The sequence below is a fragment of the Streptomyces rubellus genome (assembly GCF_036323805.1).
GTDB lineage: Bacteria > Actinomycetota > Actinomycetes > Streptomycetales > Streptomycetaceae > Streptomyces.
In genome coordinates, this window is the sequence record NZ_JAZDCX010000011.1 from 113,657 (window position 1) to 170,117 (window position 56,461).

At 75.4% G+C, this 56,461-nt stretch carries 51 protein-coding genes and 1 pseudogene (2 of these 52 cut by a window edge); 20 read left to right on the forward strand and 32 right to left on the reverse strand.

Translation table 11 applies throughout. From position 1 onward, the window contains the following. Positions 1–1,181: the end of a type 1 periplasmic-binding domain-containing protein gene (locus V1L54_RS15195; protein ID WP_330118519.1), read on the forward strand. It extends 1,600 nt beyond the left edge of the window; the window shows 1,181 of its 2,781 coding nt (coding positions 1,601–2,781); the start codon falls outside the window, past its left edge; its stop codon occupies positions 1,179–1,181. A gap of 47 nt (positions 1,182–1,228) precedes the next feature. On the opposite strand, the gene V1L54_RS15200 is transcribed toward V1L54_RS15195, so the two are convergent. The 7 genes from V1L54_RS15200 to rhaI all read right to left on the reverse strand — a co-directional run bounded on the left by V1L54_RS15200 (position 1,229) and on the right by rhaI (position 10,456). Then, a complete protein-coding gene (locus V1L54_RS15200) occupies positions 1,229–2,527 on the reverse strand; it encodes an exo-beta-N-acetylmuramidase NamZ family protein (protein WP_330118520.1) in 1,299 nt (432 codons plus the stop codon). Between the two features lie 117 nt (positions 2,528–2,644). Continuing rightward, on the reverse strand, positions 2,645–3,334 hold the full coding sequence (locus tag V1L54_RS15205) for a LutC/YkgG family protein (RefSeq protein WP_330118521.1): 690 nt from the start codon (positions 3,332–3,334) through the stop codon (positions 2,645–2,647). Continuing rightward, positions 3,331–4,824, reverse strand: a complete 1,494-nt coding sequence (locus tag V1L54_RS15210) for a lactate utilization protein B (RefSeq protein WP_443076637.1) — start codon at positions 4,822–4,824, stop codon at positions 3,331–3,333. Before V1L54_RS15210 ends, V1L54_RS15205 begins: the two co-directional genes overlap by 4 nt. Positions 4,825–4,847: 23 nt before the next feature. Further along, positions 4,848–5,609: a (Fe-S)-binding protein gene (locus tag V1L54_RS15215; protein WP_330118523.1), complete on the reverse strand. Its 762-nt coding sequence runs from the start codon at positions 5,607–5,609 to the stop codon at positions 4,848–4,850. Further along, complete coding sequence (locus V1L54_RS15220; protein WP_330118631.1) at positions 5,600–7,036, reverse strand: rhamnulokinase; 1,437 nt, start codon at positions 7,034–7,036, stop codon at positions 5,600–5,602. The genes V1L54_RS15215 and V1L54_RS15220 overlap by 10 nt, the downstream gene beginning before the upstream one ends. 169 nt (positions 7,037–7,205) lie before the next feature. Further along, a complete protein-coding gene (locus V1L54_RS15225; protein WP_330118632.1) occupies positions 7,206–9,230 on the reverse strand; it encodes a bifunctional aldolase/short-chain dehydrogenase in 2,025 nt (674 codons plus the stop codon). Positions 9,231–9,292: 62 nt separating this feature from the next. Next, complete coding sequence (gene rhaI, locus V1L54_RS15230; RefSeq protein WP_330118524.1) at positions 9,293–10,456, reverse strand: L-rhamnose isomerase; 1,164 nt, start codon at positions 10,454–10,456, stop codon at positions 9,293–9,295. Between the two features lie 374 nt (positions 10,457–10,830). Here rhaI and V1L54_RS15235 point away from each other — a divergent pair, with 374 nt between their 5' ends. After that, positions 10,831–11,853 carry a LacI family DNA-binding transcriptional regulator gene (locus tag V1L54_RS15235; RefSeq protein ID WP_330118633.1) on the forward strand — a complete coding sequence of 341 codons (1,023 nt, stop codon included), beginning with the start codon at positions 10,831–10,833 and terminating at the stop codon, positions 11,851–11,853. Between the two features lie 32 nt (positions 11,854–11,885). Here the strand turns inward: V1L54_RS15235 and V1L54_RS15240 are convergent, their stop codons facing one another. Continuing rightward, positions 11,886–13,019: an NAD(P)-binding domain-containing protein gene (locus tag V1L54_RS15240; protein ID WP_330118525.1), complete on the reverse strand. Its 1,134-nt coding sequence runs from the start codon at positions 13,017–13,019 to the stop codon at positions 11,886–11,888. 102 nt (positions 13,020–13,121) lie between these two features. Here V1L54_RS15240 and V1L54_RS15245 point away from each other — a divergent pair, with 102 nt between their 5' ends. Further along, entirely contained in the window at positions 13,122–13,544 is a 423-nt protein-coding gene (locus V1L54_RS15245; protein ID WP_330118526.1) for a secondary thiamine-phosphate synthase enzyme YjbQ, read from the forward strand. 138 nt (positions 13,545–13,682) lie between these two features. Further along, on the forward strand, positions 13,683–14,759 hold the full coding sequence (locus V1L54_RS15250; protein ID WP_330118527.1) for a lactonase family protein: 1,077 nt from the start codon (positions 13,683–13,685) through the stop codon (positions 14,757–14,759). 67 nt (positions 14,760–14,826) lie between these two features. On the opposite strand, the gene V1L54_RS15255 is transcribed toward V1L54_RS15250, so the two are convergent. The 5 genes from V1L54_RS15255 to V1L54_RS15275 form a co-directional block, all read right to left on the reverse strand. Then, entirely contained in the window at positions 14,827–15,792 is a 966-nt protein-coding gene (locus V1L54_RS15255; protein WP_330118528.1) for a sirohydrochlorin chelatase family protein, read from the reverse strand. Positions 15,793–15,911: 119 nt separating this feature from the next. Further along, a complete protein-coding gene (locus V1L54_RS15260) occupies positions 15,912–16,973 on the reverse strand; it encodes an N-acetylglucosamine kinase (protein WP_330118529.1) in 1,062 nt (353 codons plus the stop codon). Further along, positions 16,970–17,656 (reverse strand): uracil-DNA glycosylase, encoded by a 687-nt coding sequence (locus V1L54_RS15265; RefSeq protein ID WP_330118530.1) that lies wholly within the window; start codon positions 17,654–17,656, stop codon positions 16,970–16,972. Before V1L54_RS15265 ends, V1L54_RS15260 begins: the two co-directional genes overlap by 4 nt. Before the next feature lie 94 nt (positions 17,657–17,750). After that, positions 17,751–18,836, reverse strand: coding sequence for a WD40/YVTN/BNR-like repeat-containing protein (locus V1L54_RS15270; RefSeq protein ID WP_330118531.1), 1,086 nt, complete (start codon positions 18,834–18,836; stop codon positions 17,751–17,753). Between the two features lie 122 nt (positions 18,837–18,958). Beyond that, on the reverse strand, positions 18,959–20,038 hold the full coding sequence (locus V1L54_RS15275) for an NADH:flavin oxidoreductase/NADH oxidase (RefSeq protein ID WP_330118532.1): 1,080 nt from the start codon (positions 20,036–20,038) through the stop codon (positions 18,959–18,961). Between the two features lie 104 nt (positions 20,039–20,142). Here V1L54_RS15275 and V1L54_RS15280 point away from each other — a divergent pair, with 104 nt between their 5' ends. Further along, positions 20,143–20,502 carry an ArsR/SmtB family transcription factor gene (locus V1L54_RS15280; protein ID WP_330118533.1) on the forward strand — a complete coding sequence of 120 codons (360 nt, stop codon included), beginning with the start codon at positions 20,143–20,145 and terminating at the stop codon, positions 20,500–20,502. A gap of 258 nt (positions 20,503–20,760) precedes the next feature. Here the strand turns inward: V1L54_RS15280 and V1L54_RS15285 are convergent, their stop codons facing one another. Continuing rightward, the gene (locus tag V1L54_RS15285) at positions 20,761–21,318 is read right to left on the reverse strand and encodes a DUF305 domain-containing protein (protein WP_330118534.1); all 558 of its coding nucleotides are present in this window, start codon (positions 21,316–21,318) and stop codon (positions 20,761–20,763) included. A 345-nt stretch (positions 21,319–21,663) separates the two neighbouring features. On the opposite strand from V1L54_RS15285, the gene V1L54_RS15290 reads away from it, so the two are divergent. Beyond that, positions 21,664–23,148, forward strand: a complete 1,485-nt coding sequence (locus V1L54_RS15290) for an LVIVD repeat-containing protein (RefSeq protein WP_330118535.1) — start codon at positions 21,664–21,666, stop codon at positions 23,146–23,148. A gap of 17 nt (positions 23,149–23,165) precedes the next feature. Here V1L54_RS15290 and V1L54_RS15295 read toward each other — a convergent pair whose 3' ends face one another. The 6 genes from V1L54_RS15295 to V1L54_RS15320 form a co-directional block, all read right to left on the reverse strand. Further along, positions 23,166–23,825 carry a TetR/AcrR family transcriptional regulator gene (locus tag V1L54_RS15295; protein ID WP_330118536.1) on the reverse strand — a complete coding sequence of 220 codons (660 nt, stop codon included), beginning with the start codon at positions 23,823–23,825 and terminating at the stop codon, positions 23,166–23,168. A 149-nt stretch (positions 23,826–23,974) separates the two neighbouring features. After that, on the reverse strand, positions 23,975–24,670 hold the full coding sequence (locus V1L54_RS15300; RefSeq protein ID WP_330118537.1) for an HAD family hydrolase: 696 nt from the start codon (positions 24,668–24,670) through the stop codon (positions 23,975–23,977). A 7-nt stretch (positions 24,671–24,677) separates the two neighbouring features. Then, a complete protein-coding gene (locus V1L54_RS15305; RefSeq protein WP_330118538.1) occupies positions 24,678–25,352 on the reverse strand; it encodes a phosphatase PAP2 family protein in 675 nt (224 codons plus the stop codon). Between the two features lie 84 nt (positions 25,353–25,436). Continuing rightward, positions 25,437–26,378, reverse strand: a complete 942-nt coding sequence (locus V1L54_RS15310) for a M56 family metallopeptidase (RefSeq protein WP_330118539.1) — start codon at positions 26,376–26,378, stop codon at positions 25,437–25,439. 74 nt (positions 26,379–26,452) lie between these two features. Further along, a complete protein-coding gene (locus V1L54_RS15315; protein ID WP_330118540.1) occupies positions 26,453–27,031 on the reverse strand; it encodes a DUF5134 domain-containing protein in 579 nt (192 codons plus the stop codon). A gap of 160 nt (positions 27,032–27,191) precedes the next feature. After that, the gene (locus V1L54_RS15320; protein ID WP_330118541.1) at positions 27,192–27,584 is read right to left on the reverse strand and encodes a VOC family protein; all 393 of its coding nucleotides are present in this window, start codon (positions 27,582–27,584) and stop codon (positions 27,192–27,194) included. A 287-nt stretch (positions 27,585–27,871) separates the two neighbouring features. Here V1L54_RS15320 and V1L54_RS15325 point away from each other — a divergent pair, with 287 nt between their 5' ends. Further along, positions 27,872–28,462 (forward strand): GNAT family N-acetyltransferase, encoded by a 591-nt coding sequence (locus V1L54_RS15325; RefSeq protein WP_330118542.1) that lies wholly within the window; start codon positions 27,872–27,874, stop codon positions 28,460–28,462. Here V1L54_RS15325 and V1L54_RS15330 read toward each other — a convergent pair. Next, positions 28,446–29,132 carry a glycerophosphodiester phosphodiesterase gene (locus tag V1L54_RS15330; protein WP_330118543.1) on the reverse strand — a complete coding sequence of 229 codons (687 nt, stop codon included), beginning with the start codon at positions 29,130–29,132 and terminating at the stop codon, positions 28,446–28,448. The two genes, V1L54_RS15325 and V1L54_RS15330, sit on opposite strands and share 17 nt — an antisense overlap. 359 nt (positions 29,133–29,491) lie before the next feature. Here V1L54_RS15330 and V1L54_RS15335 point away from each other — a divergent pair, with 359 nt between their 5' ends. The 4 genes and pseudogenes from V1L54_RS15335 to V1L54_RS15350 all read left to right on the forward strand — a co-directional run bounded on the left by V1L54_RS15335 (position 29,492) and on the right by V1L54_RS15350 (position 33,523). After that, the gene (locus V1L54_RS15335) at positions 29,492–30,904 is read left to right on the forward strand and encodes a DUF6421 family protein (protein WP_330118544.1); all 1,413 of its coding nucleotides are present in this window, start codon (positions 29,492–29,494) and stop codon (positions 30,902–30,904) included. Between the two features lie 112 nt (positions 30,905–31,016). Continuing rightward, positions 31,017–31,811 carry an SDR family NAD(P)-dependent oxidoreductase gene (locus tag V1L54_RS15340; protein WP_330118545.1) on the forward strand — a complete coding sequence of 265 codons (795 nt, stop codon included), beginning with the start codon at positions 31,017–31,019 and terminating at the stop codon, positions 31,809–31,811. Further along, entirely contained in the window at positions 31,790–32,917 is a 1,128-nt protein-coding gene (locus V1L54_RS15345) for a threonine aldolase family protein (protein ID WP_330118546.1), read from the forward strand. The genes V1L54_RS15340 and V1L54_RS15345 overlap by 22 nt, the downstream gene beginning before the upstream one ends. Before the next feature lie 31 nt (positions 32,918–32,948). Further along, positions 32,949–33,523 (forward strand): annotated as a pseudogene (locus V1L54_RS15350) (transglutaminase-like domain-containing protein). Between the two features lie 44 nt (positions 33,524–33,567). On the opposite strand, the gene V1L54_RS15355 reads toward V1L54_RS15350, so the two are convergent. Then, on the reverse strand, positions 33,568–34,281 hold the full coding sequence (locus V1L54_RS15355; RefSeq protein WP_330118547.1) for a lysophospholipid acyltransferase family protein: 714 nt from the start codon (positions 34,279–34,281) through the stop codon (positions 33,568–33,570). A gap of 403 nt (positions 34,282–34,684) precedes the next feature. Here V1L54_RS15355 and V1L54_RS15360 point away from each other — a divergent pair, with 403 nt between their 5' ends. The 3 genes from V1L54_RS15360 to V1L54_RS15370 all read left to right on the forward strand — a co-directional run bounded on the left by V1L54_RS15360 (position 34,685) and on the right by V1L54_RS15370 (position 36,997). Further along, positions 34,685–35,014 carry a TlpA family protein disulfide reductase gene (locus tag V1L54_RS15360; RefSeq protein ID WP_330118548.1) on the forward strand — a complete coding sequence of 110 codons (330 nt, stop codon included), beginning with the start codon at positions 34,685–34,687 and terminating at the stop codon, positions 35,012–35,014. Between the two features lie 175 nt (positions 35,015–35,189). Continuing rightward, positions 35,190–35,987, forward strand: coding sequence for an electron transfer flavoprotein subunit beta/FixA family protein (locus tag V1L54_RS15365; protein WP_330118549.1), 798 nt, complete (start codon positions 35,190–35,192; stop codon positions 35,985–35,987). A gap of 47 nt (positions 35,988–36,034) precedes the next feature. Beyond that, a complete protein-coding gene (locus V1L54_RS15370; RefSeq protein ID WP_330118550.1) occupies positions 36,035–36,997 on the forward strand; it encodes an electron transfer flavoprotein subunit alpha/FixB family protein in 963 nt (320 codons plus the stop codon). A gap of 213 nt (positions 36,998–37,210) precedes the next feature. On the opposite strand, the gene V1L54_RS15375 is transcribed toward V1L54_RS15370, so the two are convergent. Further along, positions 37,211–38,206, reverse strand: a complete 996-nt coding sequence (locus tag V1L54_RS15375) for a LacI family DNA-binding transcriptional regulator (RefSeq protein WP_330118634.1) — start codon at positions 38,204–38,206, stop codon at positions 37,211–37,213. A gap of 208 nt (positions 38,207–38,414) precedes the next feature. Between V1L54_RS15375 and V1L54_RS15380 the strand changes: the two genes are divergently transcribed. Both V1L54_RS15380 and V1L54_RS15385 read left to right on the forward strand, forming a co-directional pair. Further along, positions 38,415–39,356, forward strand: a complete 942-nt coding sequence (locus V1L54_RS15380; protein ID WP_330118551.1) for an ROK family protein — start codon at positions 38,415–38,417, stop codon at positions 39,354–39,356. 92 nt (positions 39,357–39,448) lie between these two features. Beyond that, positions 39,449–40,465, forward strand: coding sequence for an NUDIX hydrolase (locus V1L54_RS15385; RefSeq protein WP_330118552.1), 1,017 nt, complete (start codon positions 39,449–39,451; stop codon positions 40,463–40,465). A 71-nt stretch (positions 40,466–40,536) separates the two neighbouring features. Here V1L54_RS15385 and V1L54_RS15390 read toward each other — a convergent pair whose 3' ends face one another. Continuing rightward, positions 40,537–41,940 (reverse strand): dipeptidase, encoded by a 1,404-nt coding sequence (locus V1L54_RS15390; RefSeq protein WP_330118553.1) that lies wholly within the window; start codon positions 41,938–41,940, stop codon positions 40,537–40,539. A 171-nt stretch (positions 41,941–42,111) separates the two neighbouring features. Here V1L54_RS15390 and V1L54_RS15395 point away from each other — a divergent pair, with 171 nt between their 5' ends. After that, a complete protein-coding gene (locus V1L54_RS15395; RefSeq protein ID WP_443076639.1) occupies positions 42,112–43,344 on the forward strand; it encodes a geranylgeranyl reductase family protein in 1,233 nt (410 codons plus the stop codon). Between the two features lie 454 nt (positions 43,345–43,798). Here V1L54_RS15395 and V1L54_RS15400 read toward each other — a convergent pair whose 3' ends face one another. Further along, positions 43,799–44,587: an AfsR/SARP family transcriptional regulator gene (locus V1L54_RS15400; RefSeq protein WP_330118554.1), complete on the reverse strand. Its 789-nt coding sequence runs from the start codon at positions 44,585–44,587 to the stop codon at positions 43,799–43,801. A 203-nt stretch (positions 44,588–44,790) separates the two neighbouring features. Further along, positions 44,791–45,552, reverse strand: a complete 762-nt coding sequence (locus tag V1L54_RS15405) for a maleylpyruvate isomerase family mycothiol-dependent enzyme (protein ID WP_330118555.1) — start codon at positions 45,550–45,552, stop codon at positions 44,791–44,793. A gap of 82 nt (positions 45,553–45,634) precedes the next feature. Between V1L54_RS15405 and V1L54_RS15410 the strand changes: the two genes are divergently transcribed. Next, positions 45,635–46,867 (forward strand): ROK family protein, encoded by a 1,233-nt coding sequence (locus tag V1L54_RS15410; RefSeq protein WP_330118556.1) that lies wholly within the window; start codon positions 45,635–45,637, stop codon positions 46,865–46,867. 4 nt (positions 46,868–46,871) lie between these two features. After that, the gene (locus tag V1L54_RS15415) at positions 46,872–47,432 is read left to right on the forward strand and encodes a GNAT family N-acetyltransferase (protein WP_330118557.1); all 561 of its coding nucleotides are present in this window, start codon (positions 46,872–46,874) and stop codon (positions 47,430–47,432) included. A gap of 26 nt (positions 47,433–47,458) precedes the next feature. Here the strand turns inward: V1L54_RS15415 and V1L54_RS15420 are convergent, their stop codons facing one another. The 3 genes from V1L54_RS15420 to V1L54_RS15430 form a co-directional block, all read right to left on the reverse strand. Then, a complete protein-coding gene (locus V1L54_RS15420; RefSeq protein ID WP_330118558.1) occupies positions 47,459–48,058 on the reverse strand; it encodes an ATP-binding protein in 600 nt (199 codons plus the stop codon). Positions 48,059–48,220: 162 nt separating this feature from the next. Next, the gene (locus V1L54_RS15425; RefSeq protein WP_330118559.1) at positions 48,221–48,577 is read right to left on the reverse strand and encodes a hypothetical protein; all 357 of its coding nucleotides are present in this window, start codon (positions 48,575–48,577) and stop codon (positions 48,221–48,223) included. Positions 48,578–48,843: 266 nt separating this feature from the next. Continuing rightward, positions 48,844–49,698 (reverse strand): DeoR/GlpR family DNA-binding transcription regulator, encoded by an 855-nt coding sequence (locus V1L54_RS15430; RefSeq protein WP_330118560.1) that lies wholly within the window; start codon positions 49,696–49,698, stop codon positions 48,844–48,846. A 327-nt stretch (positions 49,699–50,025) separates the two neighbouring features. Here V1L54_RS15430 and V1L54_RS15435 point away from each other — a divergent pair, with 327 nt between their 5' ends. Continuing rightward, positions 50,026–52,323 (forward strand): hypothetical protein, encoded by a 2,298-nt coding sequence (locus V1L54_RS15435; RefSeq protein ID WP_330118636.1) that lies wholly within the window; start codon positions 50,026–50,028, stop codon positions 52,321–52,323. 56 nt (positions 52,324–52,379) lie between these two features. Here the strand turns inward: V1L54_RS15435 and V1L54_RS15440 are convergent, their stop codons facing one another. From V1L54_RS15440 to V1L54_RS15450, 3 genes are all read right to left on the reverse strand, one after another. Next, positions 52,380–54,815 carry a right-handed parallel beta-helix repeat-containing protein gene (locus V1L54_RS15440; RefSeq protein ID WP_330118561.1) on the reverse strand — a complete coding sequence of 812 codons (2,436 nt, stop codon included), beginning with the start codon at positions 54,813–54,815 and terminating at the stop codon, positions 52,380–52,382. Between the two features lie 150 nt (positions 54,816–54,965). After that, positions 54,966–55,550 carry an Rv1733c family protein gene (locus V1L54_RS15445; protein ID WP_330118562.1) on the reverse strand — a complete coding sequence of 195 codons (585 nt, stop codon included), beginning with the start codon at positions 55,548–55,550 and terminating at the stop codon, positions 54,966–54,968. 273 nt (positions 55,551–55,823) lie between these two features. Next, a protein-coding gene (locus tag V1L54_RS15450; protein ID WP_330118563.1) for a phosphoketolase family protein crosses the window boundary here: on the reverse strand, positions 55,824–56,461 show its 3' end. It continues 1,744 nt past the right edge of the window; the window shows 638 of its 2,382 coding nt (coding positions 1,745–2,382); its start codon lies beyond the right edge, outside the window; it ends in the stop codon at positions 55,824–55,826.

Consider the following 56,461-nt stretch of genomic DNA (forward strand, 5'->3'; position numbering starts at 1 on the left):
AGGGGATGCAGCAGCCCGCCGACGCCCATGACGTCCCCCTCGTGCGGGTGGTCGTCGCCAACGCCGGGTTCCAGATGAGGCATGCCGACGACCTGGTGGACATGATCGCGGAGCTGGCGCGCGAGGGCGGGGACGCCCCCGTCGTGGGCGTCGTCGGTCTGGTCGAGAGCCGCCGGAGCACGGCGGCGGCGCTGCGGAAGCTCAACCGGGCGGGGCTGCCCGCGGTCGCCCCCACGCTCTCCGCCGACGGCATGTACGACAACTCCCGGCTCTACCTCCAGCTCGCCCCGCCCAACAGGGACCAGGCCGGGCTCGTCGCGGCGTACGCCCGGGAGGTGCTCGGGGTCCGCGAGAGCCGCGTCTACCACACCTTCGGCGAACGCTCCTCCCGCGAGGAGGACCTGTACGTCTCGACCCTCCTGGACGGACTGGACGAGAGTCTCGACGGCACCGAGTACAGCAAGCCCTTCGAGGCCGGCGACAACCTGGCCGGGGAGTGCGGCTACCGCGGCATGCTCTTCTTCGCCGGGCGCTGGTCCGAGTTCGACGACTTCCTGCGGGCGCTGGGCAACTCCTGCGGGGACGACCAGCCGCGTCATCTGGTGGCCAACGACTCGGTCAACCGCTACATGGCCAACCCCGCGCTGCGCAGGAGCGCGCCGGGCGGCCTGTCGCTGGTCTACGTCTCGAAGGCGGCGTACGCCACCTGCGGCGCCCTGCACTCCCGGGTGCGGGGCGGCAGGGACGAGGCGGGGGAGAGGTTCCTGAGGTGGATCAGCGAGGACGGGCCGGACACGGTGCTCGACCCGCCGCGCTGCGGGAACCGGGGCGAGCCGGTGGGCGAGCGCGTCGGCCTCGCGTACGACTCGGCCGCCCTGCTGCTGCGGGCCGTCCAGACGCTGACCGCGCGCGTCCGGGTCAACGGCCAGTCCTGGGACCCGCGCTCGGTCACCCCGGCGGCGGTCCACGCCGAGGTGCTGTACCAGAACCGGGTGCGGCCCTTCTCCGGCGCCACGGGCGTCGTCCGGTTCCCCGAGGACCGGGGCGAGCCGGTCGGCCGGCGGATCTCCCTCATGCGGGTCGGGGACATCGCCGACACCGCCGCCCGGCCCGAGGAGGTGTTCCACTGCGGCGCCGCCCGGGAGGAGGACGATCCCGGCTGCGCACGGCCGCGCCGCTGACCCGCCCGTGCGGGAAGCCGTCCGGGGCCGCCCGTCCGGAGCGGTGCTCAGCCGTAGAGCAGGTACGCGCGCCGGGTCCGTTCGAAGACGCGGACCTCCTCCCGCCAGGCGGCCACCACGTCCCGGGCGTCCTCACCCGCGTCGATCATCTCGCGCAGCCGGGGCGAACCGGAGAGCTTGTCGATCCAGAACGGGCGCCCGGCGTCCCAGGAGTCCTGCCGCCAGGCGAAACCGTCGTGGCGGCGGGCCTCCACCAGCATCGCCACCGCCGTGGGGATCGGCTCGTAGCGGCGCGGATCGGTGACGTGCAGCTGCACGCCCGCGCAGAGGACACCGGTGTGCTTGCCGGAGGTCGGGGTGAACCACGCCTCCCGGAACCGCACCCCGGGCAGCTTCCGGGCGTTCAGCCGGTCGCCGTAGCGGTGGTCCAGGTACGGCGCGCCGATGAACTCGAACGGCCGGGTGGTGCCGCGTCCCTCCGAGAGGTTGGTGCCCTCGAAGTACCCCGTCCCGGCGTAGACGGCGGCCGTGTCGGGGGTCGGCATGTTCGGGGAGGGCGGCACCCACGGCAGGCCGTGCTCGCCGCGGTGGGTGCCGGTGGAGTACGGGTCCCAGCCCCGCAGCCGTACCACCTCCAGCTCCACCGCGCCGCCCTGGCCCTCCTTCGGCAGCAGCTCCCCGTTGAAGTAGCCGGCCAGCTCGCCCACCGTCATCCCGTGCTGCTGGACGATCACCCCGGCGCCCACCCCGGAGGTGAACTCCGGGGTCATCAGCGGGCCGTCGGCACGGCGCCCGATCGGGTTGGGGCGGTCCAGCACCACGAAGCGGGCACCGGTGGAGCGGGCGGCGGCCATCGCGGCGTACATCGTCCAGATGTAGGTGTAGAAGCGGACGCCGACGTCCTGGATGTCGAAGACGATCGTGTCCGCGCCGGCCTTCGTGAACAGCGCGGCCAGCTGCGCCGCGCCCGCGCCGTAGGCGTCGTACACCGTCAGACCGGTGCGCGGATCGGTGGACTCCGGCTCGGAGGAGCCCGCCTGCGCGCTGCCCCGGAAGCCGTGCTCGGGGCCGAAGATCCCGGCGATCTCCAGTGAGCCGTGCGCGGCCAGGGAGTCCACGATGTGGGTGGTGTCGCGCAGGACGCCGGTGGGGTTGCTGATCACCCCGACCCGGCGGCCGCGCAGCACGGACCATCCGCGGGCGGCCTCGGCGTCGGCGCCGGGGACGACACCGTGCCGGCGGGACCGTCCCGGCCCGGCGGCCGCCGCGGGAGCGGCGGAGGGGAGCAGGGGCGCGGTCAGCGCGGCGGACGCACCGCCGGCGAGGAGGGAACGGCGGGAGGGCATGCCGGGAAGCTAGCCGGGTGCGCCGTGCGCGACAAGGGGCCACGCACGGTGACGCAGGGTGCGGAGCGACGACGGAGCAGCCCGGCTCCGCCGGTGGAGTGACGGCGCCGGGTCCGGTCACTCCGCCAGGAGGACCACCTCCAGGGTGCGCGGCCCGTGGACGCCCTCGACCCGGTTCAGCTCGATGTCGCTGGTGGCCGACGGACCGGAGATCCAGGTCAGCGGACGGGTGGGGACGAGCCGCTCCAGGGCCTGGGGGACGGAGGCCACCACCTGGCCGGGCACCTCGACCACGCAGATGTGGTGGTCCGGGATCAGGGTGACGCGGCGGCGTCCCTGGCCGGGACCGCCGTCCAGGACGATCGTGCCGGTCTCCGCGACCGCCACCGCGCACCCGGTCACCACGCTGTCCACCGCGTCCAGTTCGTGCGCCGTGGCGCCGGCCCGGTCGTGGACGCGGACAGGGGCGCCGGGCCCGTCGGCGACCGCGGCCGTCAGCCACCACGGCGGCAGACCGGCCGGCACCAGCACCGTGCGGCTGCCGCGCTCCGCCAGCAGCCGGCGCAGCAGCGGGGGCAGCCCGTCGGCGTCCGTGCGGTGCACCCGGGTGCGGTAGTCGGCCAGGTTCTCCGCCAGCAGGTCCGCCAGTGCCCCGGCGTCCCCGGCAGCCCCGGAGCCCCCGGTGCCGTCCGGGACGTGGGCCCGGGCGTACTCCCGGGCCACGGGCACGTCCTCGGGCGTCTCGGAGCGCGGTACGTCCCGCAGGGCCCGGCGGATCCGGTCCAGCACCACCTCGCGGTCGCTCATCGCCCGTCCCCCTCCTCTCCGGCGCTCCCGGCGCCCCGGGTGCGCAGCCACCAGGCGCGGAAGGACTCCCCGGGCACCCCGGGCAGCTCGCGGTCCGCCGTCCACGCCCGGCCGGGTCCCGGCAGCCGCCGCGGATGGAGCCGGCGGGTACGGGAGGCCAGCCGCTGACCCGCCAGCAGCGCCCGGGGATGGTCGAGGGCCCAGCGGGCGGCGCGCATCGCGGCCCGCTCGGCCGCGTGACCCCGCGCGGGCCGCAGCGTCACCCGTTTTCCGCGTACCGTCACCGCACCGCCCTCGACGACGCGTTCGCGCAGGTGCACCAGGACCCGGGGGATGTCGATGGCGACCGGGCAGACCTCGTAGCAGGCGCCGCACAGCGAGGAGGCGTACGGCAGCGAGGCGTCCAGCTCCGTCGCGGTGCCCCGCAGCTGCGGGGTGAGGACCGCGCCGATCGGGCCCGGATAGGCCGAGCCGTAGGCGTGCCCGCCGGCCCGCTCGTAGACCGGGCAGACGTTCAGACAGGCCGAGCAGCGAATGCAGCGCAGCACCTGGCGGCCGACGGTGTCGGCGAGCGCGTCGGTGCGGCCGTTGTCGAGCAGCACCAGGTGGAAGACGCGCGGGCCGTCGGCCGTCTCCGGGTCCGTCCCGGCGCCCGCGGTGCCCGTCCACATCGAGGTGTAGGGGTTCATCCGCTCGGCGGTGGCGGAGCGCGGCAGCAGCTGGAGGAAGACCTCCAGGTCCCGCCAGGTGGGCACCACCTTCTCGATGCCGACCACCGAGATCAGCGTCTCGGGCAGGGTCAGGCACATCCGCCCGTTGCCCTCCGACTCCACCACCACCAGGGTGCCGGTCTCGGCGACCATGAAGTTGGCCCCCGAGATGCCGACCTTCGCCCGCAGGAACTTCTCCCGCAGGTGCAGCCGGGCGGCCTCGGCCAGCCGGGCCGGTTCGTCGGTCAGGCCCTCCGGCGCCGGAAGTCCCCACTCGCCCATCCGCTCGCGGAAGATGTCGCGGATCTCGCCCCGGTTGCGGTGGATGGCCGGCACCAGGATGTGCGAGGGCAGGTCGTCGCCCAACTGGACGATCAGCTCGGCCAGATCCGTCTCGCAGACGCGGATCCCGGCCTCGGCCAGGGCGGCGTTGAGGCCGGTCTCCTGGGTGACCATCGACTTGACCTTCACGACCTCCCGCTCGCCGGTGGCCTCCACCAGGGCGGTGACGATCCGGTTGGCCGCGTCGGCGTCGGCCGCCCAGTGGACGGTGCCGCCCGCGGCGGTGACGGCCGCCTCCAACCGTTCCAGGTAGTGGTCGAGATGGCGCAGCGTGCGGTCCTTGACCGCGGCACCGGCCGCCCGCAGCGCCGCCCAGTCGTCCAGCTCGGCCACCGCCCGCGCGCGCCTGGCGCGGATGGTGCCGGTGGCGTGCCGCAGATTGCCGCGCAGCCGCGCGTCCCGGACGGCCTCGGCGGCGGCCGCGGGGAAGGCGGGCATGCCCAGGTACGTACGGCCCCCCGTCACGCGCCACCGTCCGCGCCGTTCCCGCCGGTGTCCTCGGTGGCGGCCAGGATCTCGGCGAGGTGGACCGGCCGGGCCGCCGAGCCGCGCCGGGCCAGGATGCCGCCGAGGTGCGTCAGACAGGAGTCGTCCACCGCGCACACCGCCGCCGCGCCGGTGTCCTCGACCGCGCGCGCCTTGTCCGCCCCCATCGCCGCCGACACCGCCGCGTTCTTCACCGCGAAGGTCCCGCCGAAACCGCAGCACTCCTCGGCCCCCGGCAGCTCCACCAGCTCCAGCCCGCGCACCTCCGCCAGCAGCCGCCGCGGCCGGTCGCCCAGACCCAGCGCCCGCAGCCCGTGGCAGGTCGGGTGGTAGGTGACGGTGTGCGGGTAGTACGCCCCCACGTCCGTGACCCCCAGCACGTCCACCAGGAACTCGCTCAGCTCGTACGTCCGCGCCGCCACCTCGGCCGCGGCCCGCTCCAGGGCGGCGTCACCGGCGCCGCCGGCGACGCGGGCGTGGTTCTCCCGCACCATCGCCGCGCACGAGCCGGACGGGGTGACGACGTACTCGTACCCGCGGAACGCCCGGGCGTGGCGACGCACCAGCGGTTCGGCCTGGCGCCGGTATCCGGTGTTGAACTGCGGCTGCCCGCAGCAGCTCTGCGCCAGGGGGAAGTCCACCGCCACCCCCAGCCGCTCCAGCAGCGTGACGGTGGCCCGCCCGGTGCCCGGGTGGAGCGCGTCGGTCACACACGTCACGAACAGCGCTACCCGCATACCGCGGCCTCCGCCCGCCGCCAGGCGTCCCGGTCACCCATGGGCTCATGGTGCCGCAGCGAGCGGGTGGACCGCAGCAGCGACCGCAGCTCGGCCAGGCCGCCGTGGAGGGCGCCGGCGGCCCGGGCCTGGACCAGGACGTTGCCCAGGGCCGCCGCCTCGGCCGGCCCGGCGACCACCGGCAGCCCGCAGGCGTCGGCTGTCAGCCGGCACAGCAGCTCGTTGCGCGCCCCGCCGCCGACGAGGTGCACCACCGCCACCTCCCGGCCCGACAGCCGCCGCGCGTCGGCGACCGCCCGCCGGTGGGCCAGGGCCAGGGAATCCAGTACGCAGCGGACCGTCTCGGCCGGATCGCGGGGTACCGGCTGACCGGTACGGCGGCAGGCCTCGGCGACGCGCTCGGGCATCCGGCCCGGGGCCAGGAAGCCCGGATCGCCCGCGTCCACCACCGAGCGCAGCGGGGGCGCCTTCGCCGCCCGGCGCAGCAGCGTCTCCAGCCGGACATCCCGGCCCCCGGCCCCGGACTCCCAGGCGCGCAGGCACTCCTGGAGCAGCCACAGGCCCATGATGTTGCGCAGGTACCGGACCGTGCCGTCCACCCCCAGCTCGTTGGTGAAGTTGGCGGTCCGGGACTCCCCGGTGAGCACGGGCGCGTCCAGCTCCACACCGGCCAGCGACCAGGTGCCGGTGGCGACGTACGCGAACCGCCCGTCGCCGCGGCCCTCCGCCGGGACGGCGGCCACGGCGGAGGCGGTGTCGTGCGAGCCGACGGCCGTGACCGGCACCGGCCCGGTCAGCCCGCACTCCCGGAGCACCTCCGCCGACAGCTCGCCCGCCGGGTCGCCCGGCCGGCGCAGCGGCGGGAACAGCGACAGGTCGACACCGAACGCCTCCGCGACCGGCCGTGACCAGTCGCCGGTGCGCGGGTCGATCAGCTGGGTGGTCGAGGCGTTCGTCAGCTCGGTGCCCATCTCGCCCGTCAGCCAGTACGCGATCAGGTCGGGGATCAGCAGCAGGTGCCGGGCGGCGGCCAGCACGGGGGTGCCCCGCGCGGCGAGAAGCTGGTGGAGGGTGTTGAACGGCTGGTGCTGCAGGCCGGTGGCGGCGTACAGCTCCTCGGGCGGCATGACGGCCGCGGCCCGCTCGGCGGCTCCCGCGGTGCGCCCGTCCCGGTAGTGCACCGGGTTGCCCAGCAGGGTGCCCGAGGGGTCCAGCAGGCCGTGGTCCACCGCCCAGGAGTCGATGCCGACCGAGGCCAGGCGCCCCGGCCCGGGCAGGAGCCGGCCCGCCGCCCGCAGTCCGTCCAGCACGCCCCGGTACAGGGCGAGGATGTCCCAGTACAGGGTCCCGCCCACCCGGACCGGGCGGTTGGGGAAGCGGTGCGCCTCGCGCAGCCGGAGGGTGCCGGGTCCGGCCGCGCCCAGCATGACGCGCCCGCTGGAGGCGCCCAGGTCGACGGCGGCGAAGAAGAGGGGCCCGGAGGAACCGGACGCAGGAGACGCAGGGGGTACGGAGGGCACGGGAACCTCCCGGGGACGCGCGGGACGGCAGGACGGCGGGGTGGGCAGGACGGGCGGGCCGGACGGACGGCGCCGGTCAGCGCAGGAACGCCGCGGCGACCCCGGCGTCCACCGGGACGAGCAGCCCGGTGGTGTGCGACAACTCGCCGCCGACCAGGGCGAACACCGCGTTCGCCACATGCTCGGGCAGCACCTCCCGCTTGAGGAGGGTGCGCCGGGCGTAGAACGCGCCGAGTTCCTCCTCCGGCACCCCGTAGAGGGCCGCACGCCGCGCGCCCCAGCCGCCCGCGAAGATGCCGGAGCCGCGCACCACCCCGTCGGGGTTGACGCCGTTGACCCGGATCCCCAGCCCGCCCAGCTCGGCCGCCAGCAGCCGCACCTGGTGGGCCTGGTCGGCCTTGGCGGCGCCGTAGGCGATGTTGTCCGGGCCGGCGAACACCGCGTTCTTGGAGGCGATGTAGACGATGTCGCCGCCCAGCCCCTGCGCGGCCATGACCCGGGCGGCCTCCCGGGAGACCAGGAAGGAGCCGCGGGGCATGATCGCGTGCTGCCGGTCCCAGTCCGCGGCGGTGGTCTCCAGCAGCGGTTTCGACACGGAGACGCCCGCGTTGTTGACCACCAGGTCCACTCCGCCGAAGGCGAGGACGGCCGCGTCGAAGGCCGCCCCGATCCGCTCCTCGTCGGTGACGTCCATCCCCACGGCCACGGCCCGGTCGGGGCCGCCGAGTTCGTCCACCACCGCCTCGGCCGCCGCCGTGTCGACGTCCGCGACCACCACGCAGGCGCCCTCGGCGGCCAGCCGGCGCGCGATGGCCCGCCCGATCCCCGAGCCCGCGCCGGTGACCAGCGCGATCCGGGTGGCCAGCGGCGCCGGTGCGGGCATCCGGCGCAGCTTGGCCTCCTCCAGCTCCCAGTACTCGATGCGGAACTTCTCCGACTCCTCGATGGGGGAGTACGCCGAGACCGCCTCCGCGCCGCGCATCACGTTGATCGCGTTGACGTAGAACTCGCCCGCCACCCGCGCGGTCTGCCCGTCCCGGCCGAAGGAGAACATCCCCACGCCGGGGACGAGGACGACGGCCGGGTCCGCACCGCGCATCGCGGGGGAGTCCGGCCGCGCGTGGCGCTCGTAGTAGGCCCGGTACTCCGCGCGGTACTCCTCGTGCAGCTCCTCCAGCCGTGCCACCGCGTCCGCCAGGGGCGCGGTCGGCGGCAGGTCCAGCACCAGGGGGCGGACCTTGGTGCGCAGGAAGTGGTCCGGACAGGAGGTGCCCAGGGCGGCCAGCCGCGGGTGCCCGGCGCGGGAGAGGAAGTCCAGTACCACCGCGGAGTCGGTGAAGTGCCCGACCTGCGGCCGGTCGGCGGAGGCGGCGGCGCGTACGTACGGGGCCAGCGCGGCGGCGCGGGCGCGGCGCTCGTCCGGCGGCAGCGGCTCGTATCCCTCGATCACCGGGCCGAACGGCTCGGGCCGGCCGCGCTCGGCGAGGAACGCCCCGGCGGTGCGGATGATCTCCAGGGAGTTGCGCTCGCACTCCGCGGAGCTCTCGCCCCAGGCGGTGATGCCGTGCCCGCCCAGTACGCAGCCGATCGCCCGCGGGTTGGCCTCCTTGACCGCGGCGATGTCCAGGCCGAGCTGGAAGCCGGGGCGGCGCCAGGGCACCCACACCACCCGGTCGCCGAAGCACTCGGCGGTCAGCTTCTCGCCGTCGGCCGCGCAGGCCAGCGCGATGCCGGAGTCGGGATGGAGATGGTCGACGTGCGCGGCGTCCACCAGGCCGTGCATCGCGGTGTCGATGGACGGGGCCGCGCCGCCCCGGCCGTGCAGGCAGTGGTCGAACGCGGCGACCATCTCGTCCTCGCGCTCCGCCCCGGGGTAGACATCCCGCAGGGCGCGCAGCCGGTCCAGGCGCAGCACCGCCAGACCCCGCCCGGTGAGCGTGCCCAGATCGCCGCCGGAGCCCTTGACCCACAGCAGCTCCACCTCGCCGCCGGTGACGGGGTCGGTGGCGGTGCCCTTGGCGGAGGTGTTGCCGCCCGCGTAGTTGGTGTTGCGCGGATCGGCGCCGAGCCGGTGGGAGCGGGCCAGCAGCTCCCCGACCACCGCGCCGTGCTCTCCGGCGTCTTCCACGGTGTCCTCTGCGGTGTGCTCCGTCACGGTGCTCCTCACGCCCCCCAGCCGGCCTGCTGCCCGCCCCTGCGCTCCGCCGCGATCCGCCCGGCCCACCCCGAGCGGTGGTACGCCGCGACCGGGTCCGGGTCCAGGTCCGCCTCCTCGCGGACCTCGGCCAGCAGCGGCCGTACGTCGGTGCTGTAGGCGTCCATCAGAACGGCGTTCGCGGCGAGCACGTCCCCGTCCCGCTGGGCCGCCGCCAGTGCCTCGCGGTCGACCAGCAGCGCCTTGGCGGTGGCCTCCTGGACGTTCAGCACCGAGCGTATGATCGCGGGGATCTTCGGCTCGATGTTGTGGCACTGGTCGAGCATGAACGCGGTCCGCGGCCCGTAGCCGCCGCCGCGCACCACCTCGTACATGATCCGGAAGAGCTGGAAGGGATCGGCGGCGCCGACCATCAGGTCGTCGTCGGCGTAGAAGCGGGAGTTGAAGTCGAAACCGCCCAGCTTCCCCTCGCGCAGCAGCACCGCCACGATGAACTCGATGTTGGTGCCCGGTGCGTGGTGGCCGGTGTCCACCACCACCTGCGCCTTCTCGCCCAGCCGCAGGCAGTGCGCGTAGGCGGTGCCCCAGTCGGGGACGTCGGTGGTGTAGAAGGACGGCTCGAACAGCTTGTACTCCAGCAGCACGCGCTGCCCGTCGCCCAGCCGTCCGTACACCTCCGCCAGTGCCTCGGCCAGCCGGTCCTGGCGGGCGCGGATGTCGTCCTGGCCGGGGTAGTTGGTGCCGTCGGCGAACCACAGCTTCAGGTCGCGGGAGCCGGTGGCGTCCATGATGTCGACGCACTCCAGCAGGTGGTCCAGGGCCTTGCGCCGCACGGCCGGATCGGGATGGCAGACACTGCCGAGCCGGTAGTCGTCGTCCTGGAAGACGTTGGCGTTGATCGTCCCCAGCCGCAGCCCCAGTCCCTCGGCGTACCCGGCCAGGGCCGCGTAGTCGTCCACCCGGTCCCAGGGGATGTGCAGGGCCACGGTCGGTGCGACGCCGGTGTGCGCGTGCACCCGGGCCGCGTCGTCGAGCTTCTCCCGCGGGGTGCGCGGGACGCCGGGCTGGGTGAAGACCTTGAAACGCGTTCCGGAGTTGCCGTAGGCCCACGAGGGGGTCTCGACGGACTGCTCCTTGAGGGCCGCCTTCACTGCGGCCGTGGCGGCGGTCATGCGTCAGGGCTCCTGACTGCCGGAGGTGTTGTGAATCGTTTCATCAGGCGAAAGCTATGGGTGCCCGGCGGGGGTGTCAAGAGGGCGGGATCCCGGCGCGCTCGTGGCACTGCCCGCGGTCGTCGGCCGGGTTTCCGGCCGGTCGCGCCCAGTGGCGCGGTCCGGGTGCCGTCCTGCTGTCCGGATAGCTGTTGAAACCATTCATGTCGACCGTCGACGCCGGGGCCGTCGGCCGGTCTGCGCGGCGGGCTTCCCCGCGGCCCCGGGTGCGGACGGTGCCGCGCCGCCACCGCGGATGCGTAGCATGGGCGCGCGGCCCGGGGCAGGAGCCGCGGACGACACAGGTCAGGGGACGGTCGGGGCTCGTGGCGCGCATGGTGGGGATCAAGGACGTGGCACGTCGGGCGGGTGTGTCGGTCGGCACCGTGTCCAACGTCATCAACCGCCCGGAGATGGTCGCCGAGGAGACCCGGACCAGGGTGCAGGCGGTGATCACCCAGCTGGGCTACGTGCGCAGCGAGTCGGCGCGGCAGCTGCGCGCGGGGCGCAGCCGGATCATCGCACTGCTGGTGCTCGACATGGCCAACCCCTTCTTCGCCGACGTCGCCACCGGCGCCGAGCGCGCGGCACGGGAGGAAGGGCTGGGGGTGATGTTGTGCAACAGCGCCCAGAGCCCGGCCGAGGAGGCCGACTACCTCTCCCTCTTCGCCGAGCAGCGGGTGCGCGGCGTCCTGATCACCCCGGCCGACACCACCGGCCGCAGCCTGGCCGACTTCCGGCGGCACGGCATCCCCTACGTCATGGTCGACCGGCTGGTCTCCGGCGACGAGTGCTGCTCGGTCTCCGTCGACGACGTCACCGGCGGCACGCTGGCCGCGCGGCACCTGCTCGCCCAGGGGCACCGCGAACTGGTCTACGTGAGCGGACCGATGCAGCTGTCCCAGTGCCGCGACCGCCACACCGGGGTCCTGGCGGCCCTGCGTGAGGCCGGGCTGCCCCCGGAGGCGCTGACCCTGGTCGAGGGCGAGCGGCTGGACGTGGCGGCGGGACGGGACGCCGGGGCGCGGCTGCTGGGCATGACGCCGCGTCCGACGGCGGTGTTCTGCGCGAACGACCTGCTGGCCCTGGGGGTGCTGCAGACGCTGTTCGCGGCCGGGGTCCCGGTACCGGACGGCATGGCGCTGGTCGGCTACGACGACATCGAGTTCGCCGCGGCGGCGGCCGTCCCCCTCACCTCGGTGCGGCAGCCCGCCTACCGGATGGGCCGGACGGCCGCCGACCTGCTCATCGAGGAGACCGGCGAGGACGCCGCACGGTACCGGCACCGGCACCAGAAGATCGTGCTCCAGCCCGAACTGGTCGTACGCGACTCCAGCATCTCCGCCGCCCACCGCTGACCCACCGCCGCGGCGGTGGGTCAGCGCGTGTCTCAGGCGGCCTCCGCCGTCCCCGCCGGTGCCGGCCCGTCGCCGCCCGCGGGCCCGCGGGCGCTTCCGGACGACAGCAGCGCGCGGAGCTCGCGGACCGCCGCCCGGCCGGCCCGGTTGGCTCCGATGGTGCTCGCCGAAGGGCCGTACCCGACCAGGTGGATCCGCGGATCGCGGACCACCCGGGTGCCCTCCAGCCGGATGCCGCCGCCCGCCTCGCGCAGCCCCAGCGGCGCCAGATGGCCGAGCGCGGCGCGGAAACCGGTGGCCCACACGATGCTGTCGGCCGCCACCGCGCGCCCGTCGTCCCACACCACGCCCCCCGGCGCGATCCGGTCGAACATCGGCAGCCGCCGCAGCACCCCGCTCTCCCGGGCGCGCCGCATCTCCTCGGTCAGGGGCAGGCCCGTCACGGAGACGACACTGCGCGGCGGCAGCCCGTCCCGCACCCGCTCCGCCACCAGGGCGACCGCGGCGCGGCGCCGCTCCTCGTCGAACGGGCCGTCGGTGAAGACCGGTTCCCGGCGGGTCACCCAGGTGGTGGCGGCGGCCACCCGGGAGATCTCCAGCAGATGCTGGACGGCGGAGGTGCCGCCGCCCACGACCACCACCCGTTCGCCCGCGAAGGACTCCGGTCCGCGGTACCGGGCGGTGTGCAGCTGGCGGCCCGCGAAGGTCTCCTGGCCCGGCACCCGGGGCCAGAACGGCCGCTCCCAGGTGCCGGTGGCGTTGATCAGCGCCCGGGTGGTCCACACGCCCGCGTCGGTCTCCACCCGCAGCCGCCCGTCCCCGGCCTCGCGCACCGCGCGCACCCGTACCGGGCGCCGTACCCGCAGGCCGAAGGCGCGCTCGTAGGCGGTGAAGTACTCCCCGATCACCTCGGCGGACGGACGTCCGGGGTCGGCACCGGTCAGCGCCATGCCCGGCAGCGCGTTCATGGCGTGCACCCGGCCGTAGGTGAGGGTGGGCCAGCGGAACTGCCAGGCCCCGCCGGGGCGCGGGGAGCCGTCCAGGACGACGAAGTCCCGGCCGGGCTCCCAGCCGGCCCGCTGCAGATGGTACGCGCCGGACAGGCCCGCCTGCCCGGCGCCGACGACCACGGCCTCGACCTCGTGTCCGGACTCCGGGAACCTCATGTCCCGGCCAACCATCGGGGCGGCCCGGAACTTCCCGCGCGGTCGCCCGGAAAACGGCGGGAGGGTGCGCGGTGGCGGGCCACGAGGCGTCAGGATGGGGACATGAGCGATCACTTCACGACCCGCGTCCTCCGGGTGACCACCGGCTCGCGCGAGACCGTCGCCGACCTCACCCGCGACTGCGAGAGGTTCCTCGCCGAGGTGGCCGACGGCCGCGACGGCCTGCTCAACGTCTTCGTCCCGCACGCCACCGCCGGCGTGGCCGTCCTCGAGACCGGCGCCGGCAGCGACGAGGACCTGCTCGCCGCGCTGCGCGACCTGCTGCCCGCCGACGACCGCTGGCGCCACCGGCACGGCAGCCCCGGGCACGGCCGCGACCACGTCCTGCCCGCCCTCGTCCCGCCGCACGCCACCCTGCCGGTGGTCGGCGGCCGGCTGGAGCTGGGCACCTGGCAGTCGGTCTGCCTGGTGGACACCAACGGGGACAATCCCGAACGCCGGGTGCGGCTGTCCTTCCTGGCCTGACGGCCCGGACCGGCCGCCAGGGCCCGCCCGGCGGGACGCCCGCCCGGCGCCCCGCCGGGAGTGGAAGCGTTCCCAGTGATCCGGGGCCGGGTGCTACGGTCGCCCGGGAACTGATCGCCGGGCACGGAGGGTGGAGCGGTGAGCGGAACGGACGGCGGACGGCGGGCGTACCTGGGGTCCTACACCTCGGCGGGGGGACGCGGCATCACCACGGCCGCCGTCGACCCGGACACCGGAGCACTGACCGTACTGGGGCACACCGACGCGGTGGCCGACCCCTCGTACCTCGCGCTCGGACCGGGCGCGGGCATGCTCTACGCGGTCAGCGAGACCGAGGACGGCCGTGCCGCCGCGCTCTCCCTGGCCGATCCCGACCGGCCGGTCCCGGCCGGCCCGGCGGTGTCCGTCGGCGGGGCGGGTCCCACCCATCTGACCTGCGCCGCCGGACAGCTGATCACCGCCAACTACACCTCCGGAAGCGTCAGCTGCCTGCCGCTGCGGCCCGACGGCGCTCTCGGGGCACAGCCCGCCGTACTGCCGCACGAGGGCTCCGGCCCGGTGCGCGAGAGGCAGGAGGGGCCGCACGCCCACGCGGTGGTGGCCGACGCCTCCTGGCGCTGGCTGCTGGCGGTCGACCTCGGTGCCGACGCGGTGTGGGTCTACCGGCTCGACCACGCCGGGGCCGCTCCGCGCCACCACGCCCGGACGCCGCTGCGGCCCGGCAGCGGACCGCGGCACCTGGCCTTCCACCCGCGCGGCGACCGGGCCTATGTGATCAACGAGCTGGACTCCACCGTGACCTGCTGCCGCTGGGACCGGGAGACCGGCACCCTGGAGCCGGCCGGGACGGTCGGCACCCTGCCGGCGGACGCCGGTGGTGCCGGAGACACCGGGGGAGGGGCGAAGGAGAACTACCCCTCGGAGCTGGTGATCTCCGCCGACGGCCGCTGGGCCTGGGCCGCCAACCGCGGACACGACAGCATCGCCGTACTGGCCCTGGACCCGGACGGCGAGGGCATGGAACCGGTCACGACCGTCCCGTGCGGCGGGCACTGGCCGCGCGACCTCGCCCTCGACCCGGCCGGACGCAGGCTCTACGCCGCCAACGAGCGCTCGGGCGACGTGACCTGGTTCGACCTCGACCCGGACACCGGTGTGCCGCACCGGGCGGGCTCGGTCGGGGTGCCCGCCGCCACCTGCGTCGTCTTCGGCTGACGGGCCGGCCGGAGCCCCGGGCCCACCGGGGCCGGCGCGGGCCCGGCGGGCGGGGGCGCGGACCCGGTCAGTGGGCCGGCGCCCCCTGCTGCGGGCGCTGGGCGATACCCAGCTTCGCGGCGTAGGTGGAGGCGACCAGCCTGCCCACCGCGGTGTAGGAGCCCAGCGGCTCCGCGGCGGGGCAGTCCGCCTCCTTCGACGCGGACTCCAGCAGACCCTCGGGAATCTCGGGGCCGATCAGGCAGGGCGCCAGCGCCAGCTGCTGGGCGCCGGCCTCGCGCAGCTGCGCGGCGGCACGGGTGACGGAGCCGTCCTCGTCCAGACCGGCGGCCAGCACCGGCACCGCCAGCCGGGCGGCCAGCAGCATGCCGGTGATCCCGGCCGCCTGCACCGCCTCCTCGCCGCCCATGGCGGCCAGGATGATGCCGTCCGCGGCGGTCGCCACGGTGAACAGCCGGGCGCGGTCGGCCCGGGCCAGTCCGGCCTCCGACAGCCGTACGTGGACGCCCTCGGCGAGCAGCGGGTGCGGGCCGAGTACATCGGTCAGCTCGGCACCGGAGCCGCCGGCGAGCACGGCCTGGCGTATGCGGCGCATCTGCGCGCTGTCCGGACCGGCGAGCAGGGGGACGACCACGGCGGGCGGAGCGTCCTGGAGCCGGGGCCGCGGGGGTTGTTCGGCGCTCTCCTGAGGCGTGTCCTCCCCGCCGTCCGTCGCCGCCGCGACGGCGGAGGCACGGGCGGAGTGCTCGGCGGCCGCCTGCGCCAGCACGCTCCGCAGCGCGGGGAACTCCTCGTCGTCGCCGTCCGCATAACCGATCCGGGCGTCGAGCCCGGGCAGCTCGGAGCGGGCTATGCTCACGACCTCCTCGGCGAGACCGCGGACGGTGCCGGAGGGCACCCCGGGAACGGCCAGTACCAGCACGGGCGCACCCTCGGGCGCGACGACGGGCTCCGGCCGGCGGTGCCGTCCGGGCTGGCGGGGACGCGGCATTCGTACGGGCAGGCCATTCGCGGGCCCAGTGGGGGTGCTCATGGCGCCGCATGCTAATGCCTTGCGGGGTCCGGCTGTTCGGGCGGGGCGCGGCATTTCCGCTCTGTCCGCTTTCCTCCCGCGAGTCGTGGTCACGGACCGGGGTGTACCGGTCACATTGCTCACTCGGTGTGCACTACACCGAGAAGCTCCGGATCGGTGGGCAGCCGCAGTGAGCCCCGGGACAGCCGGCCGGCGACGAGCAGCGCCCCGGCCAGTGGTCCGCCCGCCGCGGGCACGGTCCGGGCCCGCGGCAGCCGGGCGGCCAGCTCCCGGCGGAGCGGGGCGAGGAGCGGCTCACCGAGCCGCAGCAGCCCGCCGGTCAGGGCGACGCGGCCGCCGTCCGCCGTGTCGTCCGCGGAGTCGCCGGCCGCCCCGGCCGCCGGGCAGACGGCGGCGGCGCTCATGGCGATCTCGGCGGCGGCCCCGTCCATCACGCGTGCCGCGACCGGGTCCTTCCCGGCGAGCCGGGCCACCTCGGGCGCGAACGACGCCAGTACGGCCGGACGGTCGGTGCGCGGGTACAGCTTCCCCGGCAGCGCGGTCACCGGGCCGAAGACGGCCTCGGCGCGGGCGAGCAGGGCGGCCGAGCCGCCCGGCCGCCCGTCGTGGGCGCGCAGCGCGGCCTCCAGGCCGGCCCGGCCGATCCAGGCCCCGCCGCCGCAGTCGCCCAGCAACTGGCCCCAGCCGTCGGCCCGCCGCCAGGTGCGCAGGTCGGTGCCGATGGCGACCATCCCGGTGCCCGCGGCGACCACCGCGCCGGGCCGTTCGCCCAGCGCCCCGGCGTACGCGGTCACGGCGTCGGCGGCCAGTGCCGTGCACCGGGTGCCGAACTCCGCCGCGAACGCCTTCGGCAGTACGGCCCGCAGCCCGCCGCCGAGCGTCGCCATGCCCGCCGCCCCCACGCACACGGTGTCGATCACCGCCCCGGTCCCGCCGTTCCGTCCCGCGGCGGCCGCCAGCAGCCTCCGGGCCCGGGGCAGCACCAACTCCAGCAGATGGTGCGGGTCGATGCCCGTGGATCCGGTGCGCACCGGCTCGTCCACCGTGTCGGTGCCCACCGGCACCGGCGCCGTGCCGCCGTCGCCGTCGCCGTCCCCGCCGGCGGTGCCCTCACCGGCCCGGGCCAGGGCGAGGCGCAGCCCGGAGCCGCCCGAGTCGACCCCCAGGAGCCACCTGGTCACGGCAGGCGCCAGTCCACCGGTTCCGCGCCCTGCCGGGCCAGCAGTTCGTTGGCCCGGCTGAACGGCCGTGAACCGAAGAACCCGCGGTCCGCCGACATGGGGGAGGGATGCGCCGACTCCACCGCCGGGAACGGGCCCAGCAGCGGGCGCAGGTTCCGGGCGTCCCGCCCCCACAGGACCGCCACCAGCGGCTTGCCGCGCTCCACCAGGGCCCGGATCGCCTGTTCGGTGACCTCCTCCCAGCCCTTGCCCCGGTGTGCGGCGGGCCTGCGCGGCGCGGTGGTCAGCGCCCTGTTGAGCAGCAGCACCCCCTGCCTCGTCCACGGGGTGAGGTCCCCGTTGGAGGGGCGGGGCAGCCCGAGGTCGCTCTGCAGCTCCCGGAAGATGTTCTCCAGGCTGCCGGGCAGCGGGCGCACCTCGGGGGCCACCGCGAAACTCAGGCCGATGGCGTGCCCCGGGGTGGGGTAGGGGTCCTGGCCCACGATGAGGACCCGGACGTCGTCGAAGGGCTGCTGGAAGGCCCGCAGCACGTTCGGTCCGGCCGGCAGGTAGGTGCGCCCCGCGGCGATCTCCGCGCGCAGGAAGTCGCCCATCGCGGCGATGCGCCCGGCCACGGGCTCCAGCGCCCCGGCCCAGCCCGCTTCCACGATCTCGTTCAGGGGTCGTGCTGTTCGTGCTGCCACGGGCGGTCACTCTACTGGCTCGGCGCGCCGTCCACCGCCCGATCCGCCGATCATCCGACGGGCCGTCAGCCCGGCCCCCGCCGGTCCTGTCCGGTCAACCCAGGACCGCCGCCCGTACGCACAGCACGTCGGGCAGCTGGGCGGCCAGCCGCCGCCAGCTGTCGCCCTCGTCGGCACTGGCGAACACCTCGCCGTTGCGGTTGCCGAAGTAGACACCCACCGGGTCGGCGTCGTCCGTGCACAGGGCGTCCCGCAGCACCGGCCCGTGGTGGTCCGTCCCGGGCAGTCCGGCGGAGAGGGGCTGCCAGCTCGCGCCCGCGTCCTCGGTGCGGTACACCCGGCAGCGCCGCCCGGCCGGCACCCGGTCGCTGTCGGCGTTGAGCGGGAACAGGTACGCCACCCCGCCGCGCCGGGGGTGCGCGGCGACGGGGAAGCCGAAGGTGGAGGGCAGCCCGTCGGCGACCGGGGACCAGGTGGCGCCCGCGTCGTCGCTGCGGTACACCCCCCAGTGGTTCTGCAGGTACAGCCGGTCCGGATCGGCCGCGTCCCGGGCGATCTTGTGCACGCACTGCCCGAACTCCGGGAACGGGTCCGGCAGGAACACCGCCTCCACCCCGGTGTTGGACGGTGCCCAGCTCGCACCGCCGTCCCCGGAGCGGTAGACGCCGCCGGCGGAGACGGCCACCGTGAGCGAGCCCTCGTCGCGCGGATCGGTCAGGATCGTGTGCAGCCCCAGCCCGCCGCCGCCCGGCTGCCACTTCTCCCGGGTGGGGTGCTCCCACAGCCCGCGGACCAGTTCGAAGGTCTCCCCGCCGTCCTCCGAGCGGAACAGCGCCCCCGGCTCCGTCCCCGCGTACACCACACCGGGCGCGCCGTCCCCGGCGGTCCGGAGCTGCCAGACGCGCTCCAGCGAGGCGCCGGTGTCCGAGCCGAACCGGATCGCGGGCCGCTTCGGCTCGTGCCAGGTGGCCCCCAGGTCGTCGGAGTGGAGGACCGACGGCCCCCAGTGGGCGCTGTCGGCCCCGGCCAGCAGCCGGGGCGTCGGCCCCCGGGCGTCGATCGCGACGGAGTAGACCGCCTGCGCGGTGAAGAGCGGATCGCCGAACTCCCAGTCGCCACCGCGCCGACGGGCCAGGAACAGCCCCTTGCGCGTGCCCACCGCGAGCAGTACGTCGGTCATGCCAGTACCTCCGGGACGCCGTTGCCTGTCGGGGCGTCAGTCTGCACCCCGGCACTGACAACGGCCGGTGGCGAGCGGGCCCCGGAGGCGCTCCGGTCCCCGCGGGGGGCCGGAGCGGGAGGTCAGAGCGCCCAGGCGTACTGGTCCGGCAGCCGGGCCGGCGCGGTGCCCAGCGTCCGCGCCGCGCGGTGCGGCCAGTACGGGTCGCGCAGCAGCTCCCGGCCCAGCAGCACCGCGTCCGCCTCGCCGTTCGCGACGATCTTGTCGGCCTGCTCCGGCTCGGTGACCAGGCCGACCGCCGCCACCGGCAGTCCGGTCTCCGCCCGCACCCGTGCGGCGAAGGGCACCTGGTAGCCTGGCCCGACCGGGATCCGCGCCCCGGGCGCGACGCCGCCGGTGGAGACGTCCAGCAGGTCCACGCCGTGCTCCCGCAGCAGGGCGGCGAGCCGTACGGTCTCGTCGGCGTTCCAGCCGTCCGCCAGCCAGTCGGTGGCCGAGACGCGGAAGAACAGCGGCAGTTCCCCGGGCCACACCTCGCGGACGGCGGCCACCACCCGCAGCGGGAAGCGGACGCGGTTCTCGAAGCTCCCGCCGTAGGCGTCGGTGCGCCGGTTGGCGAGCGGGGAGAGGAACTCGTGCAGCAGGTAGCCGTGCGCGCCATGGACCTCGGCCACCTGGAAGCCGGCGGCCAGCGCCCGGCGCGCGGCGTCGGCGAACTGCCCCACCACCTCCTCCAGCCGCTCCTCCGACAGCTCCCGGGGGACCGGGTGCCCCTCGGCGAAGGGCACCCCGCTCGGCGCGAGAGGGCGCCAGCCGCCCTGACCGGCGCCCAGCGGCGCGCCGCCGCGCCAGGGGGCGTCGGTGGACGCCTTGCGCCCGGCGTGGGCGAGCTGGATGCCCGCCGTGGTGCCCCGCTCCTTCAGGAAGCCGGTGATCCGCCGCAGTGCCGCCGCCTGCCGGTCGTTCCAGATGCCCAGGTCGCCGGGGGTGATGCGGCCCTCGGGGGAGACGGCGGTGGCCTCCACCAGGACCAGCCCCGCCCCGCCGACCGCCCGGGCCGCGTAGTGGGCGAAGTGCCAGTCGCCGGCCGTGCCCGCCTCCGGACCGGTGGGCTCGGCGCAGTACTGGCACATCGGGGACATCCAGACGCGGTTGGGCACGGTCAGTGACCGCAGGCTGAAGGGCTCGAAGAGAGCGCTCACGGCAGACTCCTCAGGGGTCGGTGGTCTCGGTCTGTCGGCGCTCATACGATAGACGTCGTAGTACGGCAGATGTCAAACTACGAGAGTTCTCGTACTATGGAGCCGTGACGCCCCGCTCCCCGAACCCGCCCGCCGCCCGGGAACTGGACCATCCGGCCCTCGGCGAGATCCGGCTGGAGGGCGTTCTGCACGCCCTCTCCGACCCCGTACGCCTCCAGATCGTCCGCACCCTGGCGGCGACGGAGGAGGAACTGGCCTGCTCGGTCTTCGAGGTACCGGTCAGCAAGTCCACGACCACCCACCACTTCCGGGTGCTGCGCGAGAGCGGGGTGATCCGCCAGTGCTACCGGGGCACCGCGAAGGTGAGCGCCCTGCGCCGCGGTGATCTGGACCTGCTCTTCCCGGGCCTGCTGGAGAGCGTGCTCACCGCGGCTCACCGGCAGGCGGCCCGGACGGGCGGGTGAGCCGGGCGCGGAGGCTCCGGCCCCGCCGGGGCCGGTGAGCGGGCGCGGGAACGTCGCCCTGCGTGGCCCGGGGGCCGTACGGAAGCCCGGTCTTCCGGACGGATCGGCGCCGTGCGGGGCGCCGGAAGGCCGCTCCTCCCCCGTGGAGCGGACCGGTCGGCTGTCGGCGGCGTCCGGCTGATGACGAACGGCCGCCGGAGGGGTGCGGAGGGACTCGGCGGAAGGCGAGCCGGCCGGGGCGGAACCCCCGCCCCGGCGTCAGAGCTCCCGCAGCAGCGCGCGCATCCGGCCGATCTCGGCGCTCTGCTGGACGGCCACCTCGCCGGCCATCTCCTCGACCTGGGTCTCCCGGCCCTCGGTCACGGCGTCCTTCGCCATCGTCACGGCGCCCTCGTGGTGGGCGATCATCAGTTTCAGGAACAGCCGGTCGAAGTCCTCGCCGCGAGCCGTCCGCAAGCGCGCCAGCTGTGCCTCGGTGGCCATGCCCGGCATCGGCTCGCCGCCGTGCTCGCCGTGGCCGTCGTGGGTGCCGCCGTCCTCCGCGCGGCCGTGGCGCTTGAGCCAGGCACGCATCACCGAGATCTCCGGCCGCTGGGCCGCGTCGATCCGCTCGGCGAGCCGGCGCACCCCGCCGGAACGGGCGTGCTCACCGGCCAGTTCGGTCATCACCAGCGCCTGCCCGTGGTGCTCGATCATCCTGGAGACATACGAGAAGTCCGCCGCGTTGGGTTCGGCCCGGCTGCGTTCGCCCGCCTTCCCGGCCTCCTCGGCGGAGAGCGTCTCGGCGGCCTCTCCCGGCTTCCCGGGAGCGATCACGGAAGGCCTCCCGCCGGGTGCCGCTCTTCCGGAGTCCCCGGATTCCCCGGAGCCGTCACAGCCGGCCAGCCCCGTCAGGACGGCCAGGACGACCAGGACGGCCGGAAGCGCACGGCCGGAGCTCCGGGGCATGTGACGGTCGGTCACCGTTCCTCCTGCGACACGTGATACGCCGGTCCCCCCGATCCTGGCACGGACGGACGCGTCCCGGCCCGCCGTTTCGGCAACATGTTCGTTTTCCCCTGTCGGTACGGACCTGGGAAGAGTCATACTGCCCGGGTCCGCGACCGTTCAACTCGGAGCGGGGGAACGCGGATCGAGAGGGAACTGAGACGGAGGAGCGCAGTGACGTCGTTGACGGGACACAGCACACGGCGCAGACGCCTCGGAGCGACAGCGGCCGCACTCGGCCTGCTGGCCACACTCCTCGCCGCCGGACCGGCGGCGGCCATCCCCGACCCCGGTGAACCGCCGGCGAAGTCGGGGAAGGCGTCGGAACAGGACCGGACGGCGGCCGGGACCGCCGCCCGGAGCGGGGAGACGCCCGCCGTGGACGAGATCGTCCACAGCCGGAACATCTCCCATCTGGCCAACCTGCCCAAGGGGGACCTGAAGAGCTTCAACACCGACCTGGCCTTCCAGGGCCGCTACGCCTTCGCGGGCAACTACGACGGCTTCACCGTCTACGACATCAGCCGCCCGAAGTCGCCGAGGATCGTGAGCCAGGTCCTCTGCCCCGGCTCGCAGAACGACATATCCGTCTCCGGCGACCTGCTCTTCCTCTCCACCGACTCCTCACGCAGCGACGACTCCTGCAGCAGCACCCCGCAGCCGGCCACGGAGAAGAGCTCCTGGGAGGGCATCAAGGTCTTCGACATCAGCGACAAGCGGAGCCCGCGGTACGTCGCCTCCGTCGAGACCGCCTGCGGCTCGCACACCCACACGCTGATGCCCGGGCGCGGGAACGTCTACGTCTACGTCTCGTCCTACTTCCCGGACGAGACCTTCCCCGACTGCAAGCCGCCGCACGACGGCATCTCCGTCGTCAAGGTGCCGCGCAGGGCACCGGAGAAGGCGTCCGTGGTCGACTTCCCCGTCCTGTTCCCGGACGGCGGAAACCCGGGCCCGCCCGAGAACCCCGGCGCCATGGTGCCGACCACGGGCTGCCACGACATCACCGTCTTCCCGAAGCTGAGGATCGCCGCGGGCGCCTGCATGGGCGACGGCATCCTGATGGACGTCTCCGATCCCGCCGCGCCCCGGGTCATCGACCGGGTCCAGGACAACGAGAACTTCGCGTTCTGGCACTCGGCGACCTTCAGTGAGAACGGCGGGAAGGTCGTCTTCACCGACGAGCTCGGCGGTGGCGCCGGTGCCACCTGCAACGCCGAGGTGGGCGACAAGCGCGGTGCCAACGGCATCTACCACATCACCGGCCGGGGCGACCAGCGCGAGCTGGTCTTCAAGAGCTACTTCAAGATCCCCCGGCACCAGGCCGACACCGAGAACTGCGTCGCCCACAACGGCTCGCTGATCCCGGTCAGGGGCCGCGACATCATGGTCCAGGCCTGGTACCAGGGCGGAGTGTCCGTCTGGGAGTTCACCGACTCCACCCGGCCGAGGGAGATCGGCTACTTCGAGAGGGGCCCGCTGGCCGACTCCGAGGCCATCGGCGGCTCCTGGTCGGCGTACTACTACAACGGCCACATCTACTCGAACGACATCCAGAAGGGCTTCGACGTCCTGAAGATCCGGGACCGGCGCACCGCCGGTGCCGAGCGCGTCCGGCTGGGAGAGCTCAACGCCCAGACCCAGCCCGACTACCGCTGACGCACCACCGCGGCACGCTACCGCCGGCCGGCCGGCGGTAGCGTGCCGTTCCCGCCGGGTGCCCCGGGCTCCGGGACGTCCGGCGGGAACCCCAGTTCCCAGTCCAGTCCGTACCGCCCGAACAGCTCGGCGCGCAGCCGGGCCGACGGCATCGGCGCCCCGGGCAGCAGTATGGCCACGACGGCGCCCATGAGCAGCGCGCGCAGCATCGGGTAGTCGGTGTCCGGATCGCGTGAACCGTAGCGGACGACGACCTCGCGCAGCAGCGCGGCCAGCCGCTGCTGTTCCTCGCACCGGACGAACCCCTCCTGCTGCAGGATCCCCGCCATGTGCGTGCGCATCAGGGTCGGCCGGTCGCGGGCGAGACCGAGGACGGCGTCGACCGCGCGGGCCAGCAGCTCCCGCCCGGCGTCCGGGCCCGCCGGGCGCGGATCCCGCTCCAGCGCCTCGGCCAGGGTGCGGTGCATCAGCCGGTGCACGGCCGACTGCAACAGCTGCCGCTTGCCCGGGAAGTAGTAGGACACCAGCCCGCGCGCCGACCCCGCGCGGTCGGCGATGTCTCCCAGCGTGGTCGCCTCGTAACCCCGCTCGTCGACGAGCTCCACCGTCGCCTGCAGCAGCTTCTCCCGGGAACGCCTGCGCATCTCCTCATTGACCGATGCGCTGCGAGGGGACATCCTGAGAACTCCTGGGTTGACTGGCTGTCGGCCAATATACTCAGTGACCCCCGGGCGGGCGGCGAGTCGGCCCCGCCCGGGCGAACACCGGTCTCGGGCGACGCGGGGGATCGCCCGAGACCGGCCCTTCTCCCGTCCGGCCCGCCCGCTCAGTCCAGGAGTTCCAGCACCGGCCGCAGCCCGTCGGGCCGCCGGTCGTGGGGCAGGTGCTCGACCAGGTGCACCGCGCAGCCGAGCGCGGCGGCTCCGGCGTCCGCGTGCCGGTCGTCACCCACCATCAGGGCCCGGCCGGGAGGCACCCCCAGGGCACCGCAGGCCAGCCGGAAGATCTCCGGCTCCGGCTTCCGCACCCCGTGCTCGAAGGAGAGCACATAGGCGTCCACCAGGGAGTCCAGACCGTGGGCCCGGAACACCGGGCGCAGATCCCAGCCGATGTTGCTGACCACCGCCACCGGCACCCCGCGTTCCCTCAGCGCGCCCAGCACTCCGGCGGTGTCGGGGTAGGGGTGCCAGGCCTCGGGCCGCATGTGGCGCTCGTAGAGTGCCTCGTACAACTCCGGCCGGGGCAGCGGCACCCGCCGGGCCAGCGCGGTGTAGGCGGCGCGGTGGTGCCGGGCGCTGCGGTCGCGCTCTCGCCACAGCTCCCGAAGCCCGGGCGGCACCGTACGGGGGGCGTCGCCGCCCGGCAGCGCGCCGGCTTCCTCCAGGGCGGCCGCCAGGACGGCCCGCTCGCCGTCGGGCAGGACGGTTCCCGTCTCGTCGAGGGCGGCGCGCAGCCAGTCCTCGGCCGGCTCCACGCGCAGCAGGGTCCCGGAGAAATCGAAGAGCACACCCATGACAGCCATGGGGAGATCATCGCGGCCGGGACTCCCGGGGCCAAGCGCGCCGGGCGGCGCGGGCCCGCCACAGGGCGGCCGAGGCCGCGGCCACGGCGATGCCCAGCAGCCAGCCGGTGACGACGTCGGTGGGCCAGTGCACCCCCAGGTAGACCCGGGTGAAGCCCACGCCCACCACGGTGACCGCGCAGCCCCACAGCACGGCCCGGCGCACTCCGGGCCGGGCTCCGCGCAGCCGTACCAGCCACAGCAGCAGCGCGCAGGTGAGCGCCGCCGTCATGGCGTGCCCGGAGGGCAGCGCCGCGAACTGGGCGGAGTCCACCGGCTGTTCCCACCGGGGCCGGTCGCGGTCGAAGAGCGCCTTCAGGGCCTGCTGGAGAAGGGTGCCGGCGAGTCCGGTGCCCGCGACCCAGACCGCCAGCCGGACCGCCCCGCACAGCAGCAGCCACAGGCACACCGCGACCAGCAGGGCCCGCATGGTCCAGGTGTCCCAGACCCAGTCGGACAGCAGGCGGTTGAGCCGCGTCCAGCCGGGTTCGGCGAGTGCCGTGCGGTGCAGCTCGGAGGCGACGTGGGCGTCGAACGCCAGCAGCGGGTCCCACCCCGCCACCACGAGAAGCGCGAGCACGGCGGACACCGCGGTGCACGCCAGGGCGGTGGAGCGGGGGGAGGGGGAGCGGGGGGAGGCCATGGTTCCGATCGTCGCCGAGAGGGGGCTTCCGGACCGCCCGGTGCGCCGCGCGGGTGGTCACCCGTTTACCCTCCGGAGCCTGTGCTAACCCAGGGCCCGCAGTCCGGGGACGAAGGCCACCACCAGCGGGACCAGCGGCACCAGGGAGGCCAGCGCGGTCAGCCGCACCCGCCGCAGCACCGGCAGCCGCGGCGCGGCCGCCAGCAGCCGGTCGACACGCTGCGGCACCTGGGCGTGGTGCGGGGCGTACGGGCCGAAGGCCCCGCGCTCCTCGTTCAGCCCGACCAGTGCCAGTGCCACGGTCAGCCGGCCGCAGCGCCGCGAGGCCATGTCGTCGGCCGCCAGTTCCACCAGCCGGTGCACCTGGTCCCGGAACGCGCGGAAGACCGGCACCCGGGAGAAGCCGGCCGCGAGCGCGGCCGAGCAGTTCAACAGCCAGTCGTGCCGGGCCCGCAGGTGCCCCTGCTCATGGGCGAGGACCGCGTCCAGCTGCCGCCCCCCGAGCCGCCGCAGAGCCGCGGTGGTGACCACCAGACGAGGTGTGCTCCCCGGCAGCCACCAGGCGTCCGGGCGCTCGCCCTCCAGCACCACCAGCCGTTCCCCGGCATCGGGCTCCTCACCCGGCAGCACCGGGGCGCGGGCGAGGAGTTCGGCCCGCCGCCTGCGGCGCGCGGTGCGCGCGGCACGGATCTCCCGGGCGAGCATCGCGGCGCTCCACAGGCCGCCGCAGGCGAGCACCACCGCCACCACCGCGGGCCAGGACTCGCCGAACATGCTCAGCCCGTACGCCTCGACGACCCGGCTGGGCGCGGGGGCGAAGACATGCCCGCGCACCGCCTGCCAGGCCGCCGCCGCGGACAGGGACATGGCGAGCACACAGCACAGGAGCACGGCGACCACCACACACTGCCACGCCCACAGGGCCAGCACCGGCTCGCGGTCGGGCCAGGAGGCGCGGGCCAGTACGCGCGGCGCCGTCGCCGCGAGCAGTGCGCCCAGGACGAGCAGGGCGAGCGCGACCATCATGACGACAGCCTATGAGCTCGCGGCTACGGTACGTCCGGCCGGAGACGGGAAGTGACGCACACCTCACGGGCGGATCACGGGGCGAGCAGCATGATGAACATCCCGATGCCCATCGCCACCCGGCAGGCGGCCGCCACCTCCGGCAGCCGCAGCAGCGCGGCCCCGGTGCCCCTGGTGCCGGCCGCACCGCCGTACGGGCCGCCGCCGCCCGGTCCGTGACCCGGGAGCAGCCGGGCGCCCGTGCGCAGCACGTACCCCGCGAAGTAGGCCAGCAGCACCCAGCCGGCCACCGGTGCCCAGGCCGGATGAGGACCGTGCCCCCCGTGCTGCCCGGCCGGCGCGGAGGCCAGGGGGAGCACCATGTGGACCATGGCCAGCGCACCGGCGGCATGGTGCAGATGGTGGGCCGGAGCGTGCCGGACCAGCAGCAGTTCCCGCCCCGCCACGGTGCCGAAGAACACCGCGAGGGCCGCCGGCGGCAGCGGTGCCGGGGCGGGCAGCACCATCACCGCCATGCCGAAGCCCATCAGCGCCTCACCCGCGGCCGTCCGCCGCTGCCCGGGCCCGCCGTCGCGCATCCGCAGCAGGCAGTACGCGCCCACCGCGGCGCACAGCGCCGCCAGCGGCCAGCCGACCGGTTCCGGACCGTGCACCGCGCACCTCCCCCGACCGCCCCGGCCCCCTCCGGCCGGTTCCCGCCGGGAGGATGCCCGGTGCCGTGCCCCGGCACGGGAGCGCGAGGGGGCACCCGGGGAGCGTGCCCGGGGCACGCCGCGGGCGGTGAGGGGCGGGGCGCGGCGGTCCGGGACCGGTTCAGATCCCGGGCCGGTAGCGCAGTGGATGGTCCTCGGGGATCTCGACGAGCACGATCCGCACCCCGTCCGGATCGCTGATCCACATCTCCACCAGCCCCCACGGCTCCCGCCGGGGCTCCCGGAGCACCGTCGCCCCGCGGGAGCGGAGCTCCTCGTGGGCCGCGTCGATGTCGGCGACCTGGAGCCACAGGCACAGCCCGGGAGCGGGCGGCTGAGCGGAGCGCCCGGAGACCTCCAGGAAGCCGCCGCCGAGGAAGTAGACGGTCCCGCGCTCCGGCCCGGTGCCGAACTCCCGGTGGACGGCCAGTCCCAGGGTGCCGCCGTAGAAGGCGCGCGAGCGGTCGGGGTCGGTGGGACGCAGCAGCGTCCGGCTGCTCAGTACGTGCACCATGGTGCGGAGCCTAGTGCCGCTGCCGGCGGGATTCGCCCCCGGCGCGGCGCCCTCCGGCCCCGGCCGGGGGGACGGACCCGCACGGACCGTGCGCGGGGCGCGTCCGCCGGGCAGCGGCCGCGGGGCGGCCCGAGGGCGCTCGTCCGGGTCCGCCCGTACCGCGGCGGGGCCCCGGCCCCGGCCGTTCCCGTGGCCGGCGAGTGCTTTCGGCAGGGGCCGGCACCGGATCCCGCTCCCCGGCGGACCGCCGGGGCCGGGCGGCGGCCGGGCCGGTTAGGCTCCTGCCCATGCGCTCCCCGGATGCCCCGAACGCCCCGTACGCCCCGGACACCACCCCGCCGCCCCCGGACTTCCGCACCGCCGTCCGGGCCGACGTCCCCGCGCTGGTGGCCCTGGTGGAGTCGGCCTACCGGGGAGAGGCCAGCCGGGCGGGCTGGACCACCGAGGCCGATCTGCTGGACGGACAGCGCACCGACCCCGAGGGTGTCGCCGGGCTCGTCGCGGCCCCCGGCAGCCGGATCCTGCTGGCGGAGCGGGACGGCGGGCTCCTCGCCTGCTGCCATCTGGAGCGCCGCACGGACGGGGCGGGGCGGACCGTGGCGTACTTCGGGATGTTCGCCGTACGGCCCGAGCTCCAGGGCGCGGGACTGGGCCGGACCGTCCTGGCCGAGGCCGAGCGGCTGGCACGGACCGGGTGGGGGGCCCGGGAGATGCAGATGACCGTGATCACCGCGCGGGAGGACCTGATCGCCTGGTACGAGCGCCGCGGCTACTCCCGCACCGGGGAGCGCAGCCCCTTCCCGTACGGTGACGAGCGCTTCGGCATCCCGCGGCGGCCCGGCCTGGAGTTCGAGCTGCTGGTCAAACCCCTTCGCTGACGGCTTTCCGCGCGGTGGCGGGCAGATCGGTGACCACCCCGTCCAGCCCCAGCTCGCGGGCCCGGGCCAGTTCCGCGTCGGTGTTGACCGTCCAGGAGATCACCTCGACGCCGGCCGCGTGACAGCGCTCGACGACATCGGCCGCCAGCCACCGGAACTCGCAGGAGACCATCTCCGCGCCCAGCTCCCGGGCGCGCTCGGGAGCGGTGGGGGTGGACCTGCCGGTGACCAGCGCGACGGGGAGGTCCGGCAGCAGCCCGCGGATCTCGCGCAGGGCGTCGTCGTGGAACGAGATCACCCGGACGCGCTCGTGCAGCCCGTGCCGCTCGATGGCCCCGGCGAGCACCCGGGCCGCGGCGCGGTCCTTGATCTCGGCCTGGAGCGGGGCGGAGACCGCGTCCACGACCTCCTCGAAGACCGGGATCCGCTCGCCCAGGCCCGCGTCCAGGGCGCGCAGTTCGGCCAGCGTCATCCCGGCCACGGGGCCGGTGCCGTCGGTGGTGCGGTCCACCTCCGCGTCGTGCATCACCACCAGCGCGCCGTCCCGGCTCAGATGGAGGTCCAGTTCGATGACGTCCAGGCCCTCGCGCTCGGCCCGGACGAAGGAGCGCAGGGTGTTCTCCGGTTCGACACCCATCACCCCGCGGTGCCCGACGGTGAGCAGTGGCACGGCGTGTTACTCGCTTTCCTGCGGTGCCCGCGGCGGCGCCGCGGGCGGGTACGGACGGCAGTGTGGACGACGGGCGTGAACGGCGGGGGGACGGCGGGTGAGCGCCGCCAGGGTAGCCCTCCGGACCGGAGCCGCCGGCGCGGGCTCCGGCGAGACGCTCTTCCGTAACGACGGCGGTGGGCGGCGGTTACGGCAGCCCCGGCAAATACGGGCATCTCTTCTGTTTCGAAGCCCCAGGGCAGGAAAACCATCGGCCTTGGGGGCAGACCGCGGAAGGATTTGCTTCCCGTCGAGTTGATTGAAGAGATCTTCGTGACTACGGTGCTGGGGCAAGAGTTTCTCCAGTGAAGGGGGTAGTGATGACGGAAATCCTTTCGCCTGCGGTGGCGACGGATGAGGCCCGGGCCGCCGACGGCCCGTTCGCCGAGCGTGTTGTGGACCACCCCGCGTGGACGGTGCTCAAGGAGGCCGTCGAGGCCATCCGCCCTGCCCAGCGCAAGGACGGCTCCATCGACTTCGGCGCCGGGGGAGTCCCCCCGCGCGCCGAGATCGAGCACCTGCTGGAGAAGGTCGTGGCGGCCGTCGAGGAGCTCGCCCCGCTGCTGCCGCACGACGCGGCGTACCACCGGGCGCTGGTGGCCGACCTGCGCCGCTGGGCCGCCGGCGGCTTCGGCGTACCCGACTTCCTGGACTCCCTGCTCGCCTTCCGGCCCGCCGCCCACCGCGTCGACGGCCGGCAGCATCTGGTCGTCTTCCCCATGTACACGCAGAACGGCAACCCGGACCGCAACCTGGAGGCCGTCGTCCTGCGCGTGGTCTGGCCGGACTGGCTGGCCGAGCTGGAGCGCACCCGCTACGACAACCCGCTCTTCCTCGGCATCACCTTCGAGGACTTCACCAGCGGCTACGACACCCACTCCGCCGTCCTCTTCCCCGAGACCGTCGCGGTGCGCGAGGCGCCGGAGCGGTTCAGCTGGGGCGGCATCTTCTGCGACCGCGAGGCGGCCCGCTTCCGCCGGGTGGTCGAGGCCGCCTGCGAGGTCACCGAGCTGGAGCTGCCCGAGGACGCCCGCGGCCTGCTGACCGACCAGCGCCGTGCCCAGCAGACCTTCGTGCTGTGGGACATGATCCACGACCGTACCCACAGCCACGGCGACCTGCCCTTCGACCCGTTCATGATCAAGCAGCGCCAGCCCTTCTGGATGTACGGCATCGAGGAACTGCGCTGCGACCTGACCGCCTTCCATGAGGCCGGGAAACTGGCCGCGGACGGTTTCCCGCAGGGCCGTGACGTGCAGTACGCCGTGCTGCTGGAGCGCCTGTTCCGCTTCCCCGTCACCGGCGAGCGCAACCGCAACTACGACGGGCTGGGCGGCCAGCTGCTGTTCGCCTACCTCCACAAGCACGACGCGCTGCGCTGGCGGGACAACCGGCTCGCCGTCGACTGGGAGCGGGCCCGCGAGGTGACCGCGCGGCTGCGCGAGGAGATCGAGACCCTCTACCGGGAGGGCATCGACCGCCCGAAGCTGGTCCACTGGTTCAAGGCGTACGAACTGGTGTCGGCCTACCTGGCCCCGCACCCCGGCTCGACCTGGGCCAAGGGCCCCGACGCCCTGGACCTGAGCCTCCCGCCGCGCAAACTGGTGGACGAGGTGCTCCCGGACGAGTTCCCGCTGAGCATGTTCTACGAGGCGCTCGCCAGGAAGCTGCGGAAGGTGATCGCCTCGACGAAGGGCATCACCGCCGAGCCCGCCCTCCCGGCGGCGGCGTGAGCCCCGCGAACGGGGGAACTCCGGGGCCACCGGACCGCGGGCCGGGAGAGCCGGGCCGGGAACACACCGGGGAGCACGACCGCACGACCGGAAGCACAGAGGGGCGAGCACCATGACCACCATCTCCGGCAACGGCAACGGCAACGGCAACGGCGGTCCGCTGGAGGGCGCCGTCGTGGCCGTGGCCGGCGCGGCGGGACCGGCCGGCCAGGCCGCGCTGCTGCGGCTGGCCGAACGGGGGGCCACGGTCGTGGCCGCCGACTACGACGCCGAGCGGCTGGCCGCCGCCGTGGACCGGGCCCGCTTCGCGCACGGCGGCGCCACCGTCACCGGCGACATCATCGACCTGCTGGACCTGGGCGCCACCCGGGAGTGGGCCACCCGGACCGAGCAGGAGTACGGCCGGATCGACGGTCTGGTGCACCTGGTGGGCGGCTGGCGCGGCTCGGCGGCCTTCGCCGAGACCGACCTGTCCCACTGGGAGCTGCTGGAGAAGCTGCTGGTGCGGACCGTGCAGCACACCTCCCTGGCCTTCGAGGGGGCCCTGCGCCGCAGCGGCAGGGGCCGCTACGTGCTGGTCAGCGCCGCCGGCGCCACCTGGCCCACCGCGGGCAACGCCGCCTACGCGGCGGCCAAGTCCGCGGCCGAGGCGTGGACCCTGGCCCTGGCCGACTCCTTCCGCAAGGCGGGCGGGGCGGGCGAGGGGGCGGCCGCGGGGCCGCCCGCCGCGGCTGCCATCCTGGTGGTCAAGGCGCTGGTGGACGATGTGATGCGAGCCGAGCGCCCGAACGCGAAGTTCGCGGGCTTCACCGACGTCCGGGAGCTGGCCGAGGCCATCACCGGACTGTGGGACGAGCCCGCCGAGGAAGTGAACGGACACCGCCTGTGGCTGACCCCGCAACCGTAGCGAACCGCCCGACCGAGGCTCCGGCGAGGAGGCCGGGGGAGGCCCCGGCGACGGACGCCCGCCGCCGCCACGACCCGGAGACGCGCGGCTTCGCCAGCGACAACTACGCCGGCGCGCACCCGGAGGTCCTGGCGGCGCTCGCCCTCGCCAACGGCGGCCACCAGACCGCCTACGGCGGCGACGAGTACACCGTCCACCTCCAGGAGGTCTTCCGCGCCCACTTCGGACCCGCCGCGGAGGTCTTCCCGGTCTTCAACGGCACCGGCGCCAACGTGGTGGCCCTCCAGGCGCTCACCGACCGCCGGGGCGCGGTGGTCTGCGCCGACAGCGCCCACATCAACGTGGACGAGTGCGGCGCGCCCGAGCGTGTGGGCGGGCTGAAGCTGCTCGCCGTGCCCGCCGAGCACGGCAAGCTCACCCCCGCCCTGGTCGAACGGGAGGCGTACGGCTTCGACGACGAGCACCGCGCTACGCCCCAGGTCGTCTCGATCACCCAGAACACCGAGCTGGGCACCGTCTACACCCCCGAGGAGATCCGGGCGATCTGCGAGACCGCCCACGAGCGCGGCATGACCGTCCACCTCGACGGCGCCCGCATCGCCAACGCCGCCGCCGCGCTGGACGTCCCCCTGCGGGCGTTCACCACGGACGCGGGCGTGGACGTGCTCTCCTTCGGCGGCACCAAGAACGGCATGCTCTTCGGCGAGGCCGTCGTCGTGCTGAACCCCGGCGCGGTGCGGGCCATGAAGCACCTGCGCAAGCTGTCGATGCAGCTCGCCTCCAAGATGCGCTTCGTCTCGGTGCAGTTCGAGGCGCTGCTCGCCGGCGACCTGTGGCTGCGCGGCGCCGCCCACGCCAACGCCATGGCGCGGCGGCTGGCCGAGGGGGTGCGCACCGTCGAGGGCGTGGAGATCCTCCACCCCGTGCAGGCCAACGCCGTCTTCGCCCGGCTCCCGCGCGAGGCGGGCGAGCGGCTGCGCAAGCGCCACCGCTTCTACTTCTGGGACGAGGCGGCCGGGGACGTGCGCTGGATGTGCGCCTTCGACACCACCGAGGAGGACGTGGACGCCTTCGTCGCCGCCCTGCGGGAGGAAATGGGGAGGTGACCCGGCCCGGGCCCGGCCAGTGTGCCGGGCCGTGGAGCTGATCCAGCACGAACCCGGGCTGTCGGCCTACCTCGCCGCCGACGAGGCCGTCGACCACCGGCATCCGCCGGTCGCGGAGACGGCCGCGCGGCTGCGGTCCTCGGCCGGTGCCGACCCCGAGTCCTGTGCCCGGGCCGCCTACGAGTTCGTGCGCGACACCGTCCCGCACTCCTACGACAGCGGCGACCGGCGGGTGGCCCGGCGCGCCTCGGAGGTGCTGGCCACCCGCAACGGCATCTGCTACGCCAAGTCGCACGCACTGGCCGCGCTGCTGCGCCACGCGGGGATCCCGGCCGCCCTGTGCTACCAGAAGCTGGACGTCGTGCACGGGCCTGGTCGCGGTGAAGCTGCCCGGCCGCCCCTGGGCCCGCCGGGACCCGAGGGGCAACAAGCCCGGTGTGGAGGCGCTCCCCCGAGGGCGAACGCCTCGCGTACACCCCGGATCCGGCGGCGGGGCGGTACGACATCCCCGTCCTGTACGCCGCTCCGCCCGCGCCCGTCCTGGACGCGCTGCGGCGGTCGGCCGACCGGACGGAGCTGGACCGGCTGCTGCCGGTGTCCCTGTGACGGCCGGCGGGCGCGGGGGTTGCCGGGCCTGCGGGTCGTCCGGTTTACCGGGCCTCGGCCGGGGCCGGGGCCGTACCGCCCAGATGGGCGGGGACCCACCAGGTGTCGTCCGGCCCCTGGGGCCGCACCGGGTACGCCCGCTGAGCCGCCTCCAGCAGTTCCTGCACCCGGTCGCGCAGCCGCTCGGTGAGCTGGGCCACCGACTCGCCCGCCGCGGCCCGCAACGGCTCGCCGACCCGGATGGTGATCGGGAAGTGGTTGCGGCCGAAGTCCCGCCTGCGGCCCTTGGTCCACAGCCGCTGGGTGCCCCACAGGGCGACCGGCAGCAGCGGGACCCCCGCCTCCTGCGCCATCCGGGCCGCACCCGTCTTGAACCGCTTGAGGGTGAAGGACTCCGAGATCGTCGCCTCGGGGAAGACCCCGACGATCTCGCCGGAGCGCAGTGCCTCCACCGCGTGGCGGTAGGCGTGCTCGCCCTGGGCGCGGTCCACCGGGATGTGCTTCATGGCCCGCATCAGCGGACCGGAGACCTTGTGCCGGAAGACCGACTCCTTCGCCATGAAGCGCACCAGCCGCTTGGCGGGCCGGGCGGTCAGCCCGGCGAAGACGAAGTCGAGGTAGCCGATGTGGTTGCTGGCCAGCACGGCGCCGCCGCGCCGCGGGATGTGCTCGGTGCCCTCGATGTCGAAGCGCAGGTCGAGGGACTTGAACAGGGTGCGGGCCGCACCGATGACGGGTGGGTAGACCAGTTCTGCCATGCGGGGAGGACCCTTCTGTGAGCTGCCTGGGGAGGGTTCTCCCGGCTGGTCTACCCGAACCTACGTGTGCGTAACTTCTCTGCCCAGTGCCGGGCGCGGCGGGCCGGAGAGATCTTCGTCACGTCGTCGGGGCGGTCCGGCCGTCGGGCCGGTAGGAGCCTGCGGGTGCGGGTGCGGGTGCGGGTGCGGGTGCGGGTGCGGGTGGGGTCGGGGCCGGTCCAGACCGACCGCCCTTCCCCGTCCCCTCCCGGCCGTCGCCGGGCGCGCCACCGCTGTGCCCAGTGGCTCTCAGGCCCGGTTCGCTCGTGCGCTGGGGGCGGCCGGCGGGATCCGGGAATCACGGGGGTGGTGGCGGGCGCTGCGGAAGGCGGTGCCGGGATGCTGTGTGGACGGGAGGACGGCGATGCGGGGACGGGACGTGGGGGAGCGGCTGAGCGCCGGGGAGATCGGTGCGGAACGGCTGGGTGAGCGGGCCACCCTGGTCCAGTTCTCCAGTGCCTTCTGCCGGCCCTGCCAGGCCACCCGGCGTGTTCTGGCGGAGGTCTCCGGCATGGTGGAGGGCGTCGCCCATGTCGAGGTCGACGCCGAGTCCCGGCTGGACCTGGTGCGCGCGCTGGGGATCACGAGCACTCCCACCGTTCTGGTGCTGGACGCGCGGGGGAGGGTGGTGCGGCGGGCGGCCGGTCTGCCGCGCAAGGCCGATGTCATCGCCGCGCTCGGTGCGGTGGTGTGAGCCGTTGGGAAGGTCACAGTTCACCGGCCCGGGAGGCGGGTAGGGGAAGAATGTACTGACGAGTAATATCCTGGACGGAGAGCCGGCCCCACCGGACCGGAATCCGCCCGACCAGGCGCCTATGCTGCCTGTGAGGACGAGGCTGCCAGTAATCGACGCAAGTAGGAGAGCCGGCGTGAGCTTGAGGATCGTTGTCTGTGTGAAGTACGTGCCCGACGCCACCGGCGACCGGCGTTTCGCCGACGACCTGACCGTCGACCGCGAGGACGTGGACGGCCTGCTGTCGGAGCTCGACGAGTACGCCGTCGAGCAGGCGCTCCAGATCGCCGAAGGCCGTCGGGAGGACGGGGACGACGCCGAGGTCACCGTGCTGACGGTGGGCCCGGAGGACGCCCGGGACGCGCTGCGCAAGGCGCTGTCGATGGGAGCGGACAAGGCCGTCCACGTCGAGGACGACGACCTGCACGGCACCGATGTCATCGGCACCTCCCTGGTGCTGGCCAAGGCGGTCGAGAAGACCGGCTACGACCTGGTCGTCTGCGGCATGGCCTCCACCGACGGCACCATGGGCGTGCTGCCCGCCCTGCTGTCCGAGCGTCTGGGCGTGCCGCAGGTGACGCTGCTGTCCGAGGTCTCCGTGACCGACGGCAAGGTCACCGGCCGCCGTGACGGCGACGCCGCGACCGAGCAGCTGGAGGCGTCCCTCCCGGCCGTGGTCTCGGTGACCGACCAGTCCGGCGAGGCGCGCTACCCCTCCTTCAAGGGGATCATGGCCGCGAAGAAGAAGCCGGTCCAGTCGCTGGACCTGGACGATTTGGACATCGACGCGGACGAGGTCGGTCTCGAAGGCTCCTGGACGAGGGTCGAGGACGCGACGGAGCGCCCGGCCCGTACCGCGGGCACGATCGTCACCGACGAGGGCGACGGCGCCAAGCAGCTCGCCGAGTTCCTCGCGGGCCAGAAGTTCATCTGACCCGGCACTCCTCAACCGCCCTCGCAAACTCCCGCAGGAGCACTCCCATGGCTGAAGTCCTTGTCTACGTCGACCACACGGACGGCGCCGTCCGCAAGCCCACCCTCGAACTGCTGACCCTGGCCCGCCGCCTCGGCGACCCGGTCGCCGTGCACCTGGGCGGCGGTGCCGACACCGCCGCCCCGACGCTGGCCGAGTACGGCGCGGTGAAGGTGCTCGCCGCCGACGCGCCGGAGTTCGCCGACTACCTCGTCGTGCCGAAGGTGGACGCGCTCCGGGCCGCGGTCGAGGCCGTCTCCCCGGCCGCCGTCCTGCTGCCCTCCTCCACGGAGGGCAAGGAGATCGCGGCCCGCCTGGCGCTGCGCATCGGCTCGGGCATCATCACCGACGCCGTCGACCTGGAGGCCGGCGACTCCGGTCCGGTGGCGACCCAGTCGGTCTTCGCCGCCTCCTTCACCACCCGGTCCCGGGTCAGCAAGGGCGTCCCGGTCATCACCGTCAAGCCCAACTCGGCCGCCCCCGAGACCGCCCCGGCCGCGGGCGAGGTGGAGCAGCTCGCCGTGACCTTCGGCGAGGCCGCCACCGGCACCCGGGTCGTCTCCCGCACCCCGCGCGAGTCCACCGGCCGCCCCGAGCTCACCGAGGCCGCGATCGTGGTCTCCGGCGGCCGCGGCGTCAACGGCGCCGAGAACTTCTCGGTCATCGAGGACCTGGCCGACGCGCTCGGCGCGGCCGTCGGTGCCTCGCGCGCCGCGGTGGACGCCGGCTGGTACCCGCACACCCACCAGGTCGGCCAGACCGGCAAGACCGTCTCGCCGCAGCTGTACGTCGCGGCGGGCATCTCCGGCGCCATCCAGCACCGGGCCGGCATGCAGACCTCGAAGACCATCGTGGCCGTCAACAAGGACTCCGAGGCCCCGATCTTCGACCTGGTCGACTACGGCGTCGTCGGCGACCTGTTCCAGGTCGTTCCGCAGCTGACCGAGGAGGTCAAGGCCCGCAAGGGCTGACCGGCACCACGCGGCGGGGCCGCGCGACCGGGGAGGGCCGCGCGGCCCCGCCGCGTGCGGTCGCCGTCCTTCCGGGGCGAGCCCGGTGGCTGCCGGGCGCCTGCGGCCGGGGAGACCGGTCCGGCCCGGTGGGGTGTGCGCCGACCGCCGGTCGGGACGCCTGCCGCGCCGACGCGGATCCCGCGGGGCGCGGGTGCGTAGGGAACGCGGGGATCAGGAGTGTGGCGGGACCTCCCCCGAGCCGCGCGGGATCAGCCGGGTGGGCAGTGTCACGCGCCGTGGCGGGTCGGCGGCGCCGTCCAGCCGCCGGAAGAGCAGTTCGGCGGCTCTCCGGCCCAGCAGGGCGGGCTCCTGGGCGATGACGGTGACCGGCGGGGTCAGCAGGTCGGCCAGCTCGAAGTCGTCGAAGCCCACCAGCGCGACGCGCCGGGAGAGCCCGGCCAGCACCCGTACCACGGTGACGGTCACCCGGTTGTTGCCCGTCAGCAGCGCGGTGACCGGCTCCGCGGGCCCGTCCCCGGCCAGCATGCGCTCGGTGTCGGCCCGTACCCGTGCCGGGTCGGTCGGGCCGAGCGCGACCCAGGACTCGTCCACCGGCAGTCCGGCCGCGGCCATCGCGGCGCGGTAGCCGCGCAGCCGCTCGGCGGCGGTGTGGATGTGCGGCAGGTCGCCGACGAAGCCGATCCTGCGGTGGCCGTGGGCGATGAGATGGGCGACGCCCGCGCGGGCTCCGGCGAAGCTCTCGGAGAGCACCGCGTCGGCCTCGATGCGCGCGGCCGGACGGTCCACGAAGACCGTGGCGACCCCGGCGGCGATCTCCGGCTCCAGGTAGCGGTGGTCGTCGCCGGCGGGGATGACGACCAGGCCGTCCACGCGCCGGGCGCACAGGGCGAGCACCAGTTCCCGCTCGCGGTCGCCGTCCTCGGCGCTGGACCCGTTGATCAGCAGCGCGCCGTGGTCCCGGGCGACCTCCTCGACGGCTCGGCTGAGCGGGGCGTAGAAGGGGTCGGCGAGATCCTCCAGGACCAGACCGATGCTCGCGGTGCGGCCCTTGCGCAGGATGCGGGCGCTGTCGTTGCGGCGGAACCCCAGCGCGGTGATGGCCTCCTGCACCCGGCGCTCGGTGTCGGGGGTGACTCCCGGCTCGCCGTTGACGACCCGGGAGACGGTCTTGAGCCCGACCCCGGCGCGCGCCGCCACGTCCTTCATCGTGGGCCGCAGGCCGTAGCGGCGCCGGTCGGGTCGTGCTGGCTGTGCGGTGTCGGCCACTGCGATCCTGTTCTGTCGGCGTGGTGGGCGGCGACGCGGCCGCGGGCCGTGCCGTCGCCGCTGAGCATGATGCCGCAGAACGGCATGCCCGGCCAGGGCCGGCAGAGGAGTGGACAACGTTGTCAGGAATGGGTGAGACTTGCCGCTCATGGACCAGGACCTTCTCGCCGCCCTCGACATCGGCGGCACCAAGATCGCGGGCGCGCTGGTGGACGGCGGCGGCCGGGTACTGCTGCGGGCCAGGCGGCCGACCCCGGCCCGGGAGCCGGGCGGCGCCGTGATGGGCGCGGTGGCCGAGGTGCTCGGCGAACTGCGGGCCGCGCCCCAGTGGCCGCGGGTGGCGGCCGTGGGCGTCGGCAGCGCCGGGCCGGTGGACGCCGGGCGGGGCACGGTGAGCCCGGTCAACATTCCCGGCTGGCGGGACTATCCCCTGGTCGCCGGGGTGCGCGAGCGGGTGGGGGACCTGCCTGTGACCCTGGTCGGGGACGGGGTGGCGATCACCGCCGCCGAACACTGGCAGGGCGCGGCGCGCGGCCGGGACAACGTCCTGTGCATGGTCGTCTCCACCGGCGTGGGCGGGGGGCTGGTCCTGGGCGGCCGGCTGCACCCCGGGCCGACCGGCAACGCCGGCCATATCGGCCACATCAGCGTGGAGCTCGACGGCGAGCCGTGCCCGTGCGGGGCGCGTGGCTGTGTGGAGGGCCTCGCCAGCGGGCCCAACATCGCGCGCCGGGCCCTGGCGGACGGCTGGCGGCCGGGGCCGGACGGCGCGGCGGGCGCCGCCGCGGTGGCCGCCGCCGCCCGGGCGGGAGACCCGGTGGCCACCGCCTCCTTCGAGCGCGCCGCGCGGGCGCTGGCGGCCTCGATCGCCGCGACCGCGGCCCTGGTCGAGATCGACCTCGCGGTGATCGGCGGGGGAGTCGCCCAGGCGGGGGAGGTGCTGTTCGCGCCGCTGCGGCGGACGCTGAAGGAGTACGCCACGCTCTCCTTCGTCCGGCGCCTGGAGGTCGTACCGGCCGGGACGGGCACGGACGCCGGGCTGGTCGGGGCCGCGGCGGCCTGCCGGGAGGCGCTGGGCCGCCCCGTGTGAGGGGGCGGCACCCGTCCTCACCGGCGTCCGCCGCGCGTTTCCGGAACGGTGCCGAGCGGGCAAGTGAACCGGGACGACGGAGGAGGGGGACCGTGATCGTCTGGTTGAACGGCGCCTGTGGCGCCGGCAAGACCGCTGTGGCCCGCGAGCTGGCCGAGCTGCTCCCGGGGGGCGTCCTGTTCGACCCCGGGCGGATCGCCGGCGAACTGCGCGCGATCCTGCCGCGCAAGCGGCTGGAGGAGGTGGGCGACCACCAGGAGCTGCCCGTCTGGCGGCGGCTGGTGGTGGAGACGGCCGCCGCCCTCCACGACGAGGTGGGCGGCACCCTGGTGGCTCCGATGACACTGCTGCGGCAGGAGTACCGCGACGAGATCTTCGGCGGGCTGGCGGCCCGCCGCGTCCCGGTGTGCCATGTGCTGCTGCACACCGGCGAAACGATCCTGCGAAGACCCGCCGCCCCGTCCGGGGGCGGTACGGCGCCCGCCGGTGCCTCCCGGGACCGGTCGGCGGAGTACCGGCGGGCGCTGTCCTGGCTCCGGGAGGACGCGTACACCGTCGACACCTCGGCGCTGACGCCCCGGCAGACCGCCGAACGGGTCGCCCGGGCGGTGCTCGCCGGAGCCGGCGCCTGCGACATCGTCCAGACCCCGGCGCCGACCGCGCAGACCGTGGCGGCCGGGGTCCTGCTCTTCGACGAACGGGGCCGGGTGCTGCTGGTCGATCCGACCTACAAACCCGGCTGGGAGTTCCCCGGCGGTGTCGTCGAGCCCGGCGAACCGCCCGCCCGGGCCGGGATGCGCGAGGTGGCGGAGGAGCTGGGGCTGCGGCTGGACACCGAGCCGCGGCTGCTGGTCGTCGACTGGGAGCCGCCGGTGCCGCCGGGCCACGGCGGCCTGCGCCTCCTCTTCGACGGCGGGGTGCTGACCGGGAGCGCGGCCCGCGGCATGCTGCTGCCCGGCGCGGAACTGCGCGGCTGGCGCTTCGTCACCGAGCGGGAGGCGGCCGGACTGCTGCCCCCGGTGCGCCGGAACCGGCTGCACTGGGCGCTGCGGGCCAGGGAACGGGGCACCGCCCTCAACCTGGAGGCGGGTGTCCCGGTCGGGGAGTGAGGCCGTTCACCGGGGCGTCCGCCGGCCGTGGGGTCCGGTCCGGGAGCCGCGGCCCCCGGACCGGGACCGGCTCAGCCGCGTCCGGCCTCGGCGTACCCGCGCAGGAACAGCGCCTCGGCGACCGACAGCCGCCGCAGCTCCTCGGGGCAGACGCTCTCGTTGGGGGCGTGGATCTGCGCCTCCGGCTCGCTCAGCCCGATCAGCAGGATCTCCGCCTCCGGGTAGAGCGCCGCCAGGGTGCCGCACAGCGGGATCGAGCCGCCCATGCCGGCGATCCGCATCCCGGCGCCGTCGTACGCCTCGCGCAGCGCCTCGGCCATCACGGTGTACGCCGGTCCGGTGGTGTCCGCGCGGAACGGCTGCCCCTGACCCACCTGCTCCACCCGCACCCGGGCGCCCCAGGGGACATGGGCCTCCAGATGGGCGGTGAGCAGCGCGGTGGCCTCGTCGGGGGAGACGCCCGGCGGGATCCGCAGGTTGACCAGCGCCCGCGCGCTCGCCTGCACCGACGGGGTGGCGCCGACCACCGGCGGGCAGTCGATGCCGAGCACGGTGACGGAGGGCCGGGCCCAGACGCGGTCGGCGACGGTGCCCGAGCCGGTCAGCTCCACCCCGTCGAGCACCCTGGCGTCCGCGCGGAAGTCCTCCTCGGGGTACTCCAGCCCGTCCCAGGAGGCGTCCGCGGCCAGCCCGTCGACGGTGGTCGAACCGTCCTCGGCGCGCAGCGAGTCCAGGGTGCGGATCAGCGCCGCCAGCGCGTCCGGGGCGGCGCCGCCGAACTGTCCGGAGTGCAGGTTGCCCGCCAGGGTGTCCACCCGCACCGTCACCATGGTCATGCCGCGCAGCGCCGCGGTGACGGTGGGCACCCCGCGGCGGAAGTTGCCGCTGTCGCCGATGACGACGCAGTCGGCGGCCAGCAGCTCCGGGTGCTCCTCGGCGTAGCGCTCCAGACCGCCGGTGCCCTGCTCCTCCGAGCCCTCGACGATCACCTTGACGCCGACCGGGACCCCGCCGTTGGCCTTCAGCGCGCGCAGTGCGAGCAGATGCATGACGAAGCCGCCCTTGCAGTCCGCGGTACCGCGCCCGTACCAGCGTCCCCGCCGCTCGGTCAGGACGAACGGCGGGGACAGCCAGGCCTCCTCGTCCAGCGGCGGCTGCACGTCGTAGTGGGCGTAGAGCAGCACGGTCGGCGCGCCGGCCGGGCCGGGCAGATGCCCGTACACGGAGCGCGTGCCGTCCGGGGTGTCGAGCAGGGCCACGTCCGTGAACCCCTCGGAGCGCAGCGCGTCCGCCACCCAGCGGGCCGCCGCATCGCACTCCTCGGGCGGGTACTGCGCCGGATCGGCCACCGACCTGAAGGCCACCAGCTCGGTGAGCTCGGTGCGGGCCAGTGGCATCAGCGAGGCGACGGTGGCCGCCACGCCGGACGCGTCGGTACCGGGCCGGGCGGAGGGGACAGCGGCGTCCTGCGCCATGGGAACGCTCCTTCGGGGTGTCGCGTTGTGTGCCTGGGAGACGGGATCACCGGCCGTGCGGGCGGGAGGTTCGGGAATACCCGCCGCCGATACTCCCACAGCGGGCCGGCAGGTCCGCGGCACTAGGATGCGGCGGTAACCGGAAGCGGTCGAGCGGGAGCGGTAACACACGTGAGCAGCCAGAACGCCGAGGGCGCGGGCGGGCGGAACGACGGGCGGGACGACGGCCGGGAACCGGTGTGGGACGTCGTCGTGGTGGGGGCGGGGCCGGCCGGCGCCTCGGCGGCGTACGCCGCGGCCGTCACCGGACGGCGGGTCCTGTTGCTGGAGAAGGCCCGGCTGCCGAGGTACAAGACCTGCGGCGGCGGCATCATCGGCCCCTCCCGGGACGCCCTGCCGCCCGGCTTCGAGCTTCCGCTGCGCGACCGGGTGCACGCGGTGACCTTCTCGCTGGACGGCCGGTTCGCCCGTACCCGCCGTTCCCGGACCATGCTGTTCGGTCTGGTCAACCGGCCCGACTTCGACCAGGCGCTGGTGGACGCCGCGCGGAAGGCGGGCGCGGAGCTGTGGGAGGGGGTCACGGTCAGCCGGGTGGAGCAGCACGGCCCGGCCGTCCCCGACCGGCGCACCGTCGCGGTGGTGCTCGCCGACGGCCGGACGGTGCTGGCCCGCGCCGTGGTCGGCGCGGACGGCAGCGCCAGCCGGATAGGGGCCCATGTCGGGGTGAAGGTCGACCAGGTGGATCTCGGCCTGGAGGCCGAGATCCCGGTGCCGCCGGAGGTGGCGGAGGACTGGGCGGGCCGCGTCCTCATCGACTGGGGACCGCTGCCGGGCAGCTACGGCTGGGTGTTCCCCAAGGGGGACACCCTCACGGTCGGGGTGATCTCCGCCCGTGGCGAGGGCGCCGCGACCAAGCGCTATCTGGAGGACTTCATCGCCCGGCTCGGGCTGGCGGGTTTCGAGCCGGAGATCTCCTCGGGCCACCTCACCCGCTGCCGCTCGGCGGACTCCCCGCTGACCCGCGGCCGTGTGCTGGTCTGCGGTGACGCCGCAGGCCTGCTGGAGCCGTGGACGCGTGAGGGCATCTCCTTCGCCCTGCGCTCCGGACGGCTGGCGGGGGAGTGGGCGGTGCGGATCGCCGAGGCGCACGACGCGGTGGACGCCCGCCGCCAGGCCCTCAACTACGCCTTCGCCGTCAAGTCGGGCCTGGGCGTGGAGATGGGGGTCGGCGGCAGGCTGCACGCGGTCTTCGCCAGGCGTCCCGGGACGCTGCACGCGGTCCTCACCGGCTTCCGCCCCGCCTGGAACGCCTTCGCGAAGGTCACCCGGGGGACGACCACCCTCGGCGAACTCGTCCGCACCCACCCCCTCGCCCGGCGCGCCCTGGACGCGATGGACCGCTGAGCGGCCCCGGCCGCGGGGTGCCGGGCACGGCCTCCTCGACCCGCTGCCGCCGCTCCCCGGCCGGGACGACCTGTCGGCCGCACCGCTCACCGGCGCCTGCGGCGTGCGGGCGGATCGCCCGCGGACCGCCGGCGGGCGATCCGCCGGGCCGTACGCCTGTGGGCCCGGCCCGCCCGGAGCGCGCGCCGCCCCACGGCACACCCGTGCCCGGCCGCTCCGTGCCGCGGGGCACCGCCGACCCCGTCCCCGGAGCGCCCTCGTCCTGACCGCCGTCAGCCGCCGCCCGGGCCCGAGTCGTCCGGCCTGATCGGCTCCGGGGTCTTCGGCCACGCCGTCACCCGGCCGGCCGACGGGTGCGCCGCCCCGGGGCCCCCGGGGAAGGACTGGGCCGCCGGGCGCGCCGCCGTCCCGCCGCGGACGTGCCCGGCCCCTGCCCCGGAAGCCCGCTCCGGGCTCAGGAGGCCAGGGCCGAGGCGGGCAGCAGCGAAGGATCCTGGCGCAGGATCCGGGTGTGCAGCTCGCGCAGCGCCGGGCCGGGCTCCGAGCCCATCTCCTCCGCGATCCGCTCCCGTGCCTCCTCGTACGCCAGCAGCGCCTCCGAGGGCCTGCCGCTGCGGTACAGGGCCAGCATCAGCAGGCCCACCAGCCGTTCCCGCAGGGGGTGTTCGGCCACCTGCCGGGCCAGCTCGGGGAGGCACTCGTGGTACCGGCCCAGCTCCAGGTCGCCCTCCAGCCGGGTCTCCAGCACCATCAGCCGCTTCTCCGCCCAGCGGCGCCGCTCACCGGCCAGATAGGGACCGGTGAGGCCCTCGGCGAACTCGCCCCGCCACAGCTCCTCCGCCTCCTTCGCCAGCGCGCCCGCCCGGCGCAGGTCCCCCGACTCGCGGGCCGCCAGCGCCGCGCGCAGCAGCGTCCGCCGCTCCGCCAGGTCGTCGATCGCCGCGTTCTCCAGGCGGTAGCCGCTGCCGGTCCACACCAGTTCCGGGGCCGGTGCGCCGCCGTCCGCGGCCGCGAAGGCCCGGCGCAGACCGGAGATGTACTTCTGCGCCAGGTTCCGCACGTGCGACGGCGGTTCACCGCCCCAGACCGCGCTCACCAGCGCGTCGTACGGCATCGGCCGTCCTTCCTGGAGCAGCAGGACGGCGAGCACCGCCCGCTGCCGGGGCGGTCCCAGTGGTATCTCGGTCCCGTCCCGCAAGGCTCGCAGCGGACCGAGCAGTTCGAATCGCAGACCCTCAGCCATGTGCCCTCCCTCGCCGCCCTATGAGGGTACGGCCTGGAAGCCGTTCCAGTGGATCTTCCGGCGGACCGCGGGAGCGCGACCGCACTGACACCACGTACGGGAGGGGACACCCCGGCGGTTCACGGACGCGCCCGGCACCCGGGAACGGTGAAGCCGTCCGCGGTGCCCGGCCGGGCGTCCGCCGGGCGGGCGGGCCGCGGACCTCAGTCGTCCCACCGGACGGCGGCGGCGGTGCGCCACAGCGCGGCGAGTTCCGCGTCCCCTTCGACGGTCACCTCCCCGGCACCCGCCCCGCCGCCGTGCGGCCACCGGTTCCACAGGGTCAGGTAGAGGGCCTCGGCCGGTCCGCCGATCACGCAGTCCGCCGCGGTGCCGTCCTCCCGGCTCACCCGCGGCGGCTCCTGGGACAGGCGCAGGGTCCACGGCGCGGCTCCGGGGGTCGTCACCCGCAGTACCCGGGGCGGGACGTGGCGCAGCCGGCTCTTGGGGCGGCTGTGGAAGCCGGTCAGCAGTTCGTCGATCCCGTCGGCGGCGAAGGCCGGATCGATCCGGCCGGGGGCCGGGTCCGAGGCCAGTTCGGCGTCCACGCGGTGGACCGTCGTCTCGTGGGCCTGGCGCCGTGCCCAGAAGGCGCGCGGGGTGGGCGAGCCGGGCAGGAAGGTCCAGCACTCCAGGTCGGCGGGCGCCTCCCGAAGGATTCTCAGCAGCCGCCGGTGGCCCTCGGTGAACCAGTCCGGCAGCCGGTCGTCGGGCACGTCCTCCCGCGGCGCCGGGACGCCTGCCGGGTGCCGCCCGGCGACGACGGTGCCCGCCCAGCGGTGGACCGTGCCCTGATGGGCCACCAGGTCCCGCACCCGCCAGCCGGGGCAGGTGGGGACTTCGGCGTCCCACCCCGCCCGCAGCGCCGCGGTGAGCAGCGACTCGCCTTCCGCTTCCAGGGTTTCGAGGTGACGGTCGATCTCCACGGGCAGCAGTGTGACAGCGCGCGGTTTCGGCGGGCGGACCGGCCGACTTTGTTCGAAGGCGACACAAAGCAAGAATGGGAGCGTGACCCCGACGCGTACGACAAGGCTGGAGAGAGGCCGCAGCGCCCTCGGTCCGGCGCTGGAACTGGTGCACACCGGGCGGGCGCCCACCCGCGCGGTGCTCACCGCGGAGCTCGGTGTGACCCGGGCGACCGCGGGGGCCGTGGCCGCCGAACTGGAGACGCTCGGGCTGATCACCGTCGACTCCCGGCCCGCCGCCGCATCCGGTTCCCAGGGCCGTCCCTCCCACCGGCTGGCGGTCGATCCCGAGGGGCCCGTCGTCCTGGCCGCCCAGGTGCACGCCGACGGTTTCCGGGCCGCCCTGGTCGGTCTCGGCGGCCGGATCGTCGCCACCGCGCCCGGCGCCGTGACGGTGGAGGCCGATCCGGCCCAGGTGCTCACCGAGGTGGTGGGGGCCGGGGCCCGGCTGCTGCGCGAGACCGGGCGGCGCTGTCTGGGGGCCGGTCTGGCGGTGCCCTCCGCGGTCGCCGAGCCCGAGGGCACCGCCCTCAACCCGCTGCACCTGGCCTGGCCCCCGGGCGCGCCCGTCCGGGAGATCTTCGCGCGCTGCCTGGCCGACGCCGGTGTCCCCGGCCCGTCGGGGAAGGTGCCCGCCACCGGCCACACCGCCAACGACATCAACCTCGTCGCCCTCGGCGAACACCGCCACGGCGCCGGGCGGGGCGCCCGCGACCTGCTGTGCGTGGCCACCGGGCACCGCGGGGTGGGCGGTGCGCTGGTCCTCGACGGCCGCCTGCACACCGGCAGCGCGGGCCTGGCCCTGGAGGTCGGCCATCTGACCGTGGACCCGGACGGCCGGGCCTGCCACTGCGGCGGCCGGGGCTGTCTGGACGTGGAGACCGATCCGCTGGCCTTCCTGGAGGCCGCCGGACGCGAGCCGGGCCCGGAGACCGGGCTGCTGCGGCGGGCCATGGAGCTGCTCCGCACGGAGTACGCCACCGACCCGGCCGTACGCGACGCCGCCCGGCTGCTCATCGACCGGCTCGGCCTGGGCCTGGCCGGGCTGGTCAACATCCTCAACCCGGACCGGATCATCCTCGGCGGACTGCACCGGGCCCTGCTGGAGGCGGACCCGGAGCGGCTGCACGCGGTCATCGCGGAGCGCAGCCTGTGGGGACGCAGCGGCAGCGTGCCGGTGCTGGCCTGCGAGCTGGAGCACAGCAGCCTGGTGGGCGCCGCCGAACTGGCCTGGCAGCCGGTCCTGGACGACCCGGCGGCGGCGCTGTCAGGATGAGCCGGTGGACACCGCGCGGCACCTACCGTCGACACCGCCCGTGCCGCCCGTCCGGGTGCGCCCGGGCCGGGACGGCGACCTCCCCCTGCTGCAGGAGGTCGAACGGGCCGCGGGCCGCTGCTTCCGCGAACTGGGCATGGACGCCGTGGCCGACGACGAGCCCCCGTCCCTGGGCACACTGCGCGAGTACGCGGCGGACGGACGGCTTTGGGTCGCGGCCGACCCGGTGGACCCCCGCGACCGCCCCGTGGCCTATCTGCTGGCCGATCCGGTGGACGGCAACACCCATGTGGAGCAGGTGTCCGTGCACCCCGGCAGCGCCCGGCGCGGCATCGGCCGGGCGCTGATCGACCATCTCGCGCGGCAGGCGGCGGCCCGCGGCGAGGGCGCGCTGACCCTGACCACCTTCGCCGAGGTGCCGTGGAACGCCCCGTACTACGAGCGCTGCGGTTTCCGCCGGCTGGCGCACGCCGAACTCACTCCCGGGCTGCGGGCGATCCGCAGCCGGGAGGCCGCCCACGGCCTGGACCAGTGGCCGAGGGTGTGCATGCGACGGGACCTGTGAGCGCCCGGGGGCCGGGAGCGGGGGCGTCAGGGCTGCGGTACCGGGACGGGAGCCGCGGCGGGCGGCGGGGTCGCGGGGGCGGAGACCCGGCCGCGCGGCAGCGGCTCCGGCCGGGGCAGGGGCTCCGGCGCGGGCAGCGGTGCGGGCGGCGGCAGCGGCTCCTGGCGCTGCGCCCCGTCCGGCGCCCCCGCTTCCGGACCCTCCGGTGCCGCGGCCCGGTCCGGCACCGGCAGGGTGAACCACACCACCTTGCCGGTGCCGTCGCGCTGGGTCCGCATGCCCCAGCTGTCGCTGACCGCCGCCACCAGGGCCAGCCCGCGCCCGTGGGTGACGAGCACGCCCGAGGGGTGCATGGGCGGCATGTTCGGATCATGGTCGCGTACGGAGACGGTCACCCGGCCGGGGCGCAGCGCGATCTCCACGGTGCAGTGCCGGTCCGGGGCCACATGCCGGTGGACGTTGGCCAGCAGCTCGGTGACACCGAGGGCGGCCGGACGGACGAGGCCGTCCAGTTTCCAGTAGCGCAGCTGGGCGGAAACGATTCTGCGGACCTGGCCGGTCCGCGTGGGCAGGGCCTGGAACTCCACCGTCCACTGCCGAGCGGACGTGCTGGAATGGCTGATCACGACTGCGGCTCCCTGATGGCGGTTGAGGGTCCGGACGACGGAGAGCGCGTACGGAGAGCGCGTCAAGCGTGCTGACGGCCGCTGTGACACAGCATCAGCGTGATTCACGTCACAAAAGCGTGCAAGTCGGGCGTTTCTCAAGGAGTGAAGCGCCCGCGCCGACTACTGGCCGGCCGGCCGGTGGACCGGTCGGCCGGCGGCGGCCCGCCGCTCCGCCGCGGCCTGCGGGCCGCGGCCGGCGCGGGACCGGCGCAGCGCGGCCACCAGGGCGTCGCGCATCTGCCCTTTCAGCCGCAGCGCGTACCGGTTGCCGTTGAGCGTCGCCATCGCCAGGTCGGCGGTGGCGTACCATGGCCCGCTGACCCGCACCTGCTCCACCGGCGCGCTGTCGATCTCCCGGCCGTAGCTGGTCAGCAGCACCAGCCGGCCGTCGCGGACGACGACCTGCCCGGCCCGGGTGAGCGAACGCAGCCACCGCGCGATCCGTACACCGGTGGCACTGAACTCGGGTTCCGCCACGGCGCACCGCCTCCCCTCTCGTCACCGCCGGCCCGCGGTCGCGCGGACCGTCCTCGGCGCCACCCCCACCGGGTGCCCCTGCCCAGAAAGTCTGCACGCCTCCCCGCCCGCGCGCCAGAGCGCGCGGACAGTCCTCCGCGGGGTCTCCGGGCGGTGTCCGCCGGGACACCGCGGGGGCGGTCCCGGCAGGCGCCCCGTGCGCACCTCCGGCCGGTCCTCCCCCGGAACTCCCGGGACTCCCGTAGCCCGCTCCGGCCCCCCGGGACTCAGAGCTCCCCCTGCGCCTCCCGGTCCCCCCGGTCCGTGCCCGCCACCACCAGTTCCGGCAGCTGCTCACGGATCTCCGCGCGGACGGCCTCCGGCATCCCGCCGTCGGTCACCAGGGTGTCCACCTCCGCCAGTGAGGCGAACGAACTCAGCCCCACCGTCCCCCACTTGGTGTGGTCCGCGACCACCACCACCCGGCGCGCGGAGCGCACCAGCCGGCGGTTGGTCTCGGCCTCGGCCAGATTGGGCGTGGACAGCCCCGCCCGGGTGGATATCCCGTGCACCCCCAGGAACAGCACGTCGAAGTGGAGGGACCGGATCGCCGCGTCCGCCACCGGCCCCACCAGGGAGTCGGACGGGGTGCGCACACCGCCGGTGAGCACCACGGTCGCCGCGCCCGCGGGGACGCCGTGCGGGCTGCCGTCCGCCCGCTGCGCGGCGTGGAAGACGTCCGCGACCCGCAGCGAGTTGGTCACCACCGTCAGCTCCGGGACGTCCAGCAGATGCTGGGCCAGCGCGTACGTCGTCGTCCCGCCCGACAGCGCGATGGCACCGCCCGGGGCCACCATCGACGCCGCCGTCCGCGCGATGTCCTTCTTGGCGCCCAGCTCCAGCGCCGACTTCGCCTCGAAACCCGGTTCGTGGGTGCTCGCCCCCGACACCGGCACCGCGCCGCCGTGCACCTTCTCCAGCACACCCTGCCGCGCCAGCGCGTCCAGGTCCCGGCGCACCGTCATGTCGGAGACGTTCAGCCTGCGGGTCAGTTCGTTGACCCGCACCCCGCCGCGGCGCCTGACCTCTTCCAGGATGAGCGCACGACGCTGCTCCGCCAGGAGGTTGTGGTTGTCGCTCACCTGCTGGACCGTCCTCTCTCGTCTGCGGGCGTCGTCCGGGGCGCGTCGTCCGGGGCAGTCGTACGGGCAACTGTTCGGCCCCATCCTTCCACGGCGCCCGGGCGTCTCCGAGGCACGATTGTGACGCCCGGATCCACCCGTCGGGCTGCGGAGGGACGGTCGCGGCCACCATTCTGGAACCGGCGGCACACCCGGCGCACACGGCACACACCTGGGGGCAGCGTGGCGGAGAACCGGCCGGGACCACCGGCCAGCACACCCGGTACACCCGGCGCACCGGCGCTGGAACTCCTCGTGCACGGCGTCGGAGGCGCCACACCGCAGGAGATGCTCGGCGATCCGCGCACCGTGCGGATCGCCGGCGACGACACGGCGGGCATCCACCGCCGCGCCGACGACGCGGACGCCGAGAACCGCCGCCCGGAGCGCCGCGGCCCGCACCCGGGCGGCGCCGGGGACGACGCCGCCCGGCCGGTCCCCGAGGCGTACTGCTGGTCCAACCTCACCTCCGGCAACAGCGCTCGCGCCCTGTGGCTGCTCCTGCTGCCGTTCATGGTCGCCAACATCGCCCACTGGATGCGGCCCGCCGCCCCCGCCCGCCACCCGGCCCAGCGGCTCTACGACGTCCTGGTCCGCCTGGTGGCCCTCTCCCTGACCGTGCTGCTCACCGCGGCCGCCTGCGAGGTGGCACTCGACCTGGTGGCCTGGCAGTGCGCCGCCGCCGAGCGCTGCGCGGCCGGCAAGCCCTGGCTCGGGCCGCTCACCGGGGGCTGGTGGGCGCAGCCCGGCCGCCGGCTCGTCCTCGCCGCGGCGGCGCCCGTCGCGCTCACCGCGCTGCTGTGGTGGCTGTCGCACCGCACCTGGAGCGCCTACGAGTCCGCCTCGCCGCCCCCGCGCCCGCCGGGCCCCGCCCGGCCGCTGCCCGGCGGCGAGCGGCCCGCGCTGTCCCTGCCCGGCTTCTGGTACGGCCGCCGGCTGGTGTCCCGGCTGCGCGCCGCCCACACCGCCGCCGGACTGCTGACGGTGGCCGCCGCCCTGCTGGTCCCCGCGCTCGGACACGACCGGCGGCCCGGCGGGGGAGGGGTGCCGGCCGTCTGGGGCTGGACACTGGCCGCCGCGGTCGCGGCGGGCTGGGCGGCGGTCGTGGTGGTCGTGGTGCGCAGGGGCCGCACCGAGGCGGAACCGGACGAACGGACCGACCGGTGGGCGTCGAAGGTGCTCCCGGGCGCCGCACTGGGTGTGCTGGCACTGGTCGCCGGGTACGCCGCCTGGTCCCGCCCGGAGTGGTCTGCCGCGGCCCGGCTGCCCGGCACCGGGGTGTTCGCGTGGCTCATGCTGCTGCAGGGCGTGCTGGTGGCCGCGCTGGCCGCGACCGCGTACGTACTGCACCGGGCCACGCCGCCGGAGGGCTGCGCGGGGCGGTGCGCCATGGGCGGACTCGGCGGCGCCGCGGCCGCCTTACTCGCCTGCGGTCTGGGCGGGGTGCTGACCGGCGGGACCGCCCAGCGGATCGCGGACTGGCTGGACCGGGGCGGCACCCCGGGGGTGGCCGGCGGCGCCGTCGCCGGGCCGCCGGTGCTGCTGAGCTGGCAGGCCGCGGTGATCCCCGTCCTGCTGCTGGTCGTGGTGGTCTTCGCGGGGTACGCCGCGGCGCGGACGTGGCGGACCTGTCGCCGGATCGCCCCGGGCATCGCCGGCTCCTACGAGGGGGAGCCGCGCGAATCGGCCTCCCGCAGCAGACGGATCGCCCGCGCCGTCGCGCTCGCCCGGCTGACCGACTCCGCACCCGCCCTGGCCGCCGCCGTCACCGCCGCCACACTGCTGCTGGGAACGGTCGCACTGGCGGGCGCCGCGCTCACCGGGACCCCGCCCGGACCGGCCGCGGACACCTGGCCCGGTCCGCTGCCCGCGCTCGCCGACACCGTCCAGGCACTCGGCTCCTGGCTGATGGGCGCCATGGTGGTGCTGCTGGTGGCGATGGGCCGCCGCGCCTACCGCGACGCCGCCGCCCGCCGCACCGTCGGCATCCTGTGGGACGTGGGCACCTTCTGGCCGCGCGCCGCGCACCCCTTCGCGCCGCCCTGCTACGCCGAGCGCGCGGTGCCGGACCTGACCTGGCGGATGTGCGCCTGGACCGAGCTCACCGGCGGCCGGCTGGTCATCTCCGGGCACTCCCAGGGCAGTGTGCTGGCCGCCGCGGCCGTCTGGCAGCTCGACCCGGCCACCCGCGGCCGGGTCGCGCTGCTCACCTACGGCTCCCCGCTGGAGCGGCTCTACGGGCGCTGGTTCCCGGCCTGCTTCGGCCCCGGCCCGCTGAACGCGCTGGCGAGGGAGGTGGACTGCTGGCGGAACCTGTGGCGGCTCACCGACCCGATCGGCGGCCCGGTGCTGGCCGGCGGGGACGGCGCCCCGCCGGTCGACCGCGGCCCGCTGAAGGACCCGCTGCACTACGGCCGCACCATGGAGCATCCGCTGCCCGCGCCGATCCTGGGACACGGCGACTACCAGGCCGATCCCGTCTTCGACACCGAGCGGGCGGCGCTGCTGGACCGGCTGGCCGGGGAGGGCAGGAGACTCGCCGTCCCCGGACAGGCCGGGGCGCTCGTACCGCGGCCCGGATCCTGAGGGCCGGCCACCGGGACCGGGCGGGGAGTCCCGGGGCCGGGCCCGGGGCCGCGCGGTCAGTGCGCCGGGGGGCCCGGCAGATCCTCCGGGTGCAGCAGGGTCAGGTCGTCGGTGTCCGGGTCGGCCAGCTGGGCGACCCGGCCCGCGTGCCGCTCGACCATCGCCTCGAAGGTCTGCCGCGCGGTGCGGCCGTTGCCGAACGAGGGCCCCTTGGGAAGCTCGGTGAAGTACTTCAGCAGCGACTCGGCCGTACCCGGGGCGAGCCGGTACTCCTGCTCCTCCGCCTGCTGCTCGACGATCCGCAGCAGCTCCCCGGGCGCGTAGTCGCCGAAGGTGATGGTCCGTGAGAAGCGCGAGGCCACACCGGGATTGACGTCCAGGAAGCGCCGCATCTCCACGGTGTACCCCGCGGCGATGACGACCACCTCGTCGCGGTGGTCCTCCATCAGCTTCACCAGGGTGTCGATCGCCTCCCGGCCGAAGTCCCGCCCGGAGTCCTCCGGGGAGAGGGCGTACGCCTCGTCGATGAACAGCACGCCGCCGCGGGCCCGGTCGAACGCCTCCTGGGTGCGGATCGCCGTCGAACCGATGTGCTCGCCGACCAGGTCCACCCGGGACACCTCCACCAGATGACCGCGCTCCAGCACGCCCAGCGAGTGGAGGATCTCCCCGTAGAGCCGGGCGACCGTGGTCTTGCCGGTGCCGGGGGAGCCGGTGAACACCAGATGCCTGCGCACCGAGGCGGCCTTGAGCCCGGCCTCGCGGCGCCTGCGACCCACCTCGATCATGTCGGTGAGGGCCCGCACCTCCCGTTTGACGCTCTCCAGCCCCACCAGCGCGTCGAGTTCGCCCAGCACCTCCTTCGCCGGCCGCGCGGGCTTCCCGGCGGCCTCCCCGGCACCGGCGTCCGGGCCGGAGGAAGTGCCGGACGGGACGGCGGGCGGAGCGGCCGACTGCTGGGGTATGCCGCCGAGCAGGCCGGTGTTCCGGACGACGGGGGCGGGTTCGGGAACGGCCGGCGCGGCGCTCTCGTCGCTGGTGCAGTCCTCGACGACGGCTCCCTCGTCGGCGAACTCGTAACCGCCGCGCGCACAGCGCTCGGTGCGGCAGCGGCGCAGCGTGGCCCGGCAGCCGTCGATCACGTGGAAGCCGTACCCCCGGGAATTGGTCACCCGGCAGCCGGTGAAGGTGCCCCGGCCCTCGGCGGAGACGTAGAAGCCCGCCTCGGCCGGCCCGGTCACGGTGCACTGCTCGACCTGGGGGTCGGCGCCCTTGGTGACGATCACGCCCGTCCCCGCGTCGTCGATCGTGCAGCTCGCCAGCGTTCCGCCGCTGCCGTGGTCGCGGAACCAGGCGCCGGTCGCGGCCTGGCGGATGCGGCAGTCGTCCAGCTCCACCGTCCCGCCGTCGCTCACCGACACCGCGGTGTTGCGCACCTGCGCCAGATCGCTGTCCAGGACGTCGGCCCGCGACCCCCGGTCCAGGACGAACAACGCGTCCGGCACGTCCTGCACCCGGCAGGAGTCCAGCACCGCCGAGGCGCCGTCGCTGACCCACACCGCCGGGTAGTCGCCGGTGCTCTCCCTGATCTCGCACCGGTTGGCGTCCACCCGGGTGCCCGGGTCCCACACCGACAGGCCGTTGCGGCCGAAGCGGCGCACCGTGGAGCGGGTCAGCGTCAGCACCGAGCGGGAGCGCAGGTCGACCGCGTTCTCCGGGATGTCGTGGATCTCGCAGTCGGCGAGGGTGAGTACGGCGTCGGTGTCGAGGGTGACGCCGTCGGCGGAGGTGCGGTGCACCCGGCAGTCGGTGAGGTGCCCCGAGGCGCGGGAGGCGACCCGCACCCCGGCCCCCTTGATCTCGTACAGCTCGCAGCCGACGGCCTCCACCGTGCTGCCCTCCCCGGCCAGCGACAGCCCGGCGCCCGAGGCGTGGTGGACCCGGCAGCGCTCCAGCCGGGGGGAGGCGCCGTCGTGCACCGCGATCCCGGACTGTCCGGCCGCGACGATCTCGCACTCCTCGAACAGCCCGCCCGCGCCGCCGCCGACGCTGATGCCCAACCCCGCCGGGTTGTCCACGGTGCAGCGGCGCAGGGTCGGCCGGGCACCGGCACGCACCTCGACACCGGCGGCCGAGCGCGTCACCACCCGCAGCCCGGACAGCTCCGCGACGCAGTCCTCGACCAGCACCGCGGGCGCCGCCGCGTCCTGCCCCTCGATCTGCAGGTCCTTCACGACCGCGGTGGCGCGCACGGTCAGGGCCACCCCGTCGGCCGGGGCGATCCGCACCGAGCCGCCGGCCGCGCGCTCGGGGCCGCGCAGGGTGACGGCGCGTTCGATCACCAGGTTCTCGCGGTAGGTGCCGGGGGAGACGGTCAGTACGTCACCGTCGCCCGCGGCCTGCAGGGCGGCGGAGAGGGAGGCGTAGTCGCCCGTGCGGCGCCGCCACCGCGATGTGCCGGTGTACGTCACCTGGACCGAGCCCTCTGTCATGAACAGCCTTGCCCCAAACCTCGTGCGAACGTCGATCGTGCTGCCGTCTGCCGGATGCACCACCGTAGCGTGTACCGGACCGATGGGATGACCGGTCCGCCCTCCTGCCGGATCCCGGGCGGCCCGGTGCGGCATCCGCCGGGAGAGGGCTCAGCCGGCGTGGCCGGCGCACCCCCGGCCGGGATCGGTGCGGGCCCACTCCTCGTCCCAGCGGGCGAGGCGCCGGGCCCGCAGCCGCCGCAGCGCCAGCCGCCGCAGGAGCTCCACCGCTCCGGCCGCGGCGCCGCCCGCGCCGATCCCGGCGAGGACGGTGTGCGTGGCGACGGCGGTCGGGTCCATGGGGCCCGTGGTGGGCCGGCCCCGGGAGTCGATCCAGATGCGCAGCCGTTCCCCGGGCCCGGCCGCCCGGTCGGCGGTGACCGTGCCCGCGTGGGCGCGGCCGTCGGGCGCCGTCCAGGTGACGGCCACCGGGTGCCCGGCCTCCGGTCCGTCGCCGGGGACCGGCCGCGCGACGGACGGGTCCACCGTCGCCCATACCTGCAGCCGCTCCCGGTGTTGCTCGCGCGCGGTCTCGGCCAGCGCCTCGTGCGCGGCCCGGCCGCCCCACCCGGCGGCGGCCGGTACGGCCAGGACGATCAGCAGCACGGCGGCCAGCGCCAGCCTGCCCTCGGCCCGGCCGACGCCCCGGTGCAGCGGGCCGCGCCGCCGGCGCCACAGCCCGGTGATCGCCCGCACGGGCCCCACCCCCCCCTTGTCTCCTGCCGTCCGCGCCCGTCCGCGCCCGTCCGCACCCGTCCGCACGGGAACGCGCGGTGGCGGGTGGGTGGCCGGGGGAGAGCGCCGCCGCGGGGCCGGGTACGCACCCGCGGGTCCGGTTCCCTCCGCAGGTCCGAGGGTAGCGGCCCCCGGCCGCTCCACGGTGGCCCCCGGGCGGTGGATAAGCGGCGGGGAGCGGCCGGGGAGACGGCGGGGAAGGGAAAAGCCGCGGGCGGCCGGGCCGGCGGACCGTCAGGAACCCGGCCAGCTCCAGTCGGCCACCTCGGGCAGATCGGTGCCGTGCGCGCGGATCCAGCCGTGGTGCCGGTGGCGCACGTCCTGCATCCGCTGGCGCACACCCGCCGCCCGGGCCGCCAGGCCCGGCACCCGGTCGACGACGTCCATGGCCAGCCGGTAGCGGTCCAGGCCGTTGCGGAGCACCATGTCGAACGGGGTGGTGGTCGCCCCGCTCTCCCGGTAGCCGCGGACATGGAACCGGTCGTGCACACCGGTGCGGTGGGCGAGCCGGTGGATCAGCCACGGATAGCCGTGGTAGGCGAAGACCACCGGCCTGTCGCGGGTGAAGACCGCCTCGAACTCCGCGTCCGGCAGCCCGTGCGGGTGGTCCTGGCGCGGCATCAGCCGGGCCAGGTCCACCACGTTCACCACGCGCACCGCCAGCTCCGGCAACTGCTCGCGCAGCAGCGCGGCGGCGGCCAGCGTCTCCTGGGTCGGCACGTCGCCGGCGCAGGCCAGCACCACGTCCGGCTCCCGGCCCGGGCGCTCGGTCCCGGCCCACTCCCAGATGCCCGCCCCGCGCGCGCAGTGGGCCCGGGCCTGCTCGGGCCCGAGCCAGTCGAAGCAGGCCTGCTTGCCCGCGACGACGACGT

Bases quoted from the DNA above. Each gene is read 5' to 3' on its own strand.
- V1L54_RS15210 (WP_443076637.1), bottom strand. From the start codon at position 4,824: ATGCCCGCCTTCCCCGCGGCCGCCGCCGAGGCCGTCCGGGACGCGCGG.
- V1L54_RS15300 (WP_330118537.1), bottom strand. From the start codon at position 24,670: ATGGCTGTCATGGGTGTGCTCTTCGATTTCTCCGGGACCCTGCTGCGC.
- V1L54_RS15295 (WP_330118536.1), bottom strand. From the start codon at position 23,825: ATGTCCCCTCGCAGCGCATCGGTCAATGAGGAGATGCGCAGGCGTTCC.
- V1L54_RS15240 (WP_330118525.1), bottom strand. From the start codon at position 13,019: ATGAGGTTCCCGGAGTCCGGACACGAGGTCGAGGCCGTGGTCGTCGGC.
- V1L54_RS15310 (WP_330118539.1), bottom strand. From the start codon at position 26,378: ATGATGGTCGCGCTCGCCCTGCTCGTCCTGGGCGCACTGCTCGCGGCG.
- V1L54_RS15220 (WP_330118631.1), bottom strand. From the start codon at position 7,036: ATGCTGGGCGCGGCCGGACCCGGCACCCTCCGGCTGCGCGAGGCGCAC.
- V1L54_RS15200 (WP_330118520.1), bottom strand. From the start codon at position 2,527: ATGCCCTCCCGCCGTTCCCTCCTCGCCGGCGGTGCGTCCGCCGCGCTG.
- V1L54_RS15325 (WP_330118542.1), top strand. From the start codon at position 27,872: ATGCGCTCCCCGGATGCCCCGAACGCCCCGTACGCCCCGGACACCACC.
- V1L54_RS15370 (WP_330118550.1), top strand. From the start codon at position 36,035: ATGGCTGAAGTCCTTGTCTACGTCGACCACACGGACGGCGCCGTCCGC.
- V1L54_RS15235 (WP_330118633.1), top strand. From the start codon at position 10,831: ATGGTGGGGATCAAGGACGTGGCACGTCGGGCGGGTGTGTCGGTCGGC.
- V1L54_RS15335 (WP_330118544.1), top strand. From the start codon at position 29,492: ATGACGGAAATCCTTTCGCCTGCGGTGGCGACGGATGAGGCCCGGGCC.
- V1L54_RS15305 (WP_330118538.1), bottom strand. From the start codon at position 25,352: ATGGCCTCCCCCCGCTCCCCCTCCCCCCGCTCCACCGCCCTGGCGTGC.
- V1L54_RS15270 (WP_330118531.1), bottom strand. From the start codon at position 18,836: ATGACCGACGTACTGCTCGCGGTGGGCACGCGCAAGGGGCTGTTCCTG.
- rhaI (WP_330118524.1), bottom strand. From the start codon at position 10,456: ATGACCGCCGCCACGGCCGCAGTGAAGGCGGCCCTCAAGGAGCAGTCC.
- V1L54_RS15245 (WP_330118526.1), top strand. From the start codon at position 13,122: ATGAGCGATCACTTCACGACCCGCGTCCTCCGGGTGACCACCGGCTCG.
- V1L54_RS15205 (WP_330118521.1), bottom strand. From the start codon at position 3,334: ATGAGCGACCGCGAGGTGGTGCTGGACCGGATCCGCCGGGCCCTGCGG.
- V1L54_RS15340 (WP_330118545.1), top strand. From the start codon at position 31,017: ATGACCACCATCTCCGGCAACGGCAACGGCAACGGCAACGGCGGTCCG.
- V1L54_RS15390 (WP_330118553.1), bottom strand. From the start codon at position 41,940: ATGGCGCAGGACGCCGCTGTCCCCTCCGCCCGGCCCGGTACCGACGCG.
- V1L54_RS15320 (WP_330118541.1), bottom strand. From the start codon at position 27,584: ATGGTGCACGTACTGAGCAGCCGGACGCTGCTGCGTCCCACCGACCCC.
- V1L54_RS15255 (WP_330118528.1), bottom strand. From the start codon at position 15,792: ATGAGCACCCCCACTGGGCCCGCGAATGGCCTGCCCGTACGAATGCCG.
- V1L54_RS15375 (WP_330118634.1), bottom strand. From the start codon at position 38,206: ATGAAGGACGTGGCGGCGCGCGCCGGGGTCGGGCTCAAGACCGTCTCC.
- V1L54_RS15440 (WP_330118561.1), bottom strand. From the start codon at position 54,815: ATGACAGAGGGCTCGGTCCAGGTGACGTACACCGGCACATCGCGGTGG.
- V1L54_RS15215 (WP_330118523.1), bottom strand. From the start codon at position 5,609: ATGCGGGTAGCGCTGTTCGTGACGTGTGTGACCGACGCGCTCCACCCG.
- V1L54_RS15355 (WP_330118547.1), bottom strand. From the start codon at position 34,281: ATGGCAGAACTGGTCTACCCACCCGTCATCGGTGCGGCCCGCACCCTG.
- V1L54_RS15360 (WP_330118548.1), top strand. From the start codon at position 34,685: ATGCGGGGACGGGACGTGGGGGAGCGGCTGAGCGCCGGGGAGATCGGT.
- V1L54_RS15400 (WP_330118554.1), bottom strand. From the start codon at position 44,587: ATGGCTGAGGGTCTGCGATTCGAACTGCTCGGTCCGCTGCGAGCCTTG.
- V1L54_RS15435 (WP_330118636.1), top strand. From the start codon at position 50,026: ATGCTCGGCGATCCGCGCACCGTGCGGATCGCCGGCGACGACACGGCG.
- V1L54_RS15380 (WP_330118551.1), top strand. From the start codon at position 38,415: ATGGACCAGGACCTTCTCGCCGCCCTCGACATCGGCGGCACCAAGATC.